The sequence below is a fragment of the Pantoea vagans genome (assembly GCF_004792415.1).
GTDB lineage: Bacteria > Pseudomonadota > Gammaproteobacteria > Enterobacterales > Enterobacteriaceae > Pantoea > Pantoea vagans.
On sequence record NZ_CP038853.1, the window covers coordinates 3,147,193 to 3,203,278 of the forward strand.

Genomic DNA, 56,086 nt, shown 5'->3' on the forward strand with positions numbered 1-56,086 from the left:
CAGCGCCGCACCGATTTGCCGCTGGGTGAACTCTATACGCTGCAAACTCTGCTGTTTACCGGCGCGCTGTTTGTGCTGATGGCGGCACAGATGCAGTTCATGCAGCCGGAAGGCTGGCTGGTGATGCAGGCCCAGCAGGGACGCAATTCGCTGTTGATCCTGCTGCTGACCGCCGTACTGCTGGCGCCGGTATTTGAAGAGGTGTTGTTCCGCGGTTTCCTGTTACAGGGTTTTCTGCTGTGGGCGCCGCGCAGTCGTTTCGCCTGCATGCTGCTGACCTCACTGCTGTTTGCGGTGATGCATACACAGTATGTGCACTGGCAGACCCTTATCGCTCTGACGCTGTTTTCACTGCTGCTCTGCTATGCGCGGCTGCGGAGTAACAGTCTGGCGCTGCCCATCTTCCTGCACACCCTGAATAACCTGATTGCGCTGCTGCCCGCCTGGTATTTCGCTGGCTGACTCTCCGCCTGCGCCCTCGTCTTACCCAGCCCTCATCCTGCCGCAGACCGCTGCCCGGCAGGTCATAGCTCACACTGACAATGCCGCCCCGTCACGTTTGTCTATACTGGATGTTAAAAAGGGATAAAAAGCACCACAGTCCGGACCACCAGACCGTGTAAAGGAGAGGATCTATGTTGATAGGATTTGTGTTGTTAGTGAGCGCGTGTGGCTACGATGCCTGCGAAGCGCTGCCGGTCTCGGAGCGCATCTATCCGACGAAGGTGGACTGTGAAACGATGGCAAACCGTATTCATAAAGTCAGACCGAATGTGGTCCTGCTTTGTGGTGAGGTCCATCGCTGATTCAGGACCAGATTCAATAAAGCAGGGCTGCAACATTGCAAGCTGGCGCTTTAGCGTACAAAATATAAGCTGTTGTTACCCATTACCGTTGTGAATCCCATGAAAACATCACGCCCCCGTCGTCCTGGTGGACGCTGGGTTTACTATCTTTTGTATGATGGCATTCTGTGGCCCTGCCCCGTCCGATGGGAGTGGGAGAGCAGCTATGGCGGCTGGTTGCCATTTTACTACACGCCAACGTTTGAGTTTGTGGTGGGCGATCCGCGTAAGGCTTATCGCATTGCGCGCAGTGACGTGCGGACTAAACGGCGCGAGGATGCCTTTGTGTGAGTGCGTTTATCGCCACGGCAGCCACGAGGCGGTAAGCAGAAAATGAACCGCTTCCAGTACGATAATTACCATCACTAATATGCCCAGCGAGTGGCGACTTATCCACTTCATCTGCTCAGGCCCAGATCATGGCAGCCCAGCGTATCAGCAGCAGCGCGCCGCAAATGCACAACAGAACCAGCACCATCTTCCAGTACTTTTTGGCCGCCCGGTATCTTGTCACCTCGGTCTCCCCTAATCAGAAAGCGAAGATGCGCCAGAAGGCGCATCTGTTCCGGTCAGCAACAGGACCGGGAGGCATAGCATAACGTCCGGGCCACTAAAAGGCGACCCGTTGCCGGCATCAGTTGTTCAGGGTGTAATCCAGCGTAATTTCCGCGTTCAGGACCTGAGAAACCGGGCAGCCCGCTTTGGCTTTGTTGATGATTTCGTCGAAGGTCGACTCATCAATGCCCGGCAGGGAGATGGTGCTGGTCAGCGCCACTTTGGTGATGGCAAAGCCGTCGCCTTTTTTATCCAGCGACACGTCAGCCGTGGTATCAATGCTTTCCGGCTTATGGCCCGCATTGCCCAGCATCAGCGACAGTGCCATGGAGAAACAGGCCGCATGCGCTGCACCAATCAGCTCTTCCGGGTTGGTGCCTTTGACGCCTTCGAAACGGGTATTAAAGCCATAAGGCTGCTGGCTCAGCACGCCGCTTTCGGTGCTGACGGTGCCTTTGCCTTTAATATCGCCTTCCCAGTGCGCCGAACCTTTCTTATGAATGGTCATGTCATTCCTCCTGTTGGTAAAGAAGCTAAGTATAGACAATACATTCATTTTCGCAGGCTAACTCACCGCGCGGGGACGTGATACCGTGCTTGTGGGTGTCAGCAGCGCCTCCGCCTGCACCAGCGAATCGCGGGTAATTTCACTTATCGATTTTGCGCCGGTCAGCGTCATGGCCACGCGCATCTCTTTCTCAATCAGGTTCAGCAGGTTTTCCACGCCGCGCTGTCCATGGGTCGCCAGCGCATAGATAAACGCCCGTCCCAGCAGCACGCTGTCTGCGCCCAGCGCAATAATCCGCACCACATCCAGCCCGTTGCGAATGCCGCTGTCCGCCAGAATAGTGATGTCACCTTTGACCGCATCGGCAATCGCTGGCAGCGCACGGGCTGAGGAGAGCACGCCATCCAGCTGGCGTCCGCCGTGATTCGAGACCACGATGCCATCCGCGCCAAAGCGTACCGCGTCGCGCGCATCTTCCGGATCGAGAATGCCCTTGATCACCATCGGCCCATCCCAGAACTCGCGGATCCACTCCAGATCGCGCCACGAGATCGAGGGATCAAAGTTGTTCGCCAGCCAGCCAATATAATCTTCCAGCCCGGTCGGCTTGCCGAGATAGGCGGAGATGTTCCCCAGATCGTGCGGGCGGCCCTGCAGTCCCACATCCAGCGCCCACTGTGGATGGGTGACCGCCTGCCAGTAACGACGCAGCGCCGCGTGATTACCGCTCATCCCGGAGTGCGCATCGCGATAACGCGCGCCCGGCGTCGGCATATCCACGGTAAACACCAGCGTTGAACAACCAGCGGCTTTTGCACGCTCCAGCGCATTGCGCATAAAGCCGCGGTCACGCAGCACGTAAAGCTGGAACCACATCGGACGATTGATCTGCGGGGCCACCTCTTCAATCGGGCAGACCGAGACTGTCGACAGGGTAAACGGAATGCCTTTCAGGGCTGCCGCACGCGCCGCCTGCACTTCGCCGCGACGGGCATACATGCCGCACAGGCCGACCGGTGCCAGCGCAACCGGCATCGACAGGGTTTCATTAAATAATTTCGTTTCGAGGCTCAGTTCAGACATGTTCTTCAGAATGCGCTGGCGCAGCGCCACGTCAGAAAGGTCCTCCACGTTGCGTCGCAGGGTGTGCTCGGCGTAAGCCCCGCCATCAAGATAGTGAAACAGGAACGGCGGCAGGATACGTTGCGCGGCGGCGCGATAGTCACTGGCAGCTGAGATAATCATCAGTCAGATTCCTTTGGGTTGCGTGTGTCGTTATCCGGTAAGCGGGTGATGCGCGCCTGGCGCGCTTCATCTTCATGGAGACTTTTCAGCGTGGTATGGACAAAGCCCAGATGCTGCATCGCCGCCTGACGGGCCGCGTCGGCGTCGCCCGCGAGGATCGCATCCAGCAGTGCCCGATGCTGTTCCGTCAGGCGGGCAAAAATGGCTGGCTGGGTGTACATGCGCTGACGGCTCTGCATCACCGACGACTGCAGCAGCTCGAAAAAGCCGCGCATGGTCTGCAGCAGCACCACATTGTGTGACGCCTCGGCAATCGCCAGATGGAAGCGCACATCCGCCTGGGCAGCGAGGTCGGGATCGTCACTCTCTTTCAGCTTCAGGGTGGCGTCAAAGGCGTACTGCAGCTTCTCTTTGTCGGCATCGGTCGCGCGCAGTGCCGCATGCCAGGCAGTACTGGCCTCGATGGCATGGCGCGCTTCCAGAATGTCGTAGCGGTAGTCGGGATCGTCGCGCAGCAGCTGGCGAATCGGTTCGACGATGCGCTGTTCCGACCAGGGTGCCAGCTGCTGACGAATCCAGGTGCCGCCGCCGCGCCGGCTGATGAGCATGCCGCTGCTGATCAGCTGCTGTATCGCTTCACGCAGCGAGGAGCGTGAGACGCCGAGCTCCGCAGAGAGCTGGCGCTCGGCGGGCAGGCGCATGCCCGGTTCGAGCTGATGTTCGGTGATATAGGCCCGCAGGCGTGTCAGCAGCGGATCGGCAGTATTGCTCATGGGATCATCCAGGGGAAGACGTAGGCCTGAAGCGTGGTAATCACCCCCACCATACAGGTGAAAATCAGGCTGTGTTTAACCGTAAACCGGAACAGGTCGGACTCTTTTCCCACCAGCCCGACCGCCGCACAGGCGATGGCGATCGACTGCGGCGAGATCATTTTACCCGTCACACCGCCGGTAGTATTAGCCGCCACCAGCAGAACATCGGAAACGCCGATCTGCTGGGCAGTAGTCGCCTGTAACGCGGCAAACAGCGCATTCGATGAGGTATCGGATCCGGTCAGGAAGACGCCCAGCCAGCCCAGGAACGGCGAGAAGAAGGTAAACGCGTGGCCGGTGTGCGCCAGCGCCAGAGCAAGCGTGGCAGAGAGACCGGAGTAGTTGGAGATAAACGCAAAGGCCAGCACCATCCCGATGGAGTAGATCGGCAGCGCCAGCTCTTTCAGCGTTTCACCAAAGGTCTGCAGCGCTGCCTTTGGCTTCATGCGCAGGAACAGCATCGCCATAATCGCCGCAATTAAAATGGCGGTGCCGGTGGCGGAAACCAGATCCAGCTTAAAGATCGCCGGATAAGGCGTTGCACTGCCGACCACGGGCGGCATCCGCGCCACCAGCTCATTCAGCATCGGCACCGGCACAGCCAGCACCCACTCATAGAGTGCACCACCTTTGGCGAACAGCGCTTTAAATGGCGGGATGCTCCAGAGCGTGACGGTGGCGGTGAGAAACAGGAACGGCATCCACGCCCGGATCACCTGCCCCAGCCGATACTTCTGTGGCGGTTGCAGCACATCACCGTGCTTCGCCTCTGCATCGGCAAAACGAAAGATGCGCACCGGTTTCCAGACCCGCAGGAACAGCGTCAGCGAAATCAGCGAGGCGAGCGACGAGATAATATCGGGCAGCTCCGGCCCCAGGAAGTTGGAGCTGAGGAACTGGGCAAGGGCAAAGGATCCACCCGCCACAACGACCGCTGGCCAGGTCTCTTTCACGCCGCGCCAGCCATCCATAATTGCCATAATCCAGAACAGCACAATCAGCGTCAGCAGCGGCAGCTGGCGTCCGGCCATCTGGCCGATGGCGAAGCTATCCAGTCCGGTGACCTGACCCGCCACGATAATCGGAATGCCCATTGCGCCAAACGCGACCGGCGCGGTATTCACAATCAGGCAGAGCCCGGCAGCGTAAAGCGGATTAAAGCCCAGCCCCACGAGCAGCGCGGCGGTAATCGCCACCGGCGCACCAAAACCTGCCGCGCCTTCCAGAAACGCCCCGAACGAGAAGCCGACAATCAGCATCTGCAGACGCTGATCGGGGGTAATGGAGAGGATAGAGGCACGGATAATATCGAACTGGCCGGTTTTGACCGAGATTTTGTAGACGAACACGGCGGCGACAATAATCCAGGCAATCGGCCACAGCCCATAGAGAAAGCCGTACACCACGGCGGCCAGCGCCTGGGCAACGGGCATCTGATAGAGAAACAGCGCCACCAGCAGCGCCAGCACCACGGTGGTGGTGGCGGCCAGATAGCCTTTCATCTTCAGCTTAATCAGTGCAAAGAAGAAAAACAGAATCGGGATCAGCGCGACCAGGCTTGAGAGCCAGATATTACCCAGCGGATCGTAGTTTTGTTGCCAGATCTGCATGCCAGTATCTCCAGAGGAAAAGGTGATGTGGCATGCAGGTGCAATACTGTATGCCATCTGCCCCCGGATTGGTCAGACCAAACCGCTGTATCGGGGCTTATGGCAACAGATAGTTAATGCATTGTTAATCTATGGCAACAGAAGTTGCGCGAATTTTCCCGGAGTGTGAACCAGAGAAAAATATTGCCGTAATTGGTCGGACCAAAATCACCGATTTATCTCCGGGAAGGCGCGCTGATAGCTGTGCGGATGAAAACGCAGATTAAGCACAATCAGCAGCAGCGTGACCGCCGCCTGCAGAATCCAGACGCTGGTGAAATTTCCGGTGAGCGCATGCAGCTGACCGGCGATAAACGGCATGCTGCCCGCAATAATAAAGCCGACGCCCTGCATAAAGGCCACCAGCCGCGCGCCAGCCTGGGGCTGCTCCAGATGATCCAGCGCCAGCACCAGTGCCAGCGGAAACGCCCCGCCAAGCCCGAAGCCCGCCATCCCCGCCCAGAACCACGGTGCCAGCTGTGGTGCAAACAGGAAGCCGAGCATGCCGCAGAACTGCATGGCCAGGGTCAGCAGCAGCAATGGTCGACGATCGCGGCCCCGCGCCAGCAACGGCAGCAGCAGCGCACCGGTAACCTGACAGCCGATCATCATGCCGAGCAGTGAACCGCCCGCCTGCGCACTCCAGCCACGCTGATGGTAAAAATCGGGCAGCCAGGCAACACAAATGGCGTAACCGCCGTTCACCAGCCCGAAGCTCAGCGCCAGCGTCCAGGCGCGGGTTTTTCGCCACAGCGAAGGCAGCGCGTCGGCCTCCGTGCGGGCTGCGGGTGGCGTGGTGGTGATCAACAGCCAGAGCAGGATAGCCAGCACCACCGGCAGCGCCCAGCTGCTCAGTGTCCCCTGCCAGCCAGCATGTGCACTCAGCCACGGCGAGATCGCCGCGCCAATCCCGCCGCCGCCCATCAGCGCCGCTGCCCATAGTCCGGTCACGCCCGCACTGCGGCTGCCAAAGCGCTGACGGATCAATCCCGGCATCGCCATCTGGACGATACCAATGCCCGCCCCACCCGGCACGGCAGTCAGCACCAGCCCGCGTCCGTCCGGCACAAACCATCGACTCACCAGCGCCAGCAGCAGCAGTAACAGCCCGCCCAGCAGTAATTTGCGCACCGCAAAGCGCTGCATCAGCGGCGCACTGACCAGGGCAATGGCACCCATCATCATCATCGGCACTGCAGGCAGCAGCGACGCCGCCAGCGGTGACAGACCGATGCTCTGCCGCAGCTCACCGAGTAACGGACTGACCGAGGTCATCAGTGGCCGCATATTCAGCCCGGCCAGCACAAGCGCCACCAGCAGCAGATTGTTCTCTCTCTTCATATGAAATCTACGCCATTAAAAGTTGCCAGCCTGACAGCAGTCGCTACTATCTGGAAATGAAATATTACTCTGCCAGGTAGTGGAAAAATGAATCGTCAGCCGATGTTCACTCCGCAACAACTGCTCAGCTTTGTGGCGGTGTGCGAAACCGCCAGCTTTACCCGCGCCGCCGACCGGGTGCACCTGTCGCAGTCTACCGTCAGCCAGCAGGTGCGGCGGCTGGAGGAGATGGTCGGCAAAGAACTGCTGGTCCGCTCCTCGCATCAGGTACAGATCACCGAAGAAGGCGAAAAACTTTTAGGCTACGCCCGGCGAATTATTGCGCTGAACGGGGAAGCGCACGATGTACTGAGTGATCAGTGGCGCGATGGCGTGCTGCGCCTTGGCGTGCCGGAAGATTTTGCCGCCCCCACAGCCGGTCTGCTGGCGCACTTCAGTCGTGATCATCCGCAGCTGCGGCTGGATGTGATGAGCGGTATGCAGGTGGAGCTTCGTCGTGCCTGGCAGCGTGAAGAGCTGGACATCATGCTGATTAAACAGCCCGCTGGCGACCGTCCGCTGGCGTCGCGTCCTGAACCGCTGCTGTGGCTCGACAGTGCAGAGTGGCCCTGCTTTGAGCAGACGCCGGTCCCGCTGGTGCTGTTTCCCCAGCAGGGGCTCTATCGCGATGAGGTCTGTCAGACGCTTGATGCGCTGGGCCGCAGCTGGCGCATCAGCTACAGCAGCGCCAGCCTGGTCGCGCTGGCCGCCGCCAGTGCACAGGGGCTGGGGCTGACGTTACTGCCTGCCAGCTGCCGTCTGCCGGAGCACCGGGTTCTGGGTCCTGAACAGGGTCTGCCGGTGATTAATACCTTTGAACTGGCGCTGTTCTGCCGTCATCCTCAGGATCCGCTGCAGCGCGAACTGGCGGCGTCACTGGCGGCATTCGGCAAGCTGCGCTGGCAGTGAAATATCGAATAGCCGTCAGTGGAAAATAACGCAGCAGGGTGACGCGTCGTTTGTCAGATTAAGACCTTGTTCACTTTGCAGGAGCCTCTGATGCCTATTTCCTCTTCGCCGAGCCGCCGTGATTTCCTGGGGCAAAGCGTTCGCTGGACCGCCGCAGGCGGCTTGCTGGCCGCCGGTCTTGGTCAGGCCAGTGCCGAGACCCGCTCATCGTTGCCCGCCATCAATCCCGACCAGCCCGCCGCCCTGCCCCGACAGGACCACTATCTGCTGCGCAATGTGCGACTGGAAGAGGGTTTTATCCGTGAGGATGACGACGTCGTCGCGACCCGGACCGGTCTTTACGACATCAGCGTGCGCGACGGCAAAATTGACCAGCTGACCTCGGCGGGCCAGGGTGACAGCACGCTACCGTCATGGGATGCGCAGGAGGCGCTGCTGCTGCCCGCGACGCAGGATATGCATATCCATCTTGATAAAACCTTCTACGGCGGTCCGTGGCAGGCTCCACGTCCACGTCAGGGCAAAACCATCATGGATATGATTGCACGCGAGCAGGTGCTGATTCCGCAGCTGCTGCCGCACTCCCAGGCCCGTGCCGAAGGATTGATCGCCCTGCTGCACGCCAAAGGTACTACCCGCGCCCGCAGCCATTGCAATATCGATCCGGTCAGCGGCCTGAAAAGTCTGGAACATCTGCAGGCGGCATTAGCCCGTCATCCTGCTTTTTCCTGCGAGATCGTTGCCTTCCCGCAGCACGGTCTGCTGCACTCGCAGGTTGATGGCCTGATGCGTGAGGCGATGCAGAACGGCGTTGAATATGTCGGCGGGCTGGATCCCACTAACGTGGATGGCGCGATGGAGAAATCGCTGGATGCCATGTTTCAGATTGCGCTCGACTATCAGCGCGGCGTGGATATTCATCTGCATGAAACCTCACCGGCTGGCGTGGCGGCGATTCAGTACATGATTGACACCGTGGCGCAGAATCCGGTGCTGAAAGGTAAAGTGACGCTGAGCCACGGTTTTGCGCTGGCGACGCTTACCGGCAGTGCACTGGATAACATGATCGAAGGGCTGGCGGAGCAGCAGTTCAGCGTCGCTTCCACGTTGCCGATTGGCAGGCTCACTATGCCGATTCCGCAATTGCAGGCGGCGGGCATCAAAGTGATGACCGGCACCGACAGCGTGATTGATCACTGGTCCCCGTTTGGCACCGGCAGCATGCTGGAAAAAGCGAATCTCTATGCGCAGCTCTATCGCGGCTCAGATGAGTTCTCGCTGTCGCGGGCGCTGGCGATCGCCACAGACGATCGGCTCCCGCTCTCTGCTCAGGGCGATCGTCAGTGGCCTGCGCCGGGCGATGATGCGAGCATGATGCTGGTAGCAGCGAGCTGTTCCGCTGAAGCGGTGGCGCGCATTTCACCGGTAGTGGCGACCTTCTCACGCGGCAAACCGGTCTTTGCGCTGGCCTCGGCCTGAGCCTTCTCAGCTAGCGGCGAGATCGAGCCTGCTCTGCGGCTAGCACATACCTGCTCAGGATTTGCCAGCAGCGATCTTACTGCCTGAACCTGTCCCCTGATACGCCCCCCAAAAACAACAGAGCCTCCACACGGGAGGCTCTGCATTTACCTGAGCGGAGTGCGGGTTACGCGCTTTTGGCCCATTGATCATTCGACATTAATTCCATTGCCAGCGCGTATAAGCGACGATCTTCCTGATCACAGGGCTCATCTTCCGCATAACAGCCGATCATGGATGCGATTTTATCCGCAGATAAACTCTCGCCATGAACATGCAGTGTCAGTACGGCGCGGCCTACTATTTTAAGCACATTTTCATGTGGTCCCTGGATGCTATTACTCAATGCAAATACCCTCTACCGGTCGTTGTACCAGGAATATGGCGCGATAAATATAAAGCAATTAGATCAGGATTTTTATCGGCACCAGTGGTGATATTTTTTAATGATTAATTCTATTACTGGAGTCTTAGTTGAGGATTTATCTGATTAACAATGAAATATTTTTTTAAAAACGGTCACTTATAAAATAATTACTGGTATTAACCGATCGTCACTCTGGAACAACTACGTTAAGCCGGCGTTAATCTATAAAAATAAACCACCTTTTTTCAGTAAACTTCAGCTTATTCCTAAGCGCACCGGCAGATTTAGTTTCATACCGCTAACCATCGAGGTTACCGTTGCTGTCAGGCGTGCTTTCTGCCAGACTTGCCCCGCAATAATGCCCCACACTTTCAGCCTCAGAGGCCGCGCCCGTGACCGCTTTTTCTACCCTCAATTCGCTTCCCGACAGCCAGCTCGATAACCTGCGCGAGATGGGCTACACCAGCATGACGCCCGTGCAGGCCGCTACGCTGCCCGCCATTCTGCAGGGACGCGACGTGCGCGCGCAGGCGAAAACCGGCAGCGGTAAAACGGCTGCCTTTGGTATTGGTTTACTGCACCATATCGACAGCACCCGCTTTCAGACGCAGGCACTGATCCTCTGTCCGACCCGTGAACTGGCGGATCAGGTGGGTAACGTGCTGCGCCAGCTGGCGCGCTTCACCCGTAACATCAAAGTGCTCACCCTGTGTGGCGGACAGCCAATGAGCGCGCAACGTGACTCGCTGGTGCATCCACCGCATATTGTGGTCGGCACGCCGGGTCGTATCCTCGACCACATCAACCGCGAAAACCTCAAGCTGGACCAGCTCAGCACGCTGGTGCTGGATGAGGCGGATCGGATGCTGGAGATGGGCTTCCTCAATGATATGGAAACGATCATTGAAGCGACGCCCGCCTCGCGTCAGACGCTGCTTTTTTCCGCTACCTGGCCCGACGGTATCACCGCTATCAGCACCCGCTTTCAGCGTGATGCACTGAGCGTTGTCACTGAAGATGTCAGCGAACTGCCGTCAATCGACCAGCAGTTCTTTGAAGCCAGCCACAATGAAAAACTGGGCCTGCTGATAGCCCTGCTCAGCGATCGTCAGCCTTCATCCTGCGTGGTCTTCTGCAACACTAAACGTGAGTGTGATGATGTTGCTGCAGCGCTTAACGTGCGTGATATCAGCGCCCTGCCACTGCATGGCGACCTTGAGCAGCGCGATCGTGAACGCGTGCTGATTCGCTTCGCGAACGGCAGCGGTCGCGTGCTGGTCGCGACCGATGTCGCCGCGCGCGGACTCGACATCAAATCGCTGGCGATGGTGGTCAACTATCAGCTCGCCTGGGACCCTGAAGTTCACCTGCACCGCATTGGTCGTACGGCGCGTGCAGGCGAGCATGGTGTTGCCGTCAGCCTGGTCGCGGCCGATGAGATGGCGCGTGCGCATGCGCTGGAAGATTTCCTGCAGCAGAAACTGCCGTGGGTCTCGGCCAGCACGCTGAAAAAAGGCAGCAGTAAGCCACTGCCTGCCGCCATGATGACGTTGTGCATTGATGGTGGCCGTAAAGCCAAGATACGTCCGGGAGATATTCTGGGTGCGCTGACGGGTGAAGCGGGTTATCGCGCTGAGCAGATTGGGAAAATTGTCCTGACCCCGACCCATGCCTACGTAGCGATTGAGGCAAATCAGGCCAAAGCGGCACTGGTGAAACTTAAGCAGGGCAAAATCAAAGGCAAAACCTGCCGGGCGATTCTGCTGAAAGACTAAATTAAAAAGGGCGAGGTCATGACCTCGCCCGGTCTGTTATGGCTCTTCGATGCGTGACACATGCAGCGTGGTTTTATCGCCTTTACCCTGTACCTTGCCACTGACGCGCACTTTGTCCTCAGCGGTGTAGGTTTTACCATCAAAGGTCTTCTTCGGGGCAATAATCGGTAATGTCCCGGTGTTGTCTCGGAACTGATACCGCTCGCCCTGTTCTTTCTTCACGATGTAACCTTCCAGCGTTACATACCCGCCCTGACGGAAATCGCGGATCTGATCGATGTGGGTCTGGCCGGTATCTTCTGACCCTTTATAGCCGGCATCCTGCTTGTGTTGCGGCGGCGGCGTATCGCCTGCTTTGTATCCGCCCTCTTCAGCTGAAACGCCTGCGCTCATCATCACCAGCAACGACGCTAAAATCACTTTTTTCATTTCACACTCCTTTATTGGAAAGGTGTCCATGTTGAACCTTCAGGGTTAAGCCTGGCACAATAATTGGCATCCGTTTTATTTCACCCTTCTCTTCTCACCTTTTTCCGTTTGCTGCCGATAACCTGTTTACACCCTATTTCACCAGCTGCGTTAATGCAGAGGCAACCATGGATAATTTTCAAAAAGAGATCGATGAAAGAGCGAACCTCGCGTTATCGAACAAGTTTGAGCTGCTGCTGTTTCGCTTAGGTTCCGATCAGCTGAAAGGCAAGTCTGAACTGTTTGGCATTAACGTCTTCAAGCTGCGTGAAATTGTACCGATGCCAACCATCACTAAAGCCGCGGGCATGCGTTCGCCGCTGCTGGGAATGGCGAGTATTCGTGGTCAGTTCATTCCGGTCATCGACCTGCCTGCAGTAGCGGGCTGTGTGCCGGAAACCGGTCTTAACCTGCTGCTGGTGACCGAGTATGCCCGTAACACCCAGGCGTTTGCCGTGGAGTCAGTTGAGAACATCGTGCGTCTCGACTGGAGCCAGGTGCATACCGCTGAAGCCGGTATCGGCGGCCGCAATATTACCAGCATCGCCTGCCTGGACAGCGACAAACAGAGCAACGAGCTGGCGATGGTGCTGGACGTTGAGCAGATTCTGTATGACATCATTCCTTCAGTGCGCGGCGTTGAACCGGAAGCGGCCAGACCGCGTGCGTTCAACTATCGCCCTGGTGCAGTCGCCATTGTGGCAGAAGATTCTAAAGTGGCGCGTCAGCTGCTGGAGCAGGGCCTGAAGAGCATGGGCATCCCGGCGCTGATGTTTAACACCGGACTGGAAGCCTGGGAAAAAATTAAGCTGATGAGCCAGGAAGCACAGGCCGCGGGCGAGTCGATTCACGACAAAATTGCGCTGGTCCTGACCGATCTGGAGATGCCAGAGATGGATGGCTTTACGCTGACCCGCAACATTAAGCGGGACCCGATTCTCAAGGTTCTGCCGGTCGTCATTCACTCCTCACTCTCTGGCAGCGCCAACGAAGATCATGTGCGCAAAGTGGGTGCCGACGGTTATGTGGCGAAGTTTGAACTGAATGAGCTGTCAGACGTGATTTTCAACGTTCTCGACACTGCACGCTAAACAAATCCGGGCCGCGAAGAATGCCCGGTATGTTTTTACTTTTTAGCCAGCAGAATGGCTGGCCTGATCAGGAACCGACTATGCACATTGAAACTTTACCTGTTACACCGGCACCTGCTACCCCTTCTCCTCAGAAAGTGCTGCGTGGCCGTTTACGCCAGCTGGCCTGGATTACCGCCGTCACGTTAAGTGTCGCATTCTGGGTAGGCCTCTACTTCTTAGTTTTCTGAATCCGGTCATGCTTGTCTGGATCGGGCCGTCAGCATTCCTGCTGACGGCCCTTTTTTTTGCCTGAGTTTCCCCTTTGTTTATTTGTTAACCCTTTCTGAAGCTTTTCAGTGACTATTTATTCACGCACCGTTATTACTTAAAAATTATTAAAGGTACAACTGCGTGCTCCGATAACAGACTGTGCGAGATCACCTTTTTGCCTGCGGTTGTGACCACAGACATCAGCAAGGCACTGCGCACAACAGCAGAGAACCTGAGTGTTGCTAACAAACTGATTAATAATAAAACGGGGAAGAGAACATGTTCAGTATCAAGAATATGAAGGTCGGTATGCGGCTCGCAGCAGCCTTCGGTATTATTGTGACGTTACTGATAGTGATTGGCGTAACATCCATTACCAGAATTAACAGTATTAATACCGCGATCTCATCGATCGTTGACGATCGCTATGTGAAAGTACGACTGGCATTTGATGTGCGCGATGGCGTCAACGATCAGATCAAATACCTGCGCGGCATGGTGATCGACACAAACCGTCCGGAAATGAATGTGAAGCGTTATGGTCAGCTGGATGAAGCCACGCAACGCACCAACATCGCGATGAAAAAGATTGAAGACATCCAGGTTACACCCGTCGGTAAGAAAAAGATCGCCGGTCTGCTGGCCTCGTCTCAGGCATTTGAGCAGGTCAAAACTGAATTGATCGGCCTGATCAAAGCGGGCAATTTTGATGCAGCCAGCGCCTATGTCCTGAAATCGATGACCGCCACCCAGAACAAATTCCTGCAGGATGCGGTGAATTTTGCCAACTCTCAGGACTCGCAGCTGCGCAGTGAAGGTCAGGGCATTGTGGAAAATGGTCAGTCTGCTATCACCATCACGCTGATTTTCTCCGCGCTGGCGATTCTGGCCGCGATTATGCTGGGCTACTTCCTGACCCGCTCTATTGTCCGTCCACTGGTTGCAGCGGTTGACGTTGCTGAACGCGTTGCCGCGGGCGATCTGAGTACCCAGATGCAGGTCACCTCGCGCGATGAAACCGGCGTCCTGATGCAGGCGCTGCAGCGCATGAACGATAACCTGCTGTCGATTGTGACTGAAGTACGCACCGGCTCCGACACTATCGCGGTCGCCTCCAATCAAATCTCCAGTGGTAACCTGGACCTCTCAACCCGCACTGAGCAGCAGGCCAGTTCGCTGGAAGAGACCGCCTCTGCCATGGAGCAGATGACGTCGACCGTGAAACACAATGCCGACAACGCACGTGAAGCTAATCACCTGGTATCGACGACTTCCAGCGTAGCGCGTGAAGGTGGCGTGGTCATGGAAAAAGTGATCGAGAAGATGGAAGCGATCGCCCTCTCCTCACGCAAAATTGTCGATATCATCAGCGTTATCGACTCCATCGCCTTCCAGACCAATATTCTGTCACTGAACGCCGCCGTTGAAGCGGCGCGTGCGGGTGAACAGGGTCGCGGCTTTGCGGTGGTTGCAAGTGAAGTGCGTAATCTGGCACAGCGCTCAGCCTCCGCGGCCAAAGAGATTAAGGTACTGATTGAAGATTCGGTCGCTAAAGTCGATGAAGGCAGCAAACTGGTAACCCATGCGGGTTCGACCATCGGTGAGGTGGTAAACAGCGTGCAGAGCGTGGCGAATATTATGAGCGAAATCACCATTGCCAGCAGCGAGCAGAGCAGCGGTATCAATGAGATCAATCAGGCGATTACCCAGATGGAAGCGGTAACGCAGCAGAACGCTGCGCTGGTTCAGGAAGCATCAGCTGCTTCACAGGCACTGCAGGATCAGGCTGAGCGTATGGCGCAGGCGATGAGCGTGTTTAATACCGGCAAGCTCGCACTGCAACCCGTGCTTCGCTGATTCCCTTTAATGGCCTGCTCCGGCAGGCCTGTTTCAGATCGGTGACAGTAAACGAACAGGTTACAGGTGGTTGAGTAAAGAATTACGCAGGGAAGCTAAGGTATTCCGGCGGGTACAGAAGAAAGGATGAGGGATGGCGGAGGGGAACTGCAGAAAACAAAAAAGGCTGCCAGAGGCAGCCTTTTATTACTGTAAATGCAACAACGCTATAAAGCTCACTAGCCTTTATCAGAGAGCGCGAAGCTGGCTCTGAATTGCAATCCTCGCCGCGTTCACCTGAACAACGACAGATTTGCAGAAAATGCATTTCGCTCCATGCGGATTGGCTCTTGTAACATCAAAATGCGATGTACGAAACTGTGAGCCATTACAGTGAGGACATTTAAAAGTAATTTTCAGTCCTTAGAGACCAACAACGTTCGCAGCAGCTGGGCCTTTGGCGCCATTTTCTACTGTGAATTCAACTTGCTGACCTTCGTCTAATGAACGGAAATCGGTGCCCTGGATTGCAGAGAAATGTACGAATACATCTTTGCTGCCGTCTGCAGGAGAGATGAAACCGAAGCCTTTCTCTGCGTTAAACCATTTAACGGTACCGCGAATTTTGTTAGACATGCTTAAATCCTTAATATATCGAGCCTTCCGGCATAATGGCCTGAGAACAGAGTTTAATCAGAACGTAAGAGAAGACTCAAAAAGAAGGGATGTCTCGCGACAAACTTAGAGATGAGAACTGCTTTGGTTACTTACTTTGATAGTGTCTGTTAATCAAACCGACGATTCATTAGGCCACACTTCACCAGGCGACGCAAGCCGTTATTCAAATTAAACGCAAATAGCGTGGCCTGAACTTAGCGGCGATGAGTGAACGGTTCAGCGTTCCGGACTGACAACCCGGCCAGAGCGCGCATTGTTTATGGCAGATAACCCCTGCCGCGCCACCAGATAGCGGCTGGCGACGGTAAATTCTCAGTGTGGGTTCTTTAATCAGAATAGAGGCTTAAGAAAGGCCTGCAGAAATTTATTCCGGCGTGAGGCTGAAAAAGAGCGGAGTGGTGCCGGAAACAGGAGTCGAACCTGCGACCTTCGCATTACGAATGCGCTGCTCTGCCAACTGAGCTACACCGGCAAGGGTGAGAAGTACGGGTGCTACGGTAAAAAAGAGCCGTTATTACGTCAAGCGCACTTGTTTGAAAAGCATTCATATTTCCCCATATGACAATGATATTTTCACCTGACTTTTGTTACCGGTTAAAAAAGGGCGAGGCCGGAGCCTCGCCCAAAACATGCCGATCATCAATCGTAGTAAGGAACCTTGCGGTCAACGCCGTTGATATTGATCAGCACAAAACCGGTTGGCGCGGTTTTATTGGTCGGTGTTCCCGCAGCGGTCGCGAGCGTCACCACGCCCTTCTCGTTAGCACCAATACCTGCCAGGCCATTGTGCATGCCGAAGCGTGCCGCAGGTTTCAGGTTACTGATATTGGTGATGTCCGTCACCACCGACATATCAGACTGGAACAGCGAGCAGGAACCGGTATCGAAGCGGGTCGGACCGGTGGTCTTCAGGTTGAACATGGTCTCGCCGCTGTTGGCTTTCAGCTTGACCCAGATGACGGCATAGGTGGTCCCTACCCGGCCATAACGAATGTCCAGCACGGAAGGCTGTCCCATGTGGTAAGCATCGGCCCAGACCGTCTCCAGTCGCTGCAGGTTGATCAGGGTTTTACCGGTGGCAGGCATATTTACCGGTGAACCGGCGGTGCCGGACGGCGTGGTGGCATCCGCTTTACTGATCAGCTCCATCACCCATTGCTGGTTAGGCGCCGGGAAATAGAGCTGCCCCAGCCGATACCAGTTGTCGGTCGCGGTGTTATTCACCACTTTATAGCCGCTGTAATAGCCAGCACGCAGCGAACCGGTCATGAATGTGCCGTAGTTCTCATCCCGACGATAGCCATATTCAAAGGTCGATAACCACTTACTCCCGGCCAGATCATTGGTGATTTTCGCCCCCGCCTGCAGGTTAATATGACGCATCACCACGCGGGCATTGTTGAGATTAAGCGGCGTGGCACAATCTTCAATGTTGAGCGTCTCAATGTTCCAGCCGCCGTCCGACAGATCCCCCGGGTTAGTCGTGTGCTCAATCCAGACGTTGCGCATGACGCCCTGCGTAACGCGCGGCATGTACAGCGTGGCATCGCCGTAGCCCGACTGGAAGTTGGCATTACAGAGCTCAATGGCGGTTGAGTGGTCCCAGTTCCCCTTCGGTGTGTTTGACCAGCCGACATCAAACACGCGTGAATAGGTCGTGGAGGTGTAGATCTGATCGAACTTACTGTCGAGCGTATCCTGCAGCTTAAAGACGGTTCCCCCGGTACTTTGCGCCTTAAAGCAGAAGATATTGACGATCTGGCCGCCGACAATCGTGTTTTCGAAGAACGGCTGAACGTTGCTGCACTGTTCAGGCGTGACGGTGACTTTGAGTGTGGTGTCGACAGTCCCGGCATTAGCCTGTCCGTGCCAGCAGATGCCTTTGATGGCGATTTTACGCGCATTAACCTTAAACACCGGAGTAGCACTTTTGTCAGAAATAATAGTGGTGCGCGGTGACGAGCCGAGTTCGATATCGTCACCTGCCAGACCAAAGAACGGCAACTCTGTATCGCTGATATCGATAGGTGAAATCAGGAAGCGACCACCCGGGAAACGTACCGGAATGGCTTTGGCATAGGTGTTATAGCTCTGCGTCCATGCCAGCATGCGCTTAAAGGCATCAGTGTCATCGGTGACGCCATCCCCTTTCGCGCCAAAGTGCAGGATATTCACTTCGGCAGGATCGTTGATGGTGCGCTTCCAGTAGAAACCGTTACCCACCGCCACCGTACCGCCATCATCTTTCAGCGGCGTGGTGCTGAGGAAACCGACAAAGTCTGCGCCGCCACGGAAGCTGGAGTCTTTGTCGTAATAGCGTTTCAGGCTCGCGACTTCACCTGATTTTGGTGGAACAGTGGTGCGCAGTTCAGCAAAAGAGTTAACTTCGATCATAGAATCCTCCTCAGGATCATTGAGATATCGCGCTGACCATCAGCGCACTACTTAGCCGCAGCCGGATGGCCGCAAAGGGTGTCCCACATGTCGTTGTGGGTGTTGATGGCGCGCACTGTCCTGACGTCCATTTTTTGCGCGTCATCGCCGTAGGTATAAAGAGGGGAAAAAAGTACGCAGGCAGAGTCGGTGATCGCCACCGGCTCAGGGTTTGTGGTATTTCGACTGCTGCAGCTTGTCGCGAGCAGCAGCGTCATCAAGGCTGTGATTGTCAGTCGCCACACGGTTAGCCTCCTCGCGGTTATGTTGTTGCTGTTGCGCCACCGCGCTGACGCGGGCCGCCTCCTGTTGCGCGTTTGCGACGTCAGATCGCGCCTTCTGCTGCACTTTGCCGATTTTCCTGCCGCCGAAATAACTGGCGCCCAGTGCTGCAATAACGCCAGCCAGTGCGGCAAGCCAGTGCCAGCTGCCGCCCAGTAAGGTGGTAATCAGAGTCATGGTTTCGCTCCTTCAGCCTGCTCTTTCGCGTTAAGCAGATTTTTCTGACGAACAAACTGAGCAATCACCCCCATCGCCACCATGAATGCGCCCACCAGCCCCAGGTAGTTGTGTGGCAGAATCGCTTTCACGTCCTCCGGCAGTACGCTCCAGGCATCAACGGCAGCAGAAGGAAACGACTGCGCCCAGGCGCTGAGCATTGAACCCAGCGACGCGAGCCAGACGGACCAGGTTTTGAAGAGCAGGCGGGCATGAGAGACAAACTGCAGGGTGGTGAAGCGCTGCAACAGCAGCAGGATGATGATCGCCGTCAGTACGGCGACGAGAAACATGAGCCATCTCATAGCAGCCCCCTGTAAACCGCATAGGTTCCGCTGCGCATCATCTCCGCATGACGCCGGGCGCGGCCCGGTGTCTGGCGGGCCCAGAGGCTGTTCATCATCGCGTCAGCTGCCTCACTGAACTGTTCAGCAGCGATGGCGGTGAGCATGTTTTTGAACTGCATAACGCCTTCGACGCCCAGCTGATAGGTCATGCTCAGCAACACATCCGTGCGGGCGTCATTGCACTTCGCCAGCGCGTTCCGCAGCAGATCCCTGCCCTGCATCTCCTGAACTTTGTTTTCAAGAATGCACTGCTTCCAGACATCCCCGACGCGCCGTGGCACGCGGAAGGTGTAATTACTCAGCGATGCCCCCTTAGGCCCGATGCGGATACCGCCCGCCACCGTGGGAAAGCCCAGCGTGTCGAGGTAAGGCGTGTCGACATATCCCTCTTCAAAATTCAGTACTGCAATTATCTGGCTCATAACGACTCCTTAATGACGGGTTAAAGCAATTCACCATTGTGAAAAGAAATACATAACGCCTGCTGATCATTACCCATTCAGGCGCGGCAAGAGGCCTGACTGACCCTGCAGCAAAACTGAACAGTAATTCAGCAAATTGCGTCCAGTGATAGCTGGAGATAACGAAGAGTTAGCCGGAACGGAAATGCACGCTTTCTTCGCGCTTCAGCTCACGGCGTAGAGGTGAACATGCGGAAGACAGCAATTGTCGAAACTGGGTGTTTCCTGACTGGTGACGCGGGGTGCAGTGATTGCGCGATCAACGCGCGGGGCGACCTGACGCTGGCAGATTTGCTCTGCACGTCTCAGGACGGGGGGTTCAGTTGGGAAGTTCAGGGCCTGGTCGATGCTCTGAGTCAGGCTGCTGAGAGGTTGGCGCCGCCGATGGCGACGAGTACGTGCGTTGCCCACAAAAACGCTTTTGCCATAGTGAATTATCGCCATAACTCCTCCTGTGAATGAGTCTTTGGCGATGGGGTGGCAGGCGCGAGCTTTCGGTGATCCGAACGGGCCCGAATGACGTGTATCGCGCTCGCACGCTCGCCGCCCGGCTGCGTTAGCAGCCAGGTGGAAAGTAAGCGAGGGGAAATAAACGGCATCTGACGACGCTGCATTTTGCGCATCCACCCCATCCCAAAGTTCACTGACTTTTGGGTGGTATGATTCGCGCTTGTGCAGCGCCTCAATTGTTTAAGAGCGGCTCATCCGTGAAAGAACTGCTTCGTTCATCCATATCCAAATTATTAACAGGTTCTTATGCTTTATCAAACACTGTTGGTTAATTTTTTATTTACTGCTGGTTAAATTTATGAATTTATGCCGATTATTTTTTTGCAGCCTGTCTGAGAAAGGCAGCAAAAGCGGCCTTAGCCGAGGATTTGATAGTGACGCGCCTGACTCATGATCACTTTTGCCAGGACCTTCAGGCTGGTAACGTCTTCGTGATTGAGATACCAGGTTTCATAGCGTTTATTATCTGAAATTACAGCAATTTTCTTATGTTGCAGCTGCAGACGCTTGAGATAGAGTTGCTCATCGAGGGTAAAAATATAGATGCCATCACCGTCGAACATCCGCACGCTGATATCCACAAACAGCTGATCGCGCGGTGCAAAGGTGTCAGCCATAGAGTCGCTATTGATGGCAATTAACCGGATGTTCTCCGCCGAACGCCCGTTGAATAGCACCCGCGCCTCATCCAGACCATATTCGATCGCCTGGATGGTCTCCACAAACTCATCACGCGCGGGCAGACCCGCAGCGCTTCGCTGCCCGATATCAAGACTATCCACCCGAAACACATTCTTATGGCCGGTAAACGTGCTCAGCGTTACCGGGTCAGCAGGTTGTTCCATACCGTATTGCAGCCACTCTACCCTGACTCCCAGCAGCTGGCTGAGCGCCAGTAAATTTCCGCCATCAGGCACTGACTGCGCGTTAAACCACTTCCACACTCCTGGTGTTGAAATCTTACAGCCCTGCTGCTGCAGGGCTCTGGCAACCTGTTTGTTTCGTCCATGTCCGACAATGCCGGCACTCTCACAGGCCGCTATCAGCCTGGTGGTGAAAGCTTGTCTTGTACTTTCTTTTTTAACCATTAGTTAATAATCAGCCATAGAAGAGATACTGGATGTTATTTTCATTATTGCTACCAGTTCATTTTATATTACCGCTCGTTTACTACCTAACCGCTTTATCAAGCATTTCTAATTATCATTATCCGCTTCGGCCTGCAGCTGAACAAAAAATATTGCCTCAGGCCGCATACAGCCCCGGCTTTCAGGAATGTTCCGTAAGAAATTGCGTGAAATTCAGCCAGCATAACGGGCAACGGTGACGGGATCGGAATGAAAATTGATCAGACGGGCAGGAAACTCTATCTTTAAATGGACCGGAAAGCCGGGCTAAAAAAAACGGGAGTCTCTGAAAGACTCCCGTTTTGTTAAAAATTATCGTAGCTATGACCGGAGCGTGTCGTCGCCCCAGGCAATCCATTTATAGGTGGTCAGCGCCTCTAATCCCATTGGGCCGCGTGCATGCAGCTTCTGGGTACTGACCGCCACTTCCGCCCCCAGGCCAAACTGCCCGCCATCGGTGAAGCGGGTGCTGGCGTTAACATAGACCGCTGAGGAGTCGACCTGACGAACAAACCGCGCGGCGTTGCGGGTGTCGCGGGTCAGGATGGCATCCGAGTGCTGCGTGCCGTGCGTACGGATGTGATCGATCGCCTCATCCATATCCGCCACTAATTTGACGTTAAGGTCCAGCGACAGCCACTCATCATTGTACTGCTGAGGATTAACCTGGATGACCGAAGCCGGGCCCTGCTGCAGCTGCGCCAGCACGTTGCTGTCAGCATGCAGCGCGATGCCTTCCTGCGCCATACGCGCGCTGAAAGCGGGCAGGAAACGTTCGGCCATCGCCTGATCCACCAGCAGCGTTTCCAGCGAGTTACAGGCGCTGGGACGCTGTTTTTTGGCGTTGACGATCAGATCAAGCGCCGGTTCAATCTCCATCGTCTCATCAATGTAGATGTGACACACGCCGATGCCGCCGGTAATCACCGGGATGGTGGAGTTTTCCCGGCACAGCTTGTGCAGCCCGGCTCCGCCACGCGGGATGAGCATATCGACGTAGCGATCCAGCTTCAGCAGCTGATTCACCAGCTCGCGATCCGGATTTTCAATCGCCTGCACGATAGCCGTCGGCAGACCGTGCTGCTTCAGCGCGTTCTGGATCACCCGGACGGTGGCCGCATTGGTGCGCCAGGTCTCTTTGCCGCCACGCAAAATGGCGGCGTTGCCGGTTTTCAGGCACAGGCTGGCGACATCAACCGTGACGTTGGGACGCGCCTCATAAATGACTGCCACAACGCCCAGCGGCACGCGACGGCGTTCAATACGCAGTCCGCTGTCGAGCTGACCGCCGTCGATTAACTGTCCCACCGGATCGGCCAGCTGACAGACCTGACGCACATCGCTGGCGATGCTGGCGAGGCGTTGCGGATTGAGTGTCAGCCGGTCTAACAGCGCGGCACTCATGCCGTTCTGACGCGCATCGGCTAAATCCAGCTCGTTAGCAGCCAGAATGTCTGCGCTCTCCGCCTCAAGGCGGTCAGCAATGGTCATCAGAACCTGATTCTTCTCAGCCGTCGACAGATCGGCCACGGTATACGCTGCGGCACGCGCCGCTTTTCCCATATCTTCAAGCATTGTCCGCTCCTTAACTGACGATCATGTCGTCGCGGTGAACGGCCACCGGGCCATATTCATATCCCAGGATTTCGCTGATCTGCTGGCTGTGATGGCCGGCTATCATGCGCATCGCGTCACTGTTGTAGCGAGAAACACCGTGAGCAATATCCCGGCCCTGCAGGCTGCGAATGCGGATCACTTCACCGCGCGAGAAATTCCCCTGGATTGCGCGAATGCCCTTGGGCAGTAGCGAACTGCCGCGTTCAATGATGGCCGCCAGTGCCCCGTCATCGACGGTGAGTTCGCCCGCCGGTGGCGCACCGAAAATCCAGCGTTTACGGTTCTCCAGCGGCGATTGCTGTGCATGGAATCGCGTGCCAACCGGCTTGCCGTCAATCACATCACTGATCACACCGCTGCGACTGCCCGAGGCGATAATCACGTCTATTCCGGCGCGGCAGGCAACATCCGCCGCCTGAAGCTTGGTCGACATACCGCCGGTGCCGAGACCGGATACGCTGTCACCCGCGAGCGCGCGTAACGCATCATCGATCACGTGGACGTCGCTGATCAGCTCAGCGTCAGGATTGTTACGCGGATCGGCGGTAAACAGCCCCTGCTGATCGGTCAGCAGCAGCAGCTTGTCGGCACCGCCGAGCATCGCCGCCAGCGCCGAAAGATTGTCGTTGTCGCCCACTTTGATTTCGGCGGTAGCAACCGCATCGTTCTCGTTGATCACCGGCACAATGTGGTTATCCAGCAGCGCGCGCAGCGTATCGCGGGCATTCAGGAAACGTTCGCGATCTTCCATGTCGGCACGGGTCAGTAGCATCTGACCAATATGGATACCGTAGATGGAGAATAACTGTTCCCACAGCTGAATCAGACGGCTCTGCCCCACCGCAGCCAGCAGCTGCTTTGAGGCGATGGTGGGTGGCAGTTCGGGGTAGCCCAGATGTTCGCGTCCGGCGGCCATCGCGCCAGAAGTGACGATCACAATGCGGTGGCCTGCGGCATGCTGCTGCGCGCACTGACGAACCAGTTCCACCATGTGCGCCCGATTTAACCGGCGAGAGCCGCCGGTAAGAACGCTGGTACCCAACTTGACCACTAAGGTCTGACTGCCACTCATATTTCCTGCCGTAGTGAAAAATTTTTACGAAAGGACGTTTTAACAGGAGTCGATACGGAAGCCAACAGCCAGCGGGGGAAAAGCACGAATTTACGCGGACAAGGCGGTAGACCAAAAGTTCAGCATTAACAAGAATTCCGGAAAAGTGTCATAAAAAGTTCATCACGGACGGGTAAAAAGTCGGTGTTTTACAAAAACTTTCGTTTTTTTACGGCGTTCACATTGGGATTGATAGCAAATGAAGAAAAGCACACTGGCCATGATCGTCTCCACGCTGACGCTGGCTTCTGCCGCGCACGCTGCCGAAATCTATAACAAAGACGGCAATAAACTGGATTTATACGGCAAAGTTAAAGCTGAGCACTACATCAGCGATAATGCCAGCGCAGACGGTGACAAGTCTTATACCCGTATCGGCTTTAAAGGCCAGACGCAGATTAATGACCTGATGACCGGTTACGGTCAGTGGGAATATCAGTACAACGTTAATAACTCTGAAGGCAGCGACGCCAATAACGGCAACAAGACCCGCCTGGGTTTTGCTGGCCTGAAATTCTCGCAGTATGGTTCGGTGGATTATGGCCGTAACTATGGCGTGCTGTATGACGTCGAAGCCTGGACCGACGTGTTCCCGGAATTCGGTGGTGACGGCACGGCCCGTTCAGATAACTTTATGACCCAGCGCGCCACTGGTGTCGCCACTTACCGTAACAACAACTTCTTTGGTCTGGTCGATGGCCTTAAATTTGCGCTGCAGTATCAGGGCAAGAACGACGCCACCAGCGCCAACAGCCGTACCGATATTAACCGCCAGAACGGCGACGGCTATGGTGCTTCACTGGGCTATGCGCTGGGTGATAGCGGCGTGAGCCTGATGAGTGCCATCACCTCATCTGACCGCACCAACCAGCAGCAGGCGCGCGCCTATGGCGGCGGTGACCGTGCAGATTCCTGGGGCGCAGGCGTGAAGTATGATGCCAACAGCGTTTACCTGGCGGCGATTTACACCGATACCCGCAACATGACGCCAATCAGCGGCACCAACCGTAATACCGGCGCTGCCGTCGCGGGCGCAGCCAACAAAGCGCAGAACATCGAACTGGTGGCACAGTATCAGTTTGATTTCGGCCTGCGTCCTTCTATTGGCTATGTACAGACCAAAGGCAAAGATATTGAAAACGGTATCGGTGATGCGGATCTGGTGAAATATATCGATGTGGGTGCAACCTACTACTTCAACAAAAACATGTCCGCCTTCGTGGATTACAAAATCAACCAGTTGGATGATGACAACGCGCTGTCGATCAACAACGACGACATTGTGGCGATGGGTGTGACTTACCAGTTCTGATTTGAGGCGCAGGCCACACAGCATGGGCGGAGCCAGGCTTCAGGCACAGAGTGCTGACGAAGGCTGGCTCTTCCCGCTTTTGTGGGGAACACAGAGCGCTGCTGCCGCTGCCACATCATCCTCACGGTTTATCCCCGCTCACGCCGGGAACACCACTTTCCCCAACACAATGATCCCCTCAAGCCCGGTTTATCCCCGCTCACGCGGGGAACACTGCAACAGGTGGATCCGTTACTATCAGAATTTCGGTTTATCCCCACTCACGCGGGGAACACTGTTCCGCAAAAAGTGCATCGAAATTCACCGGCGGTTTATCCCCGCTCACGCGGGGAACACCAGGAATGAATACGTTGCCATTTCAATTGCTCCGGTTTATCCCCGCTCACGCGGGGAACACAGCTGATTATTGAATTACGCGTTTCGTTGGCGCGGTTTATCCCCGCTCACGCGGGGAACACTATGATTTAGAGCGATACTATGATGCCTCTCACGGTTTATCCCCGCTCACGCGGGGAACACTTGATTTTCCATCTGTTAAACTCCTCTCTCGTCGGTTTATCCCCGCTCACGCGGGGAACACCGGTTGAGCAGTAATTTCTGCCATTTTATTTCCGGTTTATCCCCGCTCACGCGGGGAACACGGCCATGCGGATGAGCGCGGCGCGGGACAGGCCGGTTTATCCCCGCTCACGCGGGGAACACTCTAGAATTATCCGACTGATTACAAAGCGTTTTTTCACACCTGAAAATTCCACCGAATTTTACACCCGGATTTACCCCAAATGCACATTTATTCTCCGGTACAAAATCTGGCGCAAACAGCGCCTGCAACGAAAGCCTGAAGGGGTTAGCAACCCCACAGCAAAGTGAATCCTGCAGCAACGTATAAACGCAATGAGTACGGAAAAGAGGGAAACATCCCGCCACCCGGAAAAAACGCCGGTAGCGCTGGCCCGGCTACGAACCCAATAGATGGATGGGGTACATTATTGTGCGGAACGAACGGTCAGAGACTGACGTTAACATCTTCCTCTCTGACCGTGCTCCTTTCGCAGCCCCGGTATCACAGCGAGCCAGGCCAGATTTTGACAAAAAAAGGGCGAGTGTTTCCACTCGCCCTTTTCCTCTGAAACACCCTATCAGACGCTCAGCTTTACCGGTTTCTCATCGAAGTCGCTGGCCGGGATAAGGTCCAGGTCTAACTCCTTCAGCATCGCTTTCAGGCGGGTATGGAAATTCCGTAAGGTCTCTTCCACACGTGCCGTGTTCTCTTTGCCTTTGATGTTTGCCACCGACCAGTCGCCCTCTTTATCGAACAGACCGATATGGTAGACATAGGTAAAGTGGTCAGCCTGCGCTTCCAGTTCCATCCACCAGCCCCAGAACTCACGCAGTTCCGGTGCCGGTTTCACATTGACGCAGGCAGCCAGACAGTCGAAGAAGAACCGGGTTTCGCCACATTTCCCATCGCGAATATAAGGCCCAAGCTCGGTAAAACGCTTAAGCAGGCGACTGCGGGGATGACCACTTGGTAACGTCATGCTGATTCTCCATAGGTTTTGACCGCTATACAGCCTTGATTTCCGGACGGCCTGATTACGTCATAAGCCTTTACAAGGCCGTCCGGAAGAATTCCGCTACTAGTTGTAGCAAATACTGTAAATTTTGCCAGTTACCTTTTTAAACGCTTCTCCAGCCAGTCGCAAATCTCATTCAGCGCCTTGTCGAAACTGGCCATCATCGGCTTCACCGGAATCAACAGCGCTTTGCCGTCTGACGACGAGTTAGCGATCAGCTTGCTCTCCTCTTCCGGACTGAAAAGATCGTTCTGCCAGTAGCCCGACAGCATCGGTGTCGGCGTCCGGCGGCCCAGCAATCCCTGAGTTTTAAGCGAATAGCGATTGAGTTCGGTGCGCAGCGCGCTGTCGGAGGCAGTTGCCATGCCTAACCGGCTGGCCAGCATATCCATGTACATATCCGGAATCTCATCCTGCAACGCCGTCTGTGTCAGCAGCGCATGCACAATCGGGCCAAGACAGGCGACGCCGCGCAGCCGCTGCGATTCCAGATAGGCCAGCCGCACCGCCACGTTCGCGCCAAAGCGATAACCAAACGCCGCCACGCGAGTGTGGTCAACCCAGGGCACGTTTTTCAGATCGCGCAACACCTGCTGATGCAGAAAACTGGTGTCCTGATTCAGCGTCCATTTCACCGAATTACCCACCGACGGCACATCAATGGTCAGCATCGCAATGCCGCGCGGGGCGAGGTAATCATGGAACAGGCGGTAATGATCGCTCTGTAACGAGTCGAGCGCGCCGCAGAACAGCACGGTGGGATAAGGCGCTTCGACATCCGGTGGTATGTGCAGAAAGCCGCTAACCGGACTGCCGCCCGTGATGGCAAACGTCAGGGATTTCAGTTCGCCCGGCAACCGCTGAGTCGCCTCTTCATAGGCGCGATTGGCCAGCGTCTGAGCCTGGTCAGCCAGCTCATCGCCTTTTATATAGGGATAAGCGGCAACGCTATAGAGATGCGCCGCGTGCAGCCAGTAGTCACCCGCCTCGCTGTCGTCGGTCGCCTCCAGCGCTTTCTGCTGCCAGATGCCTGCCTGTCTGCACCATTCGAAATGCCAGTTGCCGCTGCGGAAACCGATCACGGTGTCGAGCAGCGTCTCATCGGTATGTTCAACGTTGCTGATGGCGATACGCGCCAGCACTTCACTGATCTCCTGCGGCGTCAGGCCGCGCCATGTCCACATCAGCTTGTTCAGCATGCGATACCAGCCACGCTGGCTGTCACCATCCAGGGCTGAGTGGATATCCGGGGTAGCGTGATGCTGGCGGCGAACCAGGGAAGAGGTTTCAGGATGCTTAAAGCGCGGCTTGAATAGCTCCTCGCTGAGATTTTTGCTCGTCATACTCACTTCTCCTGCAACAGAACGGCGATGGCTAAGTGTACTGTACGGCAATTCGGGGTGCGAGGCTCAGAAAGCACAACGCCCGGAAAACCGGGCGTTGTCTGATGTGTATCAATCAGTTTTTTACAATCGGCGGGATGTAGACCACGCCCATATCCCACGGCTGCTCAATCCAGGTATCCTGCGGAATATCGACAATATAATCATCAACCAGTGAGCGACCAGCGGGTTTCGCGAAAATGGTGCAGAAACGCGCTTTCGGGTACATCTCGCGAATCGCCTGGGCGGTGCCGCCGGTATCGACCAGGTCATCGATCACGATAAAGCCTTCACCGTCGCCTTCCGCGCGCTTCAGCACTTTCATTTCGCGCTGATGATCGTGGTCATAGCTGGAGATGCAGACGGTATCAACGTAGCGGATACCCAGTTCACGTGCCAGCAGCGAAGCCGGTACCAGACCGCCGCGGCTCACCGCGATAATGCCTGTCCACTGTTCAACAGGAAGCAGGCGCTGGGCCAGTTTACGGGCATGAATCTGAAGCATGTCCCAGGTAACGACGTATTTTTCGCTCATAGAATAGAAATCCCAGCCAACCGAAGTGGCGTAAAAATGTGCAACGGGGAAAAGGTTGCGCGAGATTATAAGGAGTTGACGCACTAAAAACCAGCACCCGCGCGCTGGTTGCGGCTTTTTAGCGCGTCTGAGAGCGCACCCGGTAAAAAACAGTGATATTCTCAGGCCTGGCTCGTCAGATTCTCTGACGGCGATTTTTCACTGGAAACTCGCGATGTCCGGCCTCGCCGGTACACTGACACAGGAGACCTGTCGTGTCTGAATTGTCTCAACTCTCTCCACAGCCACTGTGGGATATTTTCGCTAAGATCTGCTCTATTCCCCATCCCTCTTTTCACGAAGAAGCGCTGGCGAACTACATCACCGGCTGGGCTAAAGAGCAGGGCTTCTGGTGTGAGCGCGATCAGGTCGGCAACATCCTGATTCGTAAGCCCGCCACCGCAGGCATGGAAAACCGTACCCCGGTTGCGCTGCAGGCGCATCTGGATATGGTGCCGCAGAAAAATAACGACACCGTGCATGACTTCACTAAAGACCCGATTCAGCCCTGGATTGACGGCGAGTGGGTAAAAGCACGCGGCACCACGCTGGGCGCGGACAACGGCATCGGTATGGCTTCTGCGCTGGCGGTGCTGGCAGACAACAGCCTGACGCATGGCCCGCTGGAAGTGCTGCTGACCATGACCGAAGAGACCGGCATGGATGGGGCGTTCGGTCTGCAACCCAACTGGCTGCAGGCTGAAATTCTGATCAACACCGACTCCGAAGAAGAAGGTGAGATCTACATGGGTTGTGCAGGCGGTATCGACTTCGTCTCCACCCTGCCGCTGACCCGCGAAGCCGTGCCAGCTGAGTTCCAGACCCTGAAGCTGACGCTGAAGGGACTGCGTGGCGGTCACTCCGGTGCCGACATTCATATGGGCCTCGGCAACGCCAACAAACTGCTGGCACGCTTCCTGGCGGCACACGCGGCTGAACTGGATCTGCGTCTGCTGGCGTTCAGCGGCGGTACGCTGCGCAACGCGATTCCGCGTGAAGCCTTTGCTACCGTGGCCGTCGAGAGCCACAAAGCGGATGCGCTGAAATCCGCAGCGGCGCACTTCCTGAGCGCCATCAAAAACGAGCACGGCGTTAAAGAGCCAAACATCGCACTGGTCACCGAGCCATTGGCGCATCAGGGTAATGCCCTGAGCACTGACAGCCGCGATCGCTTCCTGAATCTGCTGAACAGCACGCCAAACGGCGTGATCCGCAATTCAGACGTGGCGAAAGGTGTGGTCGAAACCTCACTCAATATCGGTGTGGTGACGATGGAAGATGACCACGCAGAGATCAACTGCCTGATCCGTTCGCTGATCGACACCGGCCGCGATTATGTGGTGCAGATGCTGACCTCACTGGGCCAGCTGGCGGGCGCGCAGACCAAAGCGAAAGGCGGCTACCCAGGCTGGCAGCCGGATGCGGACTCCGCCATCATGGCGCTGACCCGTCAGACCTATATCGCGCTGTTTGATAAGACCCCAAACATTCAGGTGATTCACGCCGGTCTGGAGTGTGGTCTGTTCAAAAAGCCTTATCCGGATATGGATATGGTCTCGATTGGGCCGACCATCACCGGGCCGCACTCGCCGGATGAGCAGGTTCACATCGAAAGCGTTGGTCTTTACTGGAAATTACTGACAACCCTGCTGAATGTGGTGCCAGAAAAGTAATTCTGTGACAAAAAAAGTAAACCAGGCTCCGGCCTGGTTTTTTTATGCCTGTCACTTATCCCCAGCATAATTCGCTGCCTTTTCCGCGCTTTACCACGCTATTCCGCCACGTTCCCGCGCTTCGCTGGTCACAGCCGCCGTTATGTCCGGATGTCTGGATGGCTAATAAGATTTCGTGCTAGCTTATGCGCTTTCGGCTGTTGCCGCGCCTGAAGGTTCAGGAAAAAATGCGGCCAGTGATTCTTCAGGAGAGTAATGACATGCCAGGGTTAAACCGCCTTGAGATGCGTAACATCTCCATCGCTTTTGGCGGGTTTGCCGCGCTATCGTCGGTGGATTTCCGCAGTGACGGCCATTCGGTTCATGCCCTGACCGGCGCGAACGGCGCGGGTAAATCTACCCTGATGGCGATCCTTTCCGGCGCGCACAGCCACTACAGCGGCGAAATCCTGCTGGATGGTGAACCGGTCTCCATCCGCACGCCGCGTGATGCAAAACAGCTGGGTATCCATCTGGTTCAGCAGGAAGTGGACGTGGCGCTGGTGCCGCAGCTCAGCGTGGCGGAAAACATTTTGCTGGATCGGCTGGCAGAACCCGGCCACCGCTATCGCTGGGGTGAGATCCGCCGTCAGGCGCGGGCGCTGCTGACGCAGCTCGACGTGGCACTGGACGTCAACCGGCTGGTGGAGCGCTGCACCCTGGCGGAAAAGCAGCAAATTCTGCTGGCGCGGGCGCTGTCGCACCACTGCCGCTTCCTGATTCTGGATGAACCCACGGCCCCGCTGGATCAGCACGAAAGCGAGCGGCTGTTTGCCGTAGTGCGTCGTCTGCAGGCCAGTGGGATCGGCATAGTGTTTATCTCTCACCGCATCCATGAACTGAAAGCCATCTGCGACCAGCTGACGGTGCTGCGTGATGGCCGGTTGATCGAAACCGGCCCGATGGCGGCGCTGAGCGGCGAGCAGATCGTGGAGAAGATGCTGGGCCATCAGCTCACCGATATTTTCCCGGCCCGCCGTGAACAGCAGACACAGCCGCTGCTGCTGGCGGTGGAAGGACTGCACGATGAGCAGCTGCTGCAGGATATCTCGCTGCGGCTGCACAAAGGCGAAATTCTGGGCATCGCCGGACTGGCCGGTGCGGGCAAAACCGAACTCTGCAAAGCGCTGTTTGGTGCCAGCAAAAGCCGCGTCAGTCGCGGTGAACTGCACAGTCAGCCGTGGCAGCCGCGCTCGCCGCACGACTCCGTCAGTCGCCGCATGGCGCTGGTGCCGGAAGAGCGGCGCAAAGAGGGGATCTTTATCGATGAGTCGGTGGCGATGAACCTCAGCGTCAGCGCGGACGACAGCTTTTCGCGCTGGAGCCTGTTCGGGCATCGTCAGGCGTGGCGCTGGGCGGAGCAGGTTATCCGGCAGTTACAGGTGCGCACCACCGGCCCGGCACAGACACTGCGGCGCCTTTCCGGCGGCAACCAGCAGAAGGTGGCGATTGGCAAATGGCTGCGCAACAACGCTGACGTGCTGATTTTCGATGAGCCGACCAAAGGCGTCGATATCAAAGCCAAAACCGAGCTGTTCACCCTGATCGACAACCTGGCGCGCGAGGGTAAAGGCATCATCTACGCGTCGGGTGAATTTTCTGAACTGGTCGGCTTATGCGACCGGATTTGCGTGCTCTGGGATGGACGTATTGTGGCCGAGCTGGCCGCACGCGACGTCACCGAAGAGACGCTTTTGCTCTATTCCACCGGAGGAACCCCTGCGTGAGCAGCAAAGAAACCAGCCTGAACCTGACGGCCGCGCCGTGGCGTCACCAGTTGTTCGACTTTCTCTATAAATGGGGCATGTTACTCACGGTGGTGATCCTGATCGCTGCCTTTGGCCTGGCTTCTGACAGCTTCCTTGAGCCCAACAACATCATCAACATTCTGCGCTCGATTGCGATTGTGACGGTGATTGCGATCGGCGTGTCCATCTCGCTGACCGTGGGCGGCTTTGATCTGTCGGTCGGCTCGACCGCCTCGCTCGCCAATGCGTTAGTGATTTCGCTGTTTGTCTGGTACGGCTTCGGCACGACCACCGCAATCCTGATTACCCTGGCGCTCTGCACCCTGGTCGGACTGTTTAACGCCTTCCTGATTGTGATCCTGCGTATCCCCGACATGCTGGCGACGCTGGCAACCCTGTTTGTGATTCAGGGTGTGGCGATGACCTACAGCTTTGGCGGATCGATCACCGAGAACATGGTGCTGCCGAGCGGTGATATGGCGGAAGGGACTATTCCGGCCGCGTTTGGCCTGCTGGGTCAGGTGCCGACCATCGTCATCATCATGCTGGTGGTGACCGTTGCCGCACAGCTGGCGCTGTCGCTGACTAAGCATGGCCGCCGCATGTATGCGCTGGGCGGTAATCCGGAAGCGGCGCGCCTCTCCGGCATCCGTACCACCCGCTACCGGGTGCTGGCTTATGTGATCGCCTCACTGCTCGCCGGTCTGGGCGGCATCCTGCTCGCCTCACGTATTGGTTCATCGCAGGTGAATGCCGGCAGCGGCTATCTGATGGATGCGGTCGCGGCGGCGTGGATTGGCTTCTCGCTGGCCGGCTCCGGCAAGCCCAACGCGCTGGGCACGCTGGTCGGCGCGGTCATCCTCGGCGTGCTGCAGAACGGCCTGGTCATGCTCTCTGTGCCCTACTACGCCATGGACATTATTAAAGGACTGGTGCTGGCGTTAGCACTGGCGATTACCTATATCCAGCGCCGCTGAGGCGCGTTTACCGGAGTTAATAACAATGCAAAAAATAACACTCTCGCTGCTGGCTTTGAGCCTGCTGAACGCCAGCGCCGCCTTCGCGGACACCGTCACCCCGGTGCCTGCGGCAATCGCCAGCCATGATGGCCCGATTCGTATTGCGGTGATCCGCAACCTCGGCTCCGATGACAACACCACCCAGTTTGTTGCCGGTGCCATTCAGCAGGGTCGCCAGTTAGGCTTTAAAGTCAGCACCTTCCTGAGCAACGGCGACGATGCGCGCTTCCAGGATTTTGTGAATCAGGCGATCAGCCAGAAATATGACGGCATCGTTCTGTCGCACGGCAAAGCGCCCTACGCCAGCGGACTGGTGAAGCGTATTGCCGATGCCGGTATTAAGCTGTCCGTGTTTGATACGCCGGTGGATAACCCGATTCCGGGCGTCACCGTCACCGCGCAGGATGATGCTTCGCTGGCGCAGCTGTCGCTGGGTCAGCTTATCCACGACTTCAACGGCAAAGCGAACATCGTCAAGCTGTGGGTCGCCGGTTTCCCGCCGATGGAGCGCCGTCAGGTCGTGTACGAAAAACTGCTGAAAGAGAATCCGGGCATTCATCAGCTGGAGTCGATTGGCGCAGTGTCAACGGATGTTCAGGGCGATACCGCTAACAAGATTGGTGCGATTCTGGCGAAATACCCGAAAGGCAAAATCGATGCCATCTGGGGTGCCTGGGATGCCTTCAGTCAGGGCGCTTACAAAGCGCTGCAGGAGAATGGCCGAACCGAGATTAAGCTCTACAGCATCGACGTCTCGAACCAGGATTTGCAGCTGATGCGCGAGAAAAACAGCCCATGGGTGCAAACGGTGGCGGTCGATCCTAAAACCATCGGCGCGGTGAATATGCGTCTGGTGGCGAAGAAAATTGCCGGTGAAGAGACGCCAGCGACGTATCAGTTTAAAGCCGCGTCGATCTCCCAGCAGCAGCTCAACAGTCAGCCTGGCGCGGTGAACGTTGCCTCGCTGAACAAGATTATTCCGGGCTGGGGCGGCAATGAAGATTTCATCGCACCGTGGTTTGCGACCCTTGAGGCGAAATACAAGAAGTAATCCGGCGTCAGCCTTGCCGACTGGTGAGGCTGACCGTTACAGACCCAGCAGCAGCTGACGCTCCAGCTGGGGATCCACCATGGTGACATGTAGTCCCACCAGCCGCACGCCACGCCCGGCGCGACGCTCATCCCAGGTTTTCCGGGCGATGGCAATCATGTCCTCTTTATTCAGCACCGGCCAGATATGCTCCTGGGTCGTCTGCTGAAAATCGCTGAACTTCAGTTTCACGCCCTGCCGCGCCACCTGTTTGTCTGGTCGAATCTGCGTCAGCCGGCGATCCAGTTCAGCATAGAGAAAGTCGATAATCTCCAGGCAGGCGTCCCAGTCGCTGATATCTTCCGCCAGCGTGCGTTCCACTCCCAGCGATTTACGCTCGCGCTCGACGATCACCTCACGGTCATCAATGCCGTTGCTGCGCTCCCACAGCACCCGACCAAACTTACCAAAGCGCTTCAGCAGCAGCGCTAAATCGGCCTTCTGCACATCGCCACAGGTGACCAGCCCCATCTCCTCTAGCTTTTTGGCCGAGACCTTGCCGACACCGGGAATTTTCGCCAGCGGCAGGGACAGCAGAAAACCGGCCATCTCCGGCGGGGTAATTACATACTGTCCGTCCGGCTTATTCAGGTCCGAGGCGATCTTCGCCAGAAACTTAATCGGCGCGATACCCGCTGACGCGGTAAGCCCGGTTTCACGGAAGATGATGGCGCGGATTTCCTGCGCCATCAGCGTGGCGGAGCCGTGACAGTGCGGACTGTCGGTAACATCCAGATAGGCTTCATCAAGGGAGAGCGGTTCAATCAGCGGTGTGTAGCGGGTAAAGATGTCGCGAATCTGTGCGGAGGCTTCTTTGTAGGCGTCGAAACGGCCTGGCAGCAGGCGCAGATGCGGGCATAACTTGAGGGCCATGCCGGTTGGCATCGCACTGCGCACGCCAAATTTGCGGGCCGGATAGTTGGCGGTGCTGATCACGCCACGGCGTTCGCGACTGCCGCCAATGGCGATCGGGATATCGCGCAGCTGGGGATTATCACGCATCTCCACCGCGGCATAGAAGCAGTCCATATCGACATGAATGATTTTACGCATACCCCCTCCGGCACTGGATAAGTATACAGTTGGCAGGGGTAACTGCAATATTTGTCGGGCCCACAATTAAAGTTTACAAATTTGTGGCCGAATATCTTTCAGTAAATCGCGAATCTGGCTGTCGGCGTCTTGCTAAAAAAACAGACAATGTTTAATGTTGCGCTGCGGTAGCGGACAGTTCCGATAATGCAAACAAAGACGCACAATTTGCGTCACGTTCTCTTCACCTCAAGGTATACACAGCATGGGCAAAATCGCACTCCTGTTTGCGATGATTTTACTGCCAGCCCTCAGCATGGCAATGACACCCGAACCCGTCACAGCGGCACCGGTCAGCAAAGAATTAAAAAAGCAGTTACTCGGCACCCCGGTCTATATCCAGATCTTCAAGGAAGAACGCACGCTCGAACTCTACGGCAAAATCGGTAACGAATTCCGCCTGCTGGATACCTATCGCATCTGTAACTTTTCTGGCGGCCTCGGCCCGAAACGTCGTGAAGGCGATTTCAAAAGCCCGGAAGGTTTTTACAACGTGAAGCTGAATCAGCTGAAGCCGGATAGCCGCTTTTATCGCGCGATCAACATCGGCTTCCCGAATCAGTACGATCGTAATCAGGGGTATAGCGGCAACTACCTGATGATTCATGGCGACTGTAAGTCAATTGGCTGCTACGCCATGACGAATGCCTATATGGATGAGATTTTTACCTATGTGAACGCGGCGCTGCGTAACGGTCAGCAGGATGTTGGCATCAGCATCTATCCGTTCCGCATGACCGACAGCAACATGCAGCGTCACCGCTACTCCAGCGACGCCAGTTTCTGGCAGCAGTTGCAGCCGGGCTATGCGTACTTTGCGAAATATCACCAGCCGCCGATGGTCAATGTTGCCAGCGGGAAATATGTGATGAACAGCAGCCCGGCACCGGTGTTAGCCAGTCCCGAAGCCGCTTCACGTTCATTCCTGGCGCTCTCCAAGGCAGAATAACGCCCATTCACCTGGCGCAATCCGCTGCCAGGTTTCATTGGCCGTCAGTGGCTGCGTAGCAATCACCGTCACCACGTCATGCGGCGTGGTGTGCTGCTGAAAATCAACCTCCACATCCTGATCCAGTAACTGCGCCCGGCCAAACGGTGCCCGGCGGGTGATCCAGAACAGATTGGTGGAGCAGAAGGCCATCAGATAGCGGCCATCTGACAGCAGCATATTAAACACGCCCTTCTGCCGCAGCGAACCCGCCAGCTCCCCGATAAAACGAAACACCGCAGGCCAGTTGCCCGGCGTGCGTGGATAGCGCGTCGCCAGCTGATGCAGGATCCAGCAGAACGCCTTCTCGCTGTCCGTTTCGCCCACCGGCCGGAATGTACCGGTCTCCAGCTGACGATAGCCCTTAAGCTGCCCGTTGTGCGCATAGGTCCAGTTTCGGCCCCACAGCTCGCGGGTAAACGGATGGGTGTTTTCCAGCGACACCTGACCACGATTCGCCTGGCGGATGTGCGCCACCACCGAATGCGATTTGATCGGATACTCCTGCACCAGACGCGCAATCGGCGAGTTAAAGCTCGGCAGCGGATCTTTAAACGTACGACAACCTTTATCTTCGTAAAAGGTAATGCCCCAGCCATCTTTGTGAGGCCCGGTTCCACCGCCACGCTGAACCAGTCCGGTAAAGCTGAAACAGATATCCGTGGGAACATTGGCGCTCATCCCGAGCAATTCGCACATAGCCACCACCTCTGATTTTGAGGCCTCCCGTCAGGCGGGAGGCCAGCGCAGTTACTTCACCATCTCTTTTTCGATCAGCAGCATCAGGATATGGATCACTTTAATGTGGATCTCCTGGATACGATCGGCATAACCAAAGTGTGGCACGCGGATTTCAATATCGGCACTGCCTGCCATCTTACCGCCATCTTTACCGGTCAGGGTGATCACTTTCATCCCCTGCGCACGTGCAGCTTCAATCGCTTTAATAATATTGGCAGAGTTCCCGGAGGTTGAGAGGCCCAGCAACACATCGCCTGGTCGTCCTACCGCTTCCACATAGCGCGAAAAGACATAATCATAACCAAAGTCATTACTGACGCAGGAGAGATGGCTGACATCTGAGATGGCAATCGCCGGATAGCCAGGACGATTTTCACGGTAGCGACCGGTCAGCTCTTCGGCGAAGTGCATGGCATCACAATGTGAACCGCCGTTACCGCAGGAAAGCACCTTGCCGCCCGCCTTGAAGCTGTCAGCCAGCAGCACCGCAGCACGTTGGATCGCATGAATATTGGCGTCATCGCTGAGAAATTTAGTCAGCGTATCAGCAGCTTCATTAAGCTCAGAGCGGATGATGTCCTGGTACATAGGGATGTCCTTTTTTAGGAGAGGTTAATCGCAGCAAGTTTAACGGAATGGCCGGTCAGCGCAAAGCGTCATGCCACGCAGGGCCAGGCAGTGGCGGCGATTAACATTGCCACAGTTGATGCAAAAATGGGCTAAAAACGGTTTTTGTGAGGCAGGTTGTAATTGCGATGTAAACAAATTGATAAATCCCGCCAACTACTCTAAACCTCTCTACACAACAGGTCAGACCTCTTACTTCCTGGAGCGGTTCATCATGATAATTGTTTCAATATTTGCCACGCTGGCGCTGATTGGCGCTCTGTTCTATCACCGCCTGTCGTTACGGCTCAGCAGCGCAATCCTGTTGCTGTGGACTGCGGCGATGGCTGTCGCTCACCTCTGGACACCGTGGCTGCTGCTGCCGCTGGCGATCGTCCTGCTGCCATTTAACCTGCCGTCACTGCGCCGCAGCCTGTTTTCAAAGCCGATCTTTCAGCGCTTCCAGAAGGTGATGCCGCCGATGTCGCGCACCGAGAAAGAGGCGATTGATGCGGGCACCACCTGGTGGGAAGGCGATCTGTTCCAGGGCAAACCGGACTGGCAGAAGCTGCACAACTATCCGCAGCCGCGACTGACTGCCGAAGAGCAGGCTTTTCTTGATGGCCCGGTTGAAGAAGCATGCCGCATGGCTAACGATTTCCAGATTACCCATGAGCTGGCTGATATGCCGCCGGAACTCTGGGCTTATCTGAAAGAGCACCGTTTCTTCGCGATGATCATCAAAAAAGAGTATGGCGGACTCGATTTCTCCGCCTATGCGCAGGCCTGCGTGCTGCAAAAACTGTCAGGCGTCTCCGGGATTCTGGCGATTACCGTGGGCGTGCCTAACTCACTGGGTCCGGGCGAACTGCTGCAGCACTACGGCACCGAAGAGCAGAAAAATCACTATTTACCGCGGCTGGCACGCGGCGATGAGATCCCCTGCTTTGCGCTGACCAGCCCGGAAGCGGGTTCAGATGCCGGCGCAATCCCCGATACCGGCGTGGTCTGCATGGGTGAATGGAAGGGTCAGCAGGTGCTGGGCATGCGGCTGACCTGGAACAAGCGCTACATTACGCTGGCGCCAATCGCCACCGTGCTGGGCCTGGCGTTTAAACTCTCCGACCCGGAGCATCTGCTCAGCGACAACGAGAATCCTGGCATTACCTGTGCGTTGATCCCGACTCATACCCCCGGCGTGGAAATTGGACATCGCCACTTCCCGCTTAACGTCCCGTTCCAGAACGGCCCGACGCGCGGCAACAATATCTTTGTACCGATTGACTATATTATCGGCGGGCCGGAAATGGCCGGACAGGGCTGGCGGATGCTGGTGGAGTGTCTGTCAGTGGGCCGCGGCATTACGCTGCCTTCGAACTCAACCGGCAGCCTGAAAAGTGTGGCGCTGGCGACAGGTGCGTATGCCCATATCCGCCGTCAGTTCCGGGTTTCAATCGGTAAGATGGAAGGGATTGAAGAGCCGCTGGCGCGCATCGCCGGTAACGCTTACGTGATGGATGCGGCAGCGACGCTGATTACCGCCGGGATTATGCAGGGTGAAAAACCGGCGGTGCTGTCGGCGATTGTGAAATATCACTGCACCCATCGCGGCCAGCGCGCCATTATCGACGCCATGGATATTGCGGGCGGTAAAGGCATCATGCTCGGCAACAGCAACTTCCTGGCCCGTGCCTATCAGGGCGCACCGATCGCTATCACGGTGGAAGGCGCTAACATTCTGACCCGCAGCATGATTATCTTCGGACAGGGCGCGATTCGCTGCCATCCTTATGTGCTGCAGGAGATGGCCGCCGCCGCCAGCAACAATGTGAACGCGTTTGATCACGCGCTGTTCAGCCATATTGGTTACGTGGGCAGCAGCACCCTGCGCAGCCTGTGGCTGGGCTTAACCGCCGGACGGACCAGCGCCAGCCCGACCCGCGATGGCACCCGCCGTTATTACCAGCACCTGAACCGCATCAGTGCCAACCTGGCGTTGCTCTCCGATGTGTCGATGGCGGTACTGGGCGGCAGCCTGAAACGTCGCGAGCGTATCTCAGCGCGTCTGGGCGATGTGCTGAGCCAGCTCTATCTCGCCTCCGCGACGCTGAAACGCTATGACGATGAAGGCCGTAACGAAGCCGATCTGCCGCTGGTTCACTGGGGCGTGCAGGATGCGCTGCATCAGGCGGAAGTGGCTATCGACGATCTGCTGCGTAACTTCCCCAACCGTCTGGTGGCGGGCGCATTGCGGATGACCATTTTTGCGGGCGGTCATCACTGCCCTGCGCCATCTGATCGCCTGGATCATCAACTGGCAAAAATGCTGCAACAGCCGTCAGCTACCCGTAGCCGTCTGGGCCGTGGCATGTACCTGACGCCGAGCGAGCACAACCCTGCCGGTCAGCTGGAACAGGCGTTGCAGGATGTGATGGCGGCAGAAGTGATTCATGACAGGCTGTGCAAACAGACGAAGCAGCACCTCTCCTTTACCCGGCTGGACGCGCTGGCGAAGCGCGCGCTGGAGCAGGGCTGGATTGATGCTAAAGAGGCGGATGTGTTACAGCGTGCTGAAGCCAGCCGTCTGCGGTCGATTAACGTTGATGAGTTTGAGCCAGAGGCACTGGCAGTACCGGTGCCGGAGAAAGCCCCTCAGCCTGCGTCACGGGCGAGTGAGGCGGCATAGGATTCAGTGCCGATGTGATGTCGGCATCGGGTACTGAATTTAAAGCGATGGGAGCATACGCCCGGAGTAAAGCATAGCGGGCCAGGGATGGCCCGCGCTGAGCCAGCCAGGGATGGCGTTTTTGGCGCCTTTACGGAGGGCGTATGCTCCCTGAGCCAGTACTGTTTTTAGAGGCCGACATCACGTCGGCCTTTTTTATCCTGCCTGACGGATGCGGGCAATCAGCGCATCCACATCTTCTACGTGATCGGCTGCCAGAATCAGCGTGCGTCCCAGGTTAATCGCATTACGGATGCAGTCAGTACGCATCGCCGGATCGGCAATCAGCTTCATATCCGCCACATGTGACATCCCCACCGTGCGGCGAATCAGTTCCGTGCCGCAGTAACCGATGGTATCGGCCCACACTTTACGCAGAAACGCCGCCGCATAGCCTGGATAAGCCAGCGCCTCATCGCGGGTTTTCTCAGCCGCCAGTGCCAGGAAGCCTGACGCAAAGGTCGTCCAGAGGGTGTGAACATCGCTGAGACGCTGTTCACGTGCATCGGCGGCCTCACGCGGAGGCAGCAGACCCGGCAGGCCGCAGTAGTTAATCAGCAGATTGCCGATAGCAGTGCCAATATCAAACCCGATAGGGCCAAAATAGCCAAATTCTGCATCAATCGCTTTCAGGCTGCCATCCGCAACGAAAATTGAGCCGCTGTGAATATCGCCATGCAGCAAGGCTTCAGCATGGGCAAAGAAGCGATGTTTAAGGCCGCCCACCGCAATGCGTAACGCATCATCATCACGCAGGCTCGCGACCAGCGGCTCAAGCGCCGCGGGATAGCTGTTGCGCTCATGGTTGGTGTAGGGATCGTTGAAGAAAAGATCTTCGGTGATTTCACACATTTCCGGATTAATAAAACGCGCTACTTCCGCTTTTTTCTGATGCGGATGCAGGATGAAATCGGAGGTATGAAACAGGGTCTGCGCCAGATAGTCGCCTAGCTGCTGCGCCGCTTCCGGATAATACGCGCCTTTCACCAGCTCGCCGCGCCAGATGCGATGGCTGGAAAGATCTTCCATCACCATCACTGCCAGCTCCGCATCATAATGGGTAATCTTCACCGTGTGCTGCGGACAATATTTGTAGTGCTCGACCAGGGTCTGCGCTTCCAGTCGCGCCCGATCCAGCGTCAGCGGCCAGGACTCCCCCACGCAGCGCACATAGGGCAGTGCCTGCTTGACGATAACGCGACTATTGCCCTGATCGTCATAAATCTTAAACACCAGGTTAAGGTTGCCATCACCAATCTCTTCTGCGCTGCTCAGCGCGGCAGGATTGTCCACGCCGCCAAATTGTCGGGCATACTCCACAGCATCAGCAGCAGTAAAGGTACGGTATTGCGACATTGCCTGTTCCTTATCGTTCGAAGGGGGTCACTCAGGTGTAATAAGCCGTTCAGACGTCTATACATCCGTCCCGCATGTTGGCACAATACGCATCATTAACGCAACATGGATTTCACCCACAATGCAGACACTTCAAACCACCAGTTTACAGGTTCGTGACAATCAGCTCTGGATTCTGGATCAGCAGGCGCTGCCGCAGCAGAAGAACTGGCTGCCCGCGCACAGCGTGCCTCAGCTGGTTGAACATATTCATGCGCTGCGGGTGCGCGGTGCACCGCTGATCGGCCTCTCCGCTTCGCTGCTGCTGGCGCTGCTGGCAGAACAGGGACAGACGCGCCCTGAGCTGGCACAGGCGCTGGAGACGCTGCGTGCCGCCCGCCCTACCGCGGTCAATCTGATGAACAATCTTGACCGGATGAAAGTGGCGCTGGCTCAGCCGGACTTTGTCCCCGCGCTGGTTGAAGAAGCCTGGCGGCTGGTGCAGGAGGATAAGCAACTGTGCGACGCCATCGCAGACGCAGGTTGCACACTCGTAAAGCCCAACAGCCAGCTGCTGACTCACTGTAATACTGGTGGACTGGCCACTGCTGGCGTGGGCACCGCGCTGGGCGTTATTGCCCGCGCCCATCAGCAGGGGCTGGTTAAGAATGTCTGGGTGGATGAAACCCGCCCGCTGCTACAGGGTGGCCGGTTGACCGCCTGGGAGCTGGGCGAACTGGCGGTTCCTTACACGCTGATCACCGACTCCATGGCCGCCAGCCTGATGGCCCGTGGCGAGGTGGATGCGGTCTGGGTTGGCGCTGACCGCATTGCCGCCAACGGCGATGTCGCCAATAAGATCGGCACCTACAGCCTGGCGGTGCTGGCGCATTATCATCAGATTCCGTTTTACGTGGCGGCTCCACATACCACGCTGGATCGCAGCTGTCCTGACGGCGCAGCGATTCCCATCGAGCAGCGCGCCGCCAGCGAAGTGACGGGCGTTGCCGGCAGTTTTGGCAGCGTGCAGTGGGCACCGGAAGCGGCGAAGGTTTACAACCCGGCGTTCGATGTCACGCCTGCCGCCCTGATCAGCGGCTGGGTACTGGATACTGGCGTGGTCACGCCTGACCAGGTACAGAACGGCATCTTCCAGCCGCAGTAACGGTCTGCGAGGCGTCTGCCGCTATGGCCGACGCCTCATGACAGATTACGCCAGACGCGGATAGGCATCCGCGATCTTGTCGCCGGTGAAATTCGCCACCCAGCCTTCCTGATTATCGAAAATCCGAATCGCCGTGAAGTGCGGTGACGATCCCATATCAAACCAGTGCGGCGTGCCCGCAGGCACCGAGATCAGATCGTTTTTTTCGCACAGGATCTGCAGGATCTCACCCTCCAGATGCAGGCAAAATAGTCCTGCACCCTCGACAAAGAAACGCACCTCATCTTCACCGTGCGTATGCTCATTGAGAAACTTCTCGCGCAGCACGGTTTTCTGCGGATTGTCGGCACGCATGCTGATCACGTCCCAGCTCTGATAGCCCTTCTCCGCCACCAGCCGATCGATCGCATGCTGATAGGCGTTGATCACCGTTTCGGCATCCGGGTTTTCACCCAAATCGCGATCGGCTTCCCAGCGCTCAAAACGGACGCCTTTAGCATTCAGGCGGTCACGAATCGCTTCTGCGTCGGTGCTGTGCCACACCGGCTGGCTGGCTTCGCGGTCGGTAAAAATAGTCAGTGCGCTCATCCTAAATCGACTCCGGGTTAATCTGGGAAAAATCCGTCACCTGACGATGGCGGCTCTCGTCATCCGCCTCGCCACGCAGTAATTGCAGCGTCTGCCAGCCCGCCTCCGCGGCGGCATCCAGCTCCTGATGAATATCGGAGAGAAACAGCAGCTGCTCCGCTGGCTGACCAATTTCAGCGGCGATAGCGCGATAAGCCGTGACTTCACGCTTGGCGCCGACGCGGGTGTCAAAATAGCCGCTGAACAGGCCAGTAATATCACCTTCGTCGCTGTAGCCAAATAACAATTTCTGCGCCGCAACCGATCCGGAGGAATATACATAAAGTTCAATACCCTGCGCCTTCCAGCGGGTGAGCGCAGGCAGGACGTCGGGATAGAGATGACCGGTAAAACTGCCGTTCACGTAGCCGTCGCGCCAGATCATCCCCTGCAGCGCTTTCAGGCCGGTAGATTTGCGATCCTGGTCTATAAAGCCCAGCAGAATCTCTGTCACGCTGGCCAGATCGGCCTGCGGCTGACCGGCCTCTTCACGTACCGACTGCAGCGCCGCCGCCACCTCGGGCTGCTGCGCATTGTCACGCACGAAGTCCGGCAGGTGCTGGCGGGCATAGGGAAACAGGATGTTATGTACAAAGCGAATATCGCTGGTGGTGCCTTCGATATCAGTAACAATGGCGCGAATCATGCTTTCTCCAGCAGGCGACGTTGACGTTCACATTCAAATAAAAATTCCAGACCTTCCAGATGACGGCGGGCTTCGCTGACATCCTGGCCCCAGCAGGTTAAGCCGTGGCCGCGCAGCAGGAAGCCGTAACGCAGCGGAAAGCGGGCGGCGTAATCTTCAATTTCTGACGCCAGCGCCGCAATGTCCTGACTGTTGTCGAATACGGGAATCGCCAGCGTATCCAGATGGGTGTGCTGGCCACTTAACGATTTCTGCATCTCATAGCCGTGCAGCAGCAGCGCCGCGCCCTGCTCCACTCGCGACAGCACGGTCGAATTCACCGTATGGGTATGCAGCACCGCGCCCGCCTCGGGAAAGAGGCGATAGATCATCGTGTGCAGCCCGGTTTCTGCTGACGGCTTACGGCCAGAGAGCGACTGGCTGGTGGCAATATCGACCTCGATAAAGTCATCCCGCGTCAGCGTGCCTTTATCTTTGCCCGATTCACTCAGCAGGCAGACATGTTCATCGCGGCGCACGGACATATTGCCGCCAGTGGCAGGTGCCCAGCCTTTTGCCCCAATCCAGTGACAGGCGGCGACCAGCTGATCTAACGGAAGACTCTGCGACATAAAGGTTCCTTGCGGTGAAATGAGATCACAGGTGGCTCAGATAATCATAATGAAAATACAACAGCTCAAAAATGTTAAACAGCCAGCAAGCGTACGTGACTTTCGAATAATCATCTCCGGGTCCTGCCAAATGATCCGTGTGTCAGCAAGGCGGCAAGCGTGCTTATCCCCGGGAGCTGACACTCGTCAGTGACCGGGGTAAGCAAGCGCAGCCAACGCCGCTGACGCGCGGAGCATGTCGGCAGGACAAGGCGGCAAGTGCGCGCATCCCCGGGAGCTTACACTCGTCAGTGACCGGGGTAAGCAAGCGCAGCCAACGCCGCTGAGGTGCGGAGCATGACTCATTTAGCCGTCTAAGCGTCTTGATTGCCAAATACTACCATCCTGTTTATAGTGGCACAAACACCGGGTGACACCGCATCAATCTTCGCGCTTAAGGCCTGACACCATGACGCAGCACAACCTGATCCCCGAGAGCAAACTCCCTTTGCTCGGCACCACGATTTTCAGCCAGATGAGTGCGCTGGCACAGCAGCATAAAGCCATCAATCTCTCCCAAGGCTTTCCCGATTTCAGCGGCCCGGACTATCTGCAGCAGCGGCTGGCGTATCACGTCAGCCAGGGCGCGAACCAGTATGCGCCGATGACCGGTGCGCTGCCGTTGCGTGAGGCGATTGCAGAGAAAACCGCGCGCCTTTATGACTATCGTCCGGATGTGGAAACGGAAATTACGGTGACGGCGGGCGCGACCGAAGCGCTCTATGCGGCGATTACCGCGCTGGTGCGACCGGGCGATGAGGTGATCTGCTTTGATCCCAGCTACGACAGCTATGCCCCTGCGGTGGAGCTGTCGGGCGGCGTGATGAAACGCATTACACTGCAGCCGCCTGCCTTCCGGGTGGACTGGCAGGCATTTGCTGAACTGCTGAGTGACAAGACCCGGCTGGTAATCCTGAATACGCCGCACAATCCTTCGGCCACCGTCTGGCAGCAGCAGGATTTCGCCGCGCTGTGGCAGGCAATTGCTCAGCACACAATCTATGTGCTGAGCGACGAAGTGTATGAGCACATCTGCTTCGATGAAGCGGGCCACGCCAGCGTGCTGGCCCATTCTGAACTGCGTCAGCGCGCCATTGCGGTGTCATCGTTTGGCAAGACGTTCCACATGACCGGCTGGAAAGTGGGTTACTGCATTGCTCCTGCGGCGATTAGCGCTGAACTGCGCAAGGTGCATCAGTACCTGACCTTCTCGGTGAATACCCCGGCGCAGCTGGCGATTGCCGATATGCTGCGTGAGCATCCGGAACACTATTTTGAGCTGCCGGCGTTTTATCGTGACCGCCGCGATCGGCTGGCGACGACGCTGAGCAACAGCCGCTTTAAGGTACTGCCCTGCGAAGGCACCTACTTTTTGCTGGTCGATTACAGCGCCATCTCCGATCTGGATGATGTCAGTTTCTGCCAGTGGCTGACCCGCGAAGTGGGCGTCGCCGCGATTCCCCTGTCGGTGTTCTGCGCCGATGCTTTCCCTCACAAACTGATCCGCCTCTGTTTTGCCAAACAGCCGGCGACATTAGATGCCGCCGCGGAGCGCTTATGTCAGCTTTAAAAATTACCGTTTTGCAGGAGACGCTGAGCTGGATGGATGGCGAGGCCAACCTGCGTCATTTTGACGCGCAGCTGGCCGGAATTACCGGACGTGACCTGATTCTGCTGCCGGAGATGTTTACTACCGGCTTTGCGATGGAGGCGGCGAAAAGCTCGCTGCCACAGGCGCAGGTGGTTGAATGGCTGCATCGGCATGCCCGTCGCACCGATGCCCTGGTCGGCGGCAGCGCGGCGATTCAGACCGACAATGGCGCGCTCAACCGCTTCCTGCTGGTCGAGCCGGACGGCACGCTGCATCAGTATGACAAGCGTCACCTGTTCCGCATGGCGGATGAACATCACCACTATCAGCCTGGTGAACAGCGTCAGGTGTTTGAGTGGCGCGGCTGGCGCATTCTGCCGCAAATCTGTTACGACCTGCGCTTCCCGGTCTTCTCGCGTAACCGCAACGATTACGATCTGGCGCTCTATGTCGCCAACTGGCCAGCGCCACGTGCGCTGCACTGGCAGGCGCTGCTGTTAGCGCGGGCGATTGAAAATCAGGCTTATGTGGCAGGCTGTAACCGCGTCGGCAGTGACGGCAATGAGCATCACTACAGCGGCGATAGCCAGATTATTTCGCCGCAGGGCGAGATCCTCAGGGCGGCCGAGCCGCATCAGCGCGCCCGGCTGGATGCTGAGCTGTCGCTGGACGCGCTGAAGGCCTACCGCGAGCGTTTCCCGGCGTGGCAGGATGCGGATCGTTTTTCGCTGTAAACCGCCGACGATTAGCTGCCGCGATAGGTTGACCACGACCAAGGCGAGATCAGAAACGGCAGATGGAAATGGCTGCCCGCCTCGGCAATCACAAAATCGATCTGGGCGCTGACATAGAGCGCATCCCGACCGGCCGCGGCAAAATAGTCGCCAATTTCCGCCGTTAAACGGTAATGCCCCGGCGTCAGCGGCTCGGGCGTCAGATCTTTCAGACGTCCGTCGCTGTCCGTTTCACCCTGTGAAATCGGAAACCACCCTTCCGGGCTGTTCTGCTCCAGTGAAATCGCCACGCCGCTGGCAGGTTTGCCCAGCGCCGTGTCAAGAATATGGGTCGTCACGGTACTCATTGCATCGTCTCCTTAAGGCGTAACAGGGTAATTTCACGCAGCTGATCCAGCGCCTCCTGCTGCTCGGCAACATCGCTATTCTGCAGCCGACGCTGCAACTCTGCCAGCATCTGCTCGCCGCTGCGCCCTTTAGCGCGTATCAGAAACACCCGGCCAAAACGCGCTTCGTACGCCTGATTACCCTGCTGCATCGCCCGTTGCAGGGCGTGATCGGCCTGCTGCATTGCAGACTGCTCGCCACGTGACAACGCGGCTTCTTTATCTGCGCCCTTCGCGCGTTCACCGATGCGCGGATGTGCCGACAGTGCGGCCTCCAGTTCAGGCTGCTGCCACTGACGCGCCAGCGCATCGGCAGTGGCCAGTAGCGCCTCAGTGCTGGCAAAAGGCCGGGCCGCTACCAGCGCCTGCTGCCAGTGCGGAATCGCCACACAGTGCCGGATGGCCGCCTGCGCTTGGTCAACGGAAAGCTGATTAAATGTGGCTAATTCCATGTTCAGCTCCGTCCGGCAATCAGCGAGACCGCCTGTAAATAGGCCTGCAGTGCAGGTGCTACGTCGTCCACCGCCACCGACTCCGCCGGATGGTGGCTGATGCCGCGATGGTTACGCACAAATAACATGCCGACCGGCCAGCGTTCAGCGATGGCGATAGCGTCGTGTCCGGCACCGCTCGGCAGCGACAGACTGCGACCCTGCACCGTTTCAACCGCATGGCTCAGCGCCTGTTGCAGCGCAGAGTCACAGGCGGTGGCACCGATGCGATAATATTCGTTCGACTCGAAGCGAAGTCCACGGCGCAGCGCAATCGCCTCTGCCTGGGTTAACAGGCTGGAGAGCAGCGTCTCCAGCGGATTATCCAGCGGACCGCGTACGTCGAGTGACAGCGACACCTCGCCGGGGATGACATTCACCGCACCCGGCGCACAGTTAATCGTACCGACGGTAGCGACCAGCTGCGGGTCCTGCTCACGCGTCGTCTGCTCAATAAACACCATCCACTCGGCAGCGGCGGCCAGCGCATCTTTGCGGTGCGTCATCGGCACCGTGCCCGCATGGCCGGCTTCGCCGGTAAAACGGCAGTTGAGGCGGCGCGCACCGTTGATCGCCGTGACCACGCCCAGCGCCAGATCCTCCTGCTCCAGACAGGGGCCCTGCTCAATGTGCAGCTCAAGATATCCGACGATATCCTCGACCCGCCGTGCAGCCGCCTTGATCTGGTCGCTGTCGAGCCCGACGTCGGCCATCGCCTGCGCCACGGTGATGCCGTTGCCGTCAGGATGGGTCACCCAGCTTTGCGGCCAGCTGCCGGTAATACCGCGACTGCCGAGCAGCGTAATGCCAAAACGGGTGCCCTCTTCGTCGCCGAAGCCAATCACCTCAATCGCCAGCGGCAGACGGCACTGATGTTCGTTAAGCCACTGCACGGTTTCAATGGCGCTGAGTACGCCCAGCATCCCGTCGTAGCGCCCGGCGTTGCGTACCGTGTCCAGATGCGAGCCGAGCAGCAGCGCAGGCGCACCCGCTTCTGCCGCCTCGTAGCGCCCACAGATATTGCCGACTTCATCCTGCCACACCTGCATTCCCGCCGCCTGCATCCACTCACCGACGCAGGCGTTAGCGCGCAGATGTTCTGGCGAGAGGTAGACACGGGTCAGTCCCTCAGCCGTTTCGCTGATCGCGGCCAGCGTATCGCAGCGCGCCATCACGCGCTGTGCCGCGACCTGGGCTTCGCTGGCGCTCATCATCATGCGTGGCTCCCGTAGTGATCCCACGCGGCCTGCGCGGCGGCACCCTGCGGCGTGCGGTAGCCGACGTAGGTCAGCACCGTTTCCAGTGCCGATAGGGTCTGCATCACGCAATCTTTGCGCGCGTTGTAGCCCATGGTGCCGATGCGCCAGACCTTGCCATGCAGCGGACCAAATGAGGTGCCAATCTCAATGCCAAAATCTTCCAGCATCAGCTTGCGCACCTGATCGCCATTCACGCCGGACGGGATCATCACGCCCAGCACGTTGTTCATTTTGTTTTTCAGGTCGCCAAAGGTCTCCAGCCCCATCCCCTGAATGCCTTTCAGCATCGCTTCACCATGCAGTTTGTGGCGGGCGATGCCGTTATCCAGCCCCTCCTGCAGGATCAGACGAGCACATTCGCGCGCGCCAAACAGCGCACTGGTCGCTTCGGTGTGATGGTTGAGCCGCTCCGGGCCCCAGTAATCCATGATCATGCCGAGATCAAAATAGTTGGAGTAGATCATCTCCTCTTCGCCATCCTGATGCGCTTCGGTGCGGATCCCCTGCTCTACGCATTTGCGTTTGCGGATCACGGCTTCCATCTCTGCGCTCAGGGTGACCGGCGAGGTGCCCGATGGCCCGCCCAGACATTTCTGCATCCCCGCCGACACGGCATCGAGGCCCCAGGCGTCCGTTTCCAGCGCGTTACCCGCCAGCGACGCGGTCGCATCGGTATAGAACAGCACCCCATACTGTTTGCAGATTGCGCCCAGCTGCTCCAGTGGTTGCAGCATGGTCGTCGAGGTGTCGCCCTGCACGGTCAGCAACAGACGCGGTCGCACTTTTTTAATCGCATCTTCAATCTGGTCCGGGGTAAAGACTTCGCCCCACGGCACTTCAATGGTGTGCACGTCCGCACGACAGCGGCGGGCAATTTCGCACAGCAGATGACCGAAGCGGCCAAACACCGGTACCAGCACTTTGTCACCAGGGCGAATAGACGACAGCAGAATCGCTTCGATACCGGCACGAGAGGTGCCATCAATCAGCAGCGTCCAGCGGTTTTCGGTGCGGAACACGCCGCGATAGAGCGCCATCACTTCGTTCATGTAGTGGGTCATCGCAGGATCGTACTGACCCAGCAGCTGACTCGACATGGCGCGCAGCACACGGGGATCGGCGTTGATCGGCCCCGGCCCCATCAGCAAACGCTGTGGCGGATTGAGTTGCGGGAATTGTGTTATATCCATCATCATTTCCTTTTCTAAAACTCAGAGACGAACCGAAGAGATAAACTGTTTCAGCTCCGGCGTCTGCGGCTGGGCGAACAGCGTTTTACTGTCGCCCTGCTCCCAGACGCGCCCCTGATGCATAAAGACCACACGATCGCCCACGTCGCGGGCGAAGTTCATTTCATGGGTGACGAGGATCAGCGTCATGCCCTCTGCCGCCAGCTGCTCCAGAACCTTGAGCACTTCGCCCACCAGTTCAGGATCGAGCGCGGAAGTGATCTCATCACAGAGTAAAACTTTCGGCGTCATCGCCAGCGCACGGGCGATCGCCACGCGCTGCTGCTGACCGCCGGAGAGGCTGGCAGGATAGTAGTTAAGGCGTTCGCCCAGTCCGACCTTCTCCAGCATCTGTGCCGCCAGCGCCCGGCACTCGGCCTCGCTTTTCTTCAGCACGCGGCGCGGTGCCAGCATGACGTTCTCCAGCGCTGTCATGTGCGGGAACAGGTTGAAGCTCTGAAACACCATTCCGACCGAGCGGCTGATTTCACGCGCCTGCGAATCGCGGTCGGTGATCGTCATTCCGCCCAGCTTGATGCTGCCCTCCTGATAGCCTTCCAGCCCATTCATGCAGCGCAGCAGCGTGCTTTTACCCGATCCGCTACGACCGATGATCGAGATCACCTCGCCCATGTCGATATCCAGATCCACGCCTTTCAACACATGGTTGTCGCCGTAATATTTTTGCACCTGATTAATGGTGATGAGCGGCATTGAATTTTTTCTCCAGATACTGGCTGTAGCGAGACAGCGGATAACACATCAGGAAGTAGCCCAGCGCCACCAGCCCAAAGACTTTAAACGGCTGATATGTGACGTTGTTGAGAATGGTGCCCGCCTTGGTCAGCTCGATGAAGCCGATAATCGACGCCAGCGCGGTGCCCTTGATCACCTGCACGGCGAATCCCACTGTCGGGGCGATACCGATGCGGATCGCCTGCGGTGCCACCACCCGCCACAGCGTCTGACCAAAGGTCAGGCCGAGGCAGCGCGACGCTTCCCACTGCCCTTTCGGCAGGGCGCGGATGCTGCCGTACCAGATGTCCACCAGAAAGGCGCTGGTGTAGAAGGTCAGCGCCAGTGAGGCGGCGGTCCAGGGGGCGACATCAATGCCAAACAGGCCGACGCCGAAAAATGCCAGGAACAGCTGCATCAGCAGCGGCGTGCCCTGAAACAGCGCGGTGTAACCGCGTATCAGGCGCGTCAGCCACTTACGCTGCAGCAGCCGCATAAACAGCAGCGGCAGCGTCACCAGCGTGCCGCCGACAAAGGCCACCAGCGACAGCAACAGGGTCCAGCGCGCCGCCAGCAGCAGGTTGCGCAGGATGTCCCAGTCGGTAAAGGTCGTCATCATGATGGCTGCACTCCAAACCATTTACGGCCAATCGCCAGCAGCAGATGGCGCATCGCAATCGACAACGCCAGGTAGATCAGCGTGGTCACCAGATAGACCTCAAAACTTAAGAAGGTGCGCGACTGGATCAGGTTGGCAGCGAAGGTCAGCTCTTCATAGGAGACCTGCGACACCACCGACGAGCCCAGCATCACGATGATGCACTGACTCACCAGCGCCGGATAAATGCGCTGCAGCGCAGGCGGCAGCACGACCCGCAGAAAAGTCTGGCTGCGGGTTAATCCCAGCACCCGTCCCGCTTCCCACTGCCCTTTGGGCGTCACCTGAATCCCGGCGCGGATAATCTCGGTGCTGTAGGCGCCAAGGTTAATCAGCATCGCCAGCAGTGCCGCCTCACCCGCAGTGAGTTTCAGCCCCAGCGCAGGCAGACCGAAAACGATAAAGAACAGTTGCACCACAAACGGCGTATTGCGGATCAGCTCGACATAGATGCCCCACAGACGGCTCATCCAGCTCGGTTTGCCGCTGCGCAGCGCCGCGCCCGCAATGCCGAGCGCCACGCCACCGGTGGTCGCCAGCACCGTCAGCTGGATGGTGACCCACAGACCGGAGAGCAGCTCCGGCCAGTAGGGCCAAAGGGCGGGAAAGTTAAGTTGCCCGATCATGAATCCGTCCTCAGGCGCCGAGGTTCGCAGGCAGCGGTGCTTTCAGCCACTCTTCTGAGAGTTTATTCAGCGTGCCGTCTTTAATGCCCTGCTCAATCAGCTCATTCACTTTCGCTTTCAGTGCAGGCTCATCTTTTTTCAGGCCGATATAGCAGGGTGAATCTTTCAGCATAAACTGCGCCACAGGCGCTTTGGCCGGATTCTGGCGCGCAATCGCGGCGACGACCAGGTTACCGGTTGCGACATACTGCACCTGACCGGAGAGATACGCAGACAACGTGGTGTTGTTATCTTCATAGCGTTTCACCTGCGCATCTTTCGGGGCCACTTCACTCAGCACCATATCTTCTACCGCACCGCGCGTGACGCCAATCGACTTGCCGCTCAGAGCCGACGCCGCTTTGATTTCATCGCCCTTCGGACCGAAGACGCCCAGGAAGAACGGCGCATAGGCACGGGTGAAGTCGATCACTTTCTCACGCTCGGCGTTTTTACCCATGCTGGAGATAACCAGATCGACCTTGTCGGTTTGCAGATAAGGCACGCGGTTGGCACTGCTGACCGGCACCAGCTGCAACTTAAGTTTCATCTGCTTCGCCAGATATTTCGCCGTGTCGATGTCATATCCCTGCGGCTGCAGGTCAGTGCCGACCGAGCCAAACGGCGGAAAATCCTGCGGCACGGCAACGCGGATGACGCCGCGCTTCTGGATATCCTGCAGTTGATCGGCCAGCGCGCTGCCCGTTTGTGCCATCAGTAATGCCGCTGTCGCAACCGCCATCAAAACTTTTTTCATTATGCACCCCGGTGAGATTAACGTGAAACAAAAGATTCTTTGACAAGCAATCTGCAACTAATGTGCCAATCCGGGCGGCAACAGAAAAAGGGTTAAGCGGCAGAGAGTTCAGTGGAAATCCGGCATAATCGGGGCAATCACGCCGGGGAAGTGGTGTTCTGAAATGGGGCAAAGCACCAAAACGGTGCCTGTTATCGGTGCTCCAGCTCGTCAAATTGCTGGTAAAGGTCGGCGATCTGATGAATACGCTGACGTCCCTGTGCCAGCGTTTCATGCAGCAGCGCATTGGCGATCAGGTTAACCAGGCTCATGGCGGCACTGTAACTGTCGAAGGCGGAAACGCTGTCGAGCGGCGTACAGAGCTGCCAGCGCGCCAGCGCAATCACCGTCTGCGCCTGCGGCTCACACAGCGCCAGCAGCGGGATGCCACCCGCCTGCAGCTGCTGCATCAACGGGCGGATGATGCGCGGACGGCGACGAAACGCCATCACGATTACCATGTCATCCGGCGTGATATCCACCAGCTCCTCAGCCAGCGTCTGGCCCGGCTGCGGCAGGATATGCACCTGCGAACGCGCCTGCACCAGCTGCTGTCGCAGATGCAGCGCTACCGGATAAGCGTTGCGCATGCCGATGATAAAGACACGTTTAGCCTGCGCCAGCTGCTGAATCACCTCATTAAAGTGTCGGGCATCCAGGCTGTTTACCCACTGCGTCAGATTAGCCATCTCCTGCTTGTAATGACGTGCCAGCAGCGTATTGCCCTGCACCGCATCACGGTTATCGGTCAGCGGCATGCCGCTCTGGCGCAGGATGCGAAGCTCATCACGCATATCCTTGTACTTCTCATAGCCCAGACGCTTAAACAGTCGACTGACCGTGGCTTTCGACACGCCACTGAGCCGCGCCAGCTCGGCGCTGTTGTAGCTGATCAGGTCATCGAAGTGGTCAAACACGAAGTCGGCAATACGCTGCTCCTGCGGAGAGAGCTGGGGATAGTGACTTCTGAGTCGTTCATCAAGCTGTTTCATAAGGCGTCCTGTAACTTTTGTTTCAGCAGAAGCTAGCACAATTTACGCCAGGTTAAGCGGCGCATTGTCAGCTGAGCATGAAAACTGGAACAGCTCTTGCTTTGTTATGGGTTCTGTCACCCAAAGAACGAGAAAAAGATGATTCAAAGCAATATGGCCCCGCAGGGGATGGCGGTGACGCCACACCATCTGGCGAGTGAAAGTGCGCTCGCGGTGCTGCGCGATGGCGGTAATGCCATTGAAGCGATGGTGGCTGCTGCCGCAACTATCGCCGTAGTCTATCCGCACATGAACGGACTGGGCGGCGATGGCTTCTGGCTGATTCTGCCGCCTGGCGGCGATCCGGTCGCTATCGACGCCAGCGGCACAGCCGGTTCACTGGCTCACCGCGATTTTTACGCCGATTACCCGAAGATCCCACATCGCGGGCCGAAAGCGGCGCTGACGGTGGCCGGTACGGTCAGCGGCTGGCAGGAGGCACTGACGCTCTCTGCAGAGATGGGCACCCCGCCACTGCAGCTGGCCCGTCTGCTGCGGGATGCGATTCGCTACGCCGCCGACGGGATTCCGGTGACCGCCTCACAGACCGCCGCGACCACGAACTTTCTCAGTGAGTTGCAGCATCAGCCCGGCTTCAGCGCCCATTTTATGCCGGACGGCGATGTGCCGCAGCCAGGCAGCCGTTTTACCCAGCCCGCGCTGGCGAATACCCTAAGCCAGCTCACCGAAGAGGGACTCGACAGCTTTTATCGCGGCCCGCTGGCTCACCACATGGCCGGTGAGATGGCGACGCTGGGCATGCCGGTGACGCTGGCCGATCTGCAGCATCATCGCGCCCGTCGCACAACGCCGCTGCATCTCGCCCACAGTGAAGGCGACATCTGGAATATCGCTCCGCCGACCCAGGGCGTCGTGTCGCTGGCGATCCTCGGCATCACCGATCGGCTTGAGATGGCGGAGGCTGACGACGCGCAGACGGTGCACCGCATCGTGGAAGCCACCAAAAAAGCCTTTGCGCTACGCGACAAACACATCACCGATCCGCGTCACGTCACCGAAGATGTGCAGGCGCTGCTGGATAGCGATCATCTCGATACGCTCGCCAGCCAGATCGCCGATGGTGAGGCCGCCGCCTGGGGCAGCGGACGCGGACCGGGCGATACGGTCTGGATGGGCGTAATGGACAGCAGCGGTCTGGCTGTTTCCTTTATTCAGAGCATTTACCACGAGTTTGGCAGCGGTGTGGTGCTGCCTGGCACGGGCATCACCTGGCAGAACCGGGGCGCTGCGTTCAGCCTCGACCCTGACCATCTGCTGGCGCTCGCGCCCGGTAAGCAGCCGTTCCATACCCTCAATCCCGCCGCCGCGCGGCTGAAAGATGGCCGGACAATGGTGTATGGCGCGATGGGCGGAGATGGGCAGCCGCAGACTCAGGCGGCAATTTTCACCCGCCATGTCATTCAGGGGCTGCCGTTACAGCAGGCGGTCAGTGCACCGCGCTGGCTGCTGGGCCGGACCTGGGGGCAATCGTCCGACTCATTAAAACTGGAAGGCCGCTTTGACGAC

57 protein-coding genes, 1 tRNA gene and 1 CRISPR repeat array (2 of these 59 running past the window's edge) are annotated in these 56,086 nt (G+C 57.3%); of the genes, 20 read left to right on the top strand and 38 right to left on the bottom strand.

Annotation, left to right across the window (positions count from 1 at the left end; genetic code table 11):
* The 3 genes from EGO56_RS14930 to EGO56_RS14935 all read left to right on the top strand — a co-directional run.
* On the top strand, positions 1 to 462 hold the 3' portion of the coding sequence (locus tag EGO56_RS14930; protein ID WP_033732018.1) for a CPBP family intramembrane glutamic endopeptidase. Its footprint begins 189 nt before the window's first position; the window shows 462 of its 651 coding nt (coding positions 190-651); the start codon falls outside the window, past its left edge; it ends in the stop codon at positions 460 to 462.
* 173 nt (positions 463 to 635) lie between these two features.
* Complete coding sequence (locus EGO56_RS22340; protein WP_003850083.1) at positions 636 to 806, top strand: hypothetical protein; 171 nt, start codon at positions 636 to 638, stop codon at positions 804 to 806.
* A 99-nt stretch (positions 807 to 905) separates the two neighbouring features.
* Positions 906 to 1,136: a hypothetical protein gene (locus EGO56_RS14935; protein ID WP_033731707.1), complete on the top strand. Its 231-nt coding sequence runs from the start codon at positions 906 to 908 to the stop codon at positions 1,134 to 1,136.
* 115 nt (positions 1,137 to 1,251) lie between these two features.
* Here EGO56_RS14935 and yniD read toward each other — a convergent pair whose 3' ends face one another.
* From yniD to EGO56_RS14960, 6 genes are all read right to left on the bottom strand, one after another.
* A complete protein-coding gene (yniD, locus tag EGO56_RS22525) occupies positions 1,252 to 1,359 on the bottom strand; it encodes a small membrane protein YniD (RefSeq protein WP_022625163.1) in 108 nt (35 codons plus the stop codon).
* Positions 1,360 to 1,479: 120 nt separating this feature from the next.
* On the bottom strand, positions 1,480 to 1,908 hold the full coding sequence (locus EGO56_RS14940; protein ID WP_033731705.1) for an OsmC family protein: 429 nt from the start codon (positions 1,906 to 1,908) through the stop codon (positions 1,480 to 1,482).
* 57 nt (positions 1,909 to 1,965) lie between these two features.
* Positions 1,966 to 3,153 (bottom strand): FMN-dependent L-lactate dehydrogenase LldD, encoded by a 1,188-nt coding sequence (gene lldD / locus EGO56_RS14945; protein ID WP_135909948.1) that lies wholly within the window; start codon positions 3,151 to 3,153, stop codon positions 1,966 to 1,968.
* Positions 3,153 to 3,926, bottom strand: a complete 774-nt coding sequence (gene lldR, locus EGO56_RS14950; protein ID WP_135909950.1) for a transcriptional regulator LldR — start codon at positions 3,924 to 3,926, stop codon at positions 3,153 to 3,155. Before lldR ends, lldD begins: the two co-directional genes overlap by 1 nt.
* On the bottom strand, positions 3,923 to 5,578 hold the full coding sequence (lldP, locus tag EGO56_RS14955) for an L-lactate permease (RefSeq protein WP_135909952.1): 1,656 nt from the start codon (positions 5,576 to 5,578) through the stop codon (positions 3,923 to 3,925). Before lldP ends, lldR begins: the two co-directional genes overlap by 4 nt.
* 207 nt (positions 5,579 to 5,785) lie before the next feature.
* Positions 5,786 to 6,958, bottom strand: a complete 1,173-nt coding sequence (locus EGO56_RS14960) for a cyanate transporter (RefSeq protein ID WP_135909953.1) — start codon at positions 6,956 to 6,958, stop codon at positions 5,786 to 5,788.
* 87 nt (positions 6,959 to 7,045) lie between these two features.
* Between EGO56_RS14960 and EGO56_RS14965 the strand changes: the two genes are divergently transcribed.
* A complete protein-coding gene (locus EGO56_RS14965; protein ID WP_135909955.1) occupies positions 7,046 to 7,906 on the top strand; it encodes a LysR family transcriptional regulator in 861 nt (286 codons plus the stop codon).
* Between the two features lie 90 nt (positions 7,907 to 7,996).
* Positions 7,997 to 9,385, top strand: a complete 1,389-nt coding sequence (locus tag EGO56_RS14970; protein WP_135909957.1) for an amidohydrolase family protein — start codon at positions 7,997 to 7,999, stop codon at positions 9,383 to 9,385.
* A gap of 166 nt (positions 9,386 to 9,551) precedes the next feature.
* On the opposite strand, the gene EGO56_RS14975 is transcribed toward EGO56_RS14970, so the two are convergent.
* Positions 9,552 to 9,770 carry a hypothetical protein gene (locus tag EGO56_RS14975; protein WP_013356919.1) on the bottom strand — a complete coding sequence of 73 codons (219 nt, stop codon included), beginning with the start codon at positions 9,768 to 9,770 and terminating at the stop codon, positions 9,552 to 9,554.
* A gap of 413 nt (positions 9,771 to 10,183) precedes the next feature.
* Here EGO56_RS14975 and dbpA point away from each other — a divergent pair, with 413 nt between their 5' ends.
* Positions 10,184 to 11,566 carry an ATP-dependent RNA helicase DbpA gene (dbpA, locus tag EGO56_RS14980; protein WP_135909958.1) on the top strand — a complete coding sequence of 461 codons (1,383 nt, stop codon included), beginning with the start codon at positions 10,184 to 10,186 and terminating at the stop codon, positions 11,564 to 11,566.
* A gap of 36 nt (positions 11,567 to 11,602) precedes the next feature.
* Here the strand turns inward: dbpA and EGO56_RS14985 are convergent, their stop codons facing one another.
* Positions 11,603 to 11,995, bottom strand: coding sequence for a YgiW/YdeI family stress tolerance OB fold protein (locus tag EGO56_RS14985; protein ID WP_033731697.1), 393 nt, complete (start codon positions 11,993 to 11,995; stop codon positions 11,603 to 11,605).
* Between the two features lie 167 nt (positions 11,996 to 12,162).
* On the opposite strand from EGO56_RS14985, the gene EGO56_RS14990 reads away from it, so the two are divergent.
* From EGO56_RS14990 to EGO56_RS14995, 3 genes are all read left to right on the top strand, one after another.
* On the top strand, positions 12,163 to 13,125 hold the full coding sequence (locus tag EGO56_RS14990; RefSeq protein ID WP_013356916.1) for a chemotaxis protein: 963 nt from the start codon (positions 12,163 to 12,165) through the stop codon (positions 13,123 to 13,125).
* A gap of 80 nt (positions 13,126 to 13,205) precedes the next feature.
* On the top strand, positions 13,206 to 13,355 hold the full coding sequence (locus tag EGO56_RS22345) for a hypothetical protein (RefSeq protein ID WP_167493438.1): 150 nt from the start codon (positions 13,206 to 13,208) through the stop codon (positions 13,353 to 13,355).
* Between the two features lie 301 nt (positions 13,356 to 13,656).
* Positions 13,657 to 15,234 (top strand): methyl-accepting chemotaxis protein, encoded by a 1,578-nt coding sequence (locus EGO56_RS14995; RefSeq protein WP_013356915.1) that lies wholly within the window; start codon positions 13,657 to 13,659, stop codon positions 15,232 to 15,234.
* A 228-nt stretch (positions 15,235 to 15,462) separates the two neighbouring features.
* Here EGO56_RS14995 and ymcF read toward each other — a convergent pair whose 3' ends face one another.
* From ymcF to proB, 11 genes are all read right to left on the bottom strand, one after another.
* Positions 15,463 to 15,633 (bottom strand): cold shock small protein YmcF, encoded by a 171-nt coding sequence (gene ymcF, locus EGO56_RS22530; protein ID WP_098053076.1) that lies wholly within the window; start codon positions 15,631 to 15,633, stop codon positions 15,463 to 15,465.
* 3 nt (positions 15,634 to 15,636) lie between these two features.
* Positions 15,637 to 15,849 carry a transcription antiterminator/RNA stability regulator CspE gene (gene cspE / locus EGO56_RS15005; protein WP_003854408.1) on the bottom strand — a complete coding sequence of 71 codons (213 nt, stop codon included), beginning with the start codon at positions 15,847 to 15,849 and terminating at the stop codon, positions 15,637 to 15,639.
* Between the two features lie 438 nt (positions 15,850 to 16,287).
* Positions 16,288 to 16,363, bottom strand: a tRNA-Thr gene (locus EGO56_RS15010).
* 167 nt (positions 16,364 to 16,530) lie between these two features.
* The gene (locus EGO56_RS15015) at positions 16,531 to 18,285 is read right to left on the bottom strand and encodes a glycosyl hydrolase family 28-related protein (protein WP_135909960.1); all 1,755 of its coding nucleotides are present in this window, start codon (positions 18,283 to 18,285) and stop codon (positions 16,531 to 16,533) included.
* Positions 18,286 to 18,489: 204 nt separating this feature from the next.
* Entirely contained in the window at positions 18,490 to 18,783 is a 294-nt protein-coding gene (locus EGO56_RS15020) for a hypothetical protein (RefSeq protein ID WP_135909961.1), read from the bottom strand.
* On the bottom strand, positions 18,780 to 19,127 hold the full coding sequence (locus tag EGO56_RS15025) for a DUF7940 domain-containing protein (RefSeq protein ID WP_135909963.1): 348 nt from the start codon (positions 19,125 to 19,127) through the stop codon (positions 18,780 to 18,782). The genes EGO56_RS15020 and EGO56_RS15025 overlap by 4 nt, the downstream gene beginning before the upstream one ends.
* Positions 19,124 to 19,591, bottom strand: coding sequence for a glycoside hydrolase family protein (locus EGO56_RS15030; protein ID WP_033731691.1), 468 nt, complete (start codon positions 19,589 to 19,591; stop codon positions 19,124 to 19,126). The genes EGO56_RS15025 and EGO56_RS15030 overlap by 4 nt, the downstream gene beginning before the upstream one ends.
* Positions 19,592 to 19,795: 204 nt before the next feature.
* The gene (locus tag EGO56_RS22660; protein ID WP_033731690.1) at positions 19,796 to 20,074 is read right to left on the bottom strand and encodes a transcriptional antitermination N peptide; all 279 of its coding nucleotides are present in this window, start codon (positions 20,072 to 20,074) and stop codon (positions 19,796 to 19,798) included.
* A gap of 422 nt (positions 20,075 to 20,496) precedes the next feature.
* On the bottom strand, positions 20,497 to 21,228 hold the full coding sequence (locus EGO56_RS15040) for a S24 family peptidase (RefSeq protein ID WP_135909965.1): 732 nt from the start codon (positions 21,226 to 21,228) through the stop codon (positions 20,497 to 20,499).
* Positions 21,229 to 21,588: 360 nt separating this feature from the next.
* Positions 21,589 to 22,842 carry a glutamate-5-semialdehyde dehydrogenase gene (proA, locus tag EGO56_RS15045; protein WP_135909967.1) on the bottom strand — a complete coding sequence of 418 codons (1,254 nt, stop codon included), beginning with the start codon at positions 22,840 to 22,842 and terminating at the stop codon, positions 21,589 to 21,591.
* A gap of 10 nt (positions 22,843 to 22,852) precedes the next feature.
* A complete protein-coding gene (gene proB / locus EGO56_RS15050) occupies positions 22,853 to 23,956 on the bottom strand; it encodes a glutamate 5-kinase (RefSeq protein ID WP_013356908.1) in 1,104 nt (367 codons plus the stop codon).
* Positions 23,957 to 24,194: 238 nt separating this feature from the next.
* Here proB and ompC point away from each other — a divergent pair, with 238 nt between their 5' ends.
* A complete protein-coding gene (gene ompC / locus EGO56_RS15055) occupies positions 24,195 to 25,307 on the top strand; it encodes a porin OmpC (RefSeq protein ID WP_013356907.1) in 1,113 nt (370 codons plus the stop codon).
* Between the two features lie 124 nt (positions 25,308 to 25,431).
* Positions 25,432 to 26,009: a CRISPR direct-repeat array (repeat unit 29 nt; unit sequence CGGTTTATCCCCGCTCACGCGGGGAACAC).
* 437 nt (positions 26,010 to 26,446) lie between these two features.
* Here the strand turns inward: ompC and crl are convergent.
* From crl to gpt, 3 genes are all read right to left on the bottom strand, one after another.
* Positions 26,447 to 26,848 (bottom strand): sigma factor-binding protein Crl, encoded by a 402-nt coding sequence (gene crl, locus EGO56_RS15060; RefSeq protein WP_135909969.1) that lies wholly within the window; start codon positions 26,846 to 26,848, stop codon positions 26,447 to 26,449.
* A 131-nt stretch (positions 26,849 to 26,979) separates the two neighbouring features.
* Positions 26,980 to 28,227, bottom strand: a complete 1,248-nt coding sequence (gene frsA, locus EGO56_RS15065) for an esterase FrsA (protein ID WP_095707642.1) — start codon at positions 28,225 to 28,227, stop codon at positions 26,980 to 26,982.
* Between the two features lie 115 nt (positions 28,228 to 28,342).
* Positions 28,343 to 28,801, bottom strand: a complete 459-nt coding sequence (gene gpt, locus EGO56_RS15070) for a xanthine phosphoribosyltransferase (protein ID WP_003851171.1) — start codon at positions 28,799 to 28,801, stop codon at positions 28,343 to 28,345.
* Between the two features lie 254 nt (positions 28,802 to 29,055).
* Between gpt and pepD the strand changes: the two genes are divergently transcribed.
* The 4 genes from pepD (at position 29,056) to EGO56_RS15090 (ending at position 34,370) form a co-directional block, all read left to right on the top strand.
* On the top strand, positions 29,056 to 30,513 hold the full coding sequence (gene pepD, locus EGO56_RS15075) for a beta-Ala-His dipeptidase (protein ID WP_013356903.1): 1,458 nt from the start codon (positions 29,056 to 29,058) through the stop codon (positions 30,511 to 30,513).
* A 260-nt stretch (positions 30,514 to 30,773) separates the two neighbouring features.
* Positions 30,774 to 32,279 (top strand): sugar ABC transporter ATP-binding protein, encoded by a 1,506-nt coding sequence (locus tag EGO56_RS15080; protein WP_135909971.1) that lies wholly within the window; start codon positions 30,774 to 30,776, stop codon positions 32,277 to 32,279.
* Positions 32,276 to 33,277, top strand: coding sequence for an ABC transporter permease (locus EGO56_RS15085; RefSeq protein WP_033731686.1), 1,002 nt, complete (start codon positions 32,276 to 32,278; stop codon positions 33,275 to 33,277). The genes EGO56_RS15080 and EGO56_RS15085 overlap by 4 nt, the downstream gene beginning before the upstream one ends.
* Before the next feature lie 25 nt (positions 33,278 to 33,302).
* Positions 33,303 to 34,370: a sugar ABC transporter substrate-binding protein gene (locus tag EGO56_RS15090; RefSeq protein ID WP_098051390.1), complete on the top strand. Its 1,068-nt coding sequence runs from the start codon at positions 33,303 to 33,305 to the stop codon at positions 34,368 to 34,370.
* A gap of 36 nt (positions 34,371 to 34,406) precedes the next feature.
* Here the strand turns inward: EGO56_RS15090 and dinB are convergent, their stop codons facing one another.
* Positions 34,407 to 35,462, bottom strand: coding sequence for a DNA polymerase IV (gene dinB / locus EGO56_RS15095; protein WP_135909973.1), 1,056 nt, complete (start codon positions 35,460 to 35,462; stop codon positions 34,407 to 34,409).
* A 244-nt stretch (positions 35,463 to 35,706) separates the two neighbouring features.
* On the opposite strand from dinB, the gene dpaA reads away from it, so the two are divergent.
* Positions 35,707 to 36,450: a peptidoglycan meso-diaminopimelic acid protein amidase gene (gene dpaA / locus EGO56_RS15100; protein WP_135909974.1), complete on the top strand. Its 744-nt coding sequence runs from the start codon at positions 35,707 to 35,709 to the stop codon at positions 36,448 to 36,450.
* On the opposite strand, the gene EGO56_RS15105 is transcribed toward dpaA, so the two are convergent.
* Complete coding sequence (locus tag EGO56_RS15105; RefSeq protein WP_013356897.1) at positions 36,421 to 37,188, bottom strand: class II glutamine amidotransferase; 768 nt, start codon at positions 37,186 to 37,188, stop codon at positions 36,421 to 36,423. The two genes, dpaA and EGO56_RS15105, sit on opposite strands and share 30 nt — an antisense overlap.
* 51 nt (positions 37,189 to 37,239) lie before the next feature.
* Positions 37,240 to 37,818: a D-sedoheptulose 7-phosphate isomerase gene (gene lpcA / locus EGO56_RS15110; protein ID WP_013356896.1), complete on the bottom strand. Its 579-nt coding sequence runs from the start codon at positions 37,816 to 37,818 to the stop codon at positions 37,240 to 37,242.
* 253 nt (positions 37,819 to 38,071) lie between these two features.
* On the opposite strand from lpcA, the gene fadE reads away from it, so the two are divergent.
* Positions 38,072 to 40,522, top strand: coding sequence for an acyl-CoA dehydrogenase FadE (gene fadE / locus EGO56_RS15115; protein ID WP_135909976.1), 2,451 nt, complete (start codon positions 38,072 to 38,074; stop codon positions 40,520 to 40,522).
* Positions 40,523 to 40,717: 195 nt separating this feature from the next.
* Here fadE and mtnK read toward each other — a convergent pair whose 3' ends face one another.
* Complete coding sequence (mtnK, locus tag EGO56_RS15120) at positions 40,718 to 41,917, bottom strand: S-methyl-5-thioribose kinase (protein WP_135909978.1); 1,200 nt, start codon at positions 41,915 to 41,917, stop codon at positions 40,718 to 40,720.
* A gap of 121 nt (positions 41,918 to 42,038) precedes the next feature.
* Between mtnK and mtnA the strand changes: the two genes are divergently transcribed.
* The gene (gene mtnA / locus EGO56_RS15125; protein WP_135909980.1) at positions 42,039 to 43,061 is read left to right on the top strand and encodes an S-methyl-5-thioribose-1-phosphate isomerase; all 1,023 of its coding nucleotides are present in this window, start codon (positions 42,039 to 42,041) and stop codon (positions 43,059 to 43,061) included.
* Positions 43,062 to 43,106: 45 nt separating this feature from the next.
* Here the strand turns inward: mtnA and EGO56_RS15130 are convergent, their stop codons facing one another.
* Genes EGO56_RS15130 through EGO56_RS15140 form a run of 3 tightly spaced genes read right to left on the bottom strand, consistent with a single transcriptional unit; the run spans position 43,107 to position 44,945 of the window.
* Positions 43,107 to 43,649 (bottom strand): 1,2-dihydroxy-3-keto-5-methylthiopentene dioxygenase, encoded by a 543-nt coding sequence (locus EGO56_RS15130; protein WP_135909982.1) that lies wholly within the window; start codon positions 43,647 to 43,649, stop codon positions 43,107 to 43,109.
* A gap of 1 nt (position 43,650) precedes the next feature.
* Positions 43,651 to 44,334 carry an acireductone synthase gene (gene mtnC / locus EGO56_RS15135; RefSeq protein ID WP_135909984.1) on the bottom strand — a complete coding sequence of 228 codons (684 nt, stop codon included), beginning with the start codon at positions 44,332 to 44,334 and terminating at the stop codon, positions 43,651 to 43,653.
* On the bottom strand, positions 44,331 to 44,945 hold the full coding sequence (locus EGO56_RS15140) for a methylthioribulose 1-phosphate dehydratase (RefSeq protein WP_135909985.1): 615 nt from the start codon (positions 44,943 to 44,945) through the stop codon (positions 44,331 to 44,333). Before EGO56_RS15140 ends, mtnC begins: the two co-directional genes overlap by 4 nt.
* A gap of 448 nt (positions 44,946 to 45,393) precedes the next feature.
* On the opposite strand from EGO56_RS15140, the gene EGO56_RS15145 reads away from it, so the two are divergent.
* Both EGO56_RS15145 and EGO56_RS15150 read left to right on the top strand, forming a co-directional pair.
* Positions 45,394 to 46,554 carry a pyridoxal phosphate-dependent aminotransferase gene (locus EGO56_RS15145; RefSeq protein WP_135909987.1) on the top strand — a complete coding sequence of 387 codons (1,161 nt, stop codon included), beginning with the start codon at positions 45,394 to 45,396 and terminating at the stop codon, positions 46,552 to 46,554.
* On the top strand, positions 46,542 to 47,309 hold the full coding sequence (locus EGO56_RS15150) for an amidohydrolase (RefSeq protein ID WP_135909989.1): 768 nt from the start codon (positions 46,542 to 46,544) through the stop codon (positions 47,307 to 47,309). The genes EGO56_RS15145 and EGO56_RS15150 overlap by 13 nt, the downstream gene beginning before the upstream one ends.
* 11 nt (positions 47,310 to 47,320) lie before the next feature.
* Here the strand turns inward: EGO56_RS15150 and uraH are convergent, their stop codons facing one another.
* The 9 genes from uraH to hpxU all read right to left on the bottom strand — a co-directional run bounded on the left by uraH (position 47,321) and on the right by hpxU (position 54,520).
* Positions 47,321 to 47,656: a hydroxyisourate hydrolase gene (uraH, locus tag EGO56_RS15155; protein ID WP_061061690.1), complete on the bottom strand. Its 336-nt coding sequence runs from the start codon at positions 47,654 to 47,656 to the stop codon at positions 47,321 to 47,323.
* A complete protein-coding gene (gene uraD / locus EGO56_RS15160) occupies positions 47,653 to 48,147 on the bottom strand; it encodes a 2-oxo-4-hydroxy-4-carboxy-5-ureidoimidazoline decarboxylase (RefSeq protein ID WP_135909991.1) in 495 nt (164 codons plus the stop codon). The genes uraH and uraD overlap by 4 nt, the downstream gene beginning before the upstream one ends.
* 2 nt (positions 48,148 to 48,149) lie before the next feature.
* Entirely contained in the window at positions 48,150 to 49,403 is a 1,254-nt protein-coding gene (gene hpxK, locus EGO56_RS15165) for an allantoate amidohydrolase (RefSeq protein ID WP_135909993.1), read from the bottom strand.
* On the bottom strand, positions 49,400 to 50,635 hold the full coding sequence (locus EGO56_RS15170; protein WP_061061687.1) for a pyridoxal-phosphate-dependent aminotransferase family protein: 1,236 nt from the start codon (positions 50,633 to 50,635) through the stop codon (positions 49,400 to 49,402). The genes hpxK and EGO56_RS15170 overlap by 4 nt, the downstream gene beginning before the upstream one ends.
* 21 nt (positions 50,636 to 50,656) lie before the next feature.
* A complete protein-coding gene (locus tag EGO56_RS15175) occupies positions 50,657 to 51,388 on the bottom strand; it encodes an amino acid ABC transporter ATP-binding protein (protein ID WP_061061686.1) in 732 nt (243 codons plus the stop codon).
* On the bottom strand, positions 51,369 to 52,025 hold the full coding sequence (locus EGO56_RS15180) for an amino acid ABC transporter permease (RefSeq protein ID WP_033731668.1): 657 nt from the start codon (positions 52,023 to 52,025) through the stop codon (positions 51,369 to 51,371). The genes EGO56_RS15175 and EGO56_RS15180 overlap by 20 nt, the downstream gene beginning before the upstream one ends.
* Entirely contained in the window at positions 52,025 to 52,693 is a 669-nt protein-coding gene (locus tag EGO56_RS15185) for an amino acid ABC transporter permease (protein ID WP_013356881.1), read from the bottom strand. Before EGO56_RS15185 ends, EGO56_RS15180 begins: the two co-directional genes overlap by 1 nt.
* A 10-nt stretch (positions 52,694 to 52,703) precedes the next feature.
* Positions 52,704 to 53,489 (bottom strand): transporter substrate-binding domain-containing protein, encoded by a 786-nt coding sequence (locus EGO56_RS15190; RefSeq protein ID WP_033731666.1) that lies wholly within the window; start codon positions 53,487 to 53,489, stop codon positions 52,704 to 52,706.
* Positions 53,490 to 53,680: 191 nt separating this feature from the next.
* The gene (gene hpxU / locus EGO56_RS15195) at positions 53,681 to 54,520 is read right to left on the bottom strand and encodes a MurR/RpiR family transcriptional regulator HpxU (RefSeq protein ID WP_135909995.1); all 840 of its coding nucleotides are present in this window, start codon (positions 54,518 to 54,520) and stop codon (positions 53,681 to 53,683) included.
* Between the two features lie 138 nt (positions 54,521 to 54,658).
* On the opposite strand from hpxU, the gene EGO56_RS15200 reads away from it, so the two are divergent.
* A protein-coding gene (locus EGO56_RS15200; protein ID WP_135909997.1) for a gamma-glutamyltransferase family protein crosses the window boundary here: on the top strand, positions 54,659 to 56,086 show its 5' portion. Its footprint extends 159 nt past the window's final position; only the first 1,428 of its 1,587 coding nucleotides appear in the window; its start codon is at positions 54,659 to 54,661; the stop codon falls past the right edge of the window.

Coding starts and splice junctions, on each gene's coding strand:
- proB (WP_013356908.1), bottom strand. CDS start 23,956: ATGAGTGGCAGTCAGACCTTAGTGGTCAAGTTGGGTACCAGCGTTCTT.
- EGO56_RS14940 (WP_033731705.1), bottom strand. CDS start 1,908: ATGACCATTCATAAGAAAGGTTCGGCGCACTGGGAAGGCGATATTAAA.
- EGO56_RS15015 (WP_135909960.1), bottom strand. CDS start 18,285: ATGATCGAAGTTAACTCTTTTGCTGAACTGCGCACCACTGTTCCACCA.
- EGO56_RS14990 (WP_013356916.1), top strand. CDS start 12,163: ATGGATAATTTTCAAAAAGAGATCGATGAAAGAGCGAACCTCGCGTTA.
- EGO56_RS15170 (WP_061061687.1), bottom strand. CDS start 50,635: ATGGATATAACACAATTCCCGCAACTCAATCCGCCACAGCGTTTGCTG.
- EGO56_RS15105 (WP_013356897.1), bottom strand. CDS start 37,188: ATGTGCGAATTGCTCGGGATGAGCGCCAATGTTCCCACGGATATCTGT.
- dinB (WP_135909973.1), bottom strand. CDS start 35,462: ATGCGTAAAATCATTCATGTCGATATGGACTGCTTCTATGCCGCGGTG.
- hpxK (WP_135909993.1), bottom strand. CDS start 49,403: ATGATGATGAGCGCCAGCGAAGCCCAGGTCGCGGCACAGCGCGTGATG.
- EGO56_RS14965 (WP_135909955.1), top strand. CDS start 7,046: ATGAATCGTCAGCCGATGTTCACTCCGCAACAACTGCTCAGCTTTGTG.
- cspE (WP_003854408.1), bottom strand. CDS start 15,849: ATGTCTAACAAAATTCGCGGTACCGTTAAATGGTTTAACGCAGAGAAA.
- mtnK (WP_135909978.1), bottom strand. CDS start 41,917: ATGTCGCAATACCGTACCTTTACTGCTGCTGATGCTGTGGAGTATGCC.
- lldP (WP_135909952.1), bottom strand. CDS start 5,578: ATGCAGATCTGGCAACAAAACTACGATCCGCTGGGTAATATCTGGCTC.
- EGO56_RS14995 (WP_013356915.1), top strand. CDS start 13,657: ATGTTCAGTATCAAGAATATGAAGGTCGGTATGCGGCTCGCAGCAGCC.
- lpcA (WP_013356896.1), bottom strand. CDS start 37,818: ATGTACCAGGACATCATCCGCTCTGAGCTTAATGAAGCTGCTGATACG.
- gpt (WP_003851171.1), bottom strand. CDS start 28,801: ATGAGCGAAAAATACGTCGTTACCTGGGACATGCTTCAGATTCATGCC.
- EGO56_RS15180 (WP_033731668.1), bottom strand. CDS start 52,025: ATGACGACCTTTACCGACTGGGACATCCTGCGCAACCTGCTGCTGGCG.
- EGO56_RS22340 (WP_003850083.1), top strand. CDS start 636: ATGTTGATAGGATTTGTGTTGTTAGTGAGCGCGTGTGGCTACGATGCC.
- EGO56_RS15145 (WP_135909987.1), top strand. CDS start 45,394: ATGACGCAGCACAACCTGATCCCCGAGAGCAAACTCCCTTTGCTCGGC.
- EGO56_RS15025 (WP_135909963.1), bottom strand. CDS start 19,127: ATGAGATGGCTCATGTTTCTCGTCGCCGTACTGACGGCGATCATCATC.
- lldD (WP_135909948.1), bottom strand. CDS start 3,153: ATGATTATCTCAGCTGCCAGTGACTATCGCGCCGCCGCGCAACGTATC.
- EGO56_RS22345 (WP_167493438.1), top strand. CDS start 13,206: ATGCACATTGAAACTTTACCTGTTACACCGGCACCTGCTACCCCTTCT.
- EGO56_RS15130 (WP_135909982.1), bottom strand. CDS start 43,649: ATGAGCGCACTGACTATTTTTACCGACCGCGAAGCCAGCCAGCCGGTG.
- EGO56_RS14970 (WP_135909957.1), top strand. CDS start 7,997: ATGCCTATTTCCTCTTCGCCGAGCCGCCGTGATTTCCTGGGGCAAAGC.
- mtnC (WP_135909984.1), bottom strand. CDS start 44,334: ATGATTCGCGCCATTGTTACTGATATCGAAGGCACCACCAGCGATATT.
- EGO56_RS15185 (WP_013356881.1), bottom strand. CDS start 52,693: ATGATCGGGCAACTTAACTTTCCCGCCCTTTGGCCCTACTGGCCGGAG.
- hpxU (WP_135909995.1), bottom strand. CDS start 54,520: ATGAAACAGCTTGATGAACGACTCAGAAGTCACTATCCCCAGCTCTCT.
- EGO56_RS14960 (WP_135909953.1), bottom strand. CDS start 6,958: ATGAAGAGAGAGAACAATCTGCTGCTGGTGGCGCTTGTGCTGGCCGGG.
- frsA (WP_095707642.1), bottom strand. CDS start 28,227: ATGACGAGCAAAAATCTCAGCGAGGAGCTATTCAAGCCGCGCTTTAAG.
- EGO56_RS14935 (WP_033731707.1), top strand. CDS start 906: ATGAAAACATCACGCCCCCGTCGTCCTGGTGGACGCTGGGTTTACTAT.
- crl (WP_135909969.1), bottom strand. CDS start 26,848: ATGACGTTACCAAGTGGTCATCCCCGCAGTCGCCTGCTTAAGCGTTTT.
- proA (WP_135909967.1), bottom strand. CDS start 22,842: ATGCTTGAAGATATGGGAAAAGCGGCGCGTGCCGCAGCGTATACCGTG.
- EGO56_RS15080 (WP_135909971.1), top strand. CDS start 30,774: ATGCCAGGGTTAAACCGCCTTGAGATGCGTAACATCTCCATCGCTTTT.
- EGO56_RS15090 (WP_098051390.1), top strand. CDS start 33,303: ATGCAAAAAATAACACTCTCGCTGCTGGCTTTGAGCCTGCTGAACGCC.
- EGO56_RS15030 (WP_033731691.1), bottom strand. CDS start 19,591: ATGAGCCAGATAATTGCAGTACTGAATTTTGAAGAGGGATATGTCGAC.
- EGO56_RS15140 (WP_135909985.1), bottom strand. CDS start 44,945: ATGTCGCAGAGTCTTCCGTTAGATCAGCTGGTCGCCGCCTGTCACTGG.
- uraD (WP_135909991.1), bottom strand. CDS start 48,147: ATGGAATTAGCCACATTTAATCAGCTTTCCGTTGACCAAGCGCAGGCG.
- uraH (WP_061061690.1), bottom strand. CDS start 47,656: ATGAGTACCGTGACGACCCATATTCTTGACACGGCGCTGGGCAAACCT.
- EGO56_RS22660 (WP_033731690.1), bottom strand. CDS start 20,074: ATGGCGATAATTCACTATGGCAAAAGCGTTTTTGTGGGCAACGCACGT.
- dpaA (WP_135909974.1), top strand. CDS start 35,707: ATGGGCAAAATCGCACTCCTGTTTGCGATGATTTTACTGCCAGCCCTC.
- mtnA (WP_135909980.1), top strand. CDS start 42,039: ATGCAGACACTTCAAACCACCAGTTTACAGGTTCGTGACAATCAGCTC.
- fadE (WP_135909976.1), top strand. CDS start 38,072: ATGATAATTGTTTCAATATTTGCCACGCTGGCGCTGATTGGCGCTCTG.
- EGO56_RS15190 (WP_033731666.1), bottom strand. CDS start 53,489: ATGAAAAAAGTTTTGATGGCGGTTGCGACAGCGGCATTACTGATGGCA.
- EGO56_RS15040 (WP_135909965.1), bottom strand. CDS start 21,228: ATGGTTAAAAAAGAAAGTACAAGACAAGCTTTCACCACCAGGCTGATA.
- EGO56_RS15150 (WP_135909989.1), top strand. CDS start 46,542: ATGTCAGCTTTAAAAATTACCGTTTTGCAGGAGACGCTGAGCTGGATG.
- EGO56_RS14985 (WP_033731697.1), bottom strand. CDS start 11,995: ATGAAAAAAGTGATTTTAGCGTCGTTGCTGGTGATGATGAGCGCAGGC.
- EGO56_RS15020 (WP_135909961.1), bottom strand. CDS start 18,783: ATGACTCTGATTACCACCTTACTGGGCGGCAGCTGGCACTGGCTTGCC.
- ompC (WP_013356907.1), top strand. CDS start 24,195: ATGAAGAAAAGCACACTGGCCATGATCGTCTCCACGCTGACGCTGGCT.
- lldR (WP_135909950.1), bottom strand. CDS start 3,926: ATGAGCAATACTGCCGATCCGCTGCTGACACGCCTGCGGGCCTATATC.
- EGO56_RS15175 (WP_061061686.1), bottom strand. CDS start 51,388: ATGCCGCTCATCACCATTAATCAGGTGCAAAAATATTACGGCGACAAC.